We start from the raw sequence: 50,665 nt of genomic DNA, 5'->3' as shown, positions 1-50,665 counted from the left end.
TGCCGAACTCGGCGACCTTCTCGGCGTTCGTGGACAGCGCCACGAAGTGCTTGGCCACGGCCTTGTCGTCACCGTCGAAGGCCTTCAGCAGCCACGAGCGGGCCGAGGTGGCGTTGGTGATCGTCTCGATCGTGGTGAACGTCTTGGACGCCACGATGAACAGCGTCTCGGCCGGATCCAGGTCGCGCACCGCCTCGTGCAGGTCGGCGCCGTCGACGTTGGACACGAACCGGACCGTCAGCTCCCGGGCGGTGTACGGGCGCAGCGCCTCGTAGGCCATCGCGGGGCCGAGGTCGGAGCCGCCGATGCCGATGTTGACGACGTTGCGGATCCGCCTGCCGGTGTGGCCGGTCCACGCGCCCGAGCGGACGCGGCCGGCGAAGTCGCTCATCTTGTCGAGCACGGCGTGCACCTTGGGCACCACGTTCTCGCCGTCGACCTCGACCACCGCGTCACGGGAGGCGCGCAGCGCGGTGTGCAGCACCGCCCGGTTCTCGGTGACGTTGATCCGCTCCCCGCGGAACATGGCGTCCCGCAGCGCGAACACGCCGGTGGCGGCGGCGAGTTCCTGGAGCAGGGCCAGGGTCTCGTCGGTGATCAGCTGCTTGCTGTAGTCGATGTGCAGGTCGCCGACCCGCACGACGTACCGCTCGGCGCGGCCGGGGTCCGCCGCGAACAGCTCGCGCAGGTGCGGCTGGCCCTGGGCGCGGTGGTCGGCGAGGGCCGTCCACTCGGGCCGCTGGGTGAGCTTGGGGTACTCGGCCATCTCAGGCGTTCTCCTTGGTGCCCTCGCCCTGGAGGGCGATGGCGTACATCTCGTCGGCGTCGAGGCGGCGCAGCTCCTCGGCGATCAGTTCGGATGTGGCGCGGACCTTCAGGGCCAGGGTGCGCGGCGGCTGGCCCGGCAGGGTCAGCGTGGCCAGCGGGCCCTCGGGGCGGTCGACGACGATCTCGCCGTTCGCGGTGCCGAGGCGTACGGCCGTCACGAACGGGCCGGCGCTGTGCACGCGGTCCACCGGGACGCCCAGGCGCGCCTGGAGCCAGCGGGCGAGCAGTTCCGCGCTGGGGTTGTCGGGTTCCGCCTCGACGGCCGCCGAGGTCACCTTCACCCGGGCCTGGTCCAGGGCGGCGGCCAGCATCGACCGCCACAGGGTCAGCCGGGTCCAGGCGAGGTCGGTGTCACCGGGCGCGTAGTTGCGCATGCGGGTGTCCAGGACCTCCAGCGGCCGGTCGACGGCGTAGAGATCGGTGATCCGGCGCTGGGCGAGCGCGCCGAGCGGGTCCTTCGCGGGGGCATCCGGCGCCTCCACCGGCCACCACACGACCACCGGGGCGTCCGGCAGCAGCAGCGGCAGGACCACCGAGTCGGCGTGGTCGGAGACCTCGCCGTAGGTGCGCAGCACGACCGTCTCGCCGGTGCCGGCCTCGGAGCCGACCCGGACCTCCGCGTCCAGCCGGGAGGTGGTGCGGTCGCGCAGGGTGCGGGCGTGCCGCTTGATGACGACCAGGGTGCGCGAGGGGTGCTCGTGCGAGGCCTCCTCGGCCGCCTTGATCGAGTCGTAGGCGTTCTCCTCGTCCGTGACGATGACCATCGTCAGGACCATGCCCACGGCCGGCGTACCGATGGCGCGGCGGCCCTGCACCAACGCCTTGTTGATCTTGCTTGCCGTGGTGTCGGTCAGGTCGATCTTCATGGCCTGCGCCAGCTCCGTCCGTCTCGTGCGAGCATCTCGTCGGCTTCCCTCGGTCCCCAGCTGCCCGACGCGTACTGCGCCGGCCTGCCGTGCGCCGCCCAGTACTCCTCGATCGGGTCGAGGATCTTCCAGGACTCTTCCACTTCCTGGTGACGGGGGAACAGGTTGGCGTCGCCCAGCAGCACGTCCAGGATGAGCCGCTCGTACGCCTCCGGGCTCGACTCGGTGAACGACTCGCCGTAGGCGAAGTCCATCGACACGTCCCGGATCTCCATCGACGTGCCCGGCACCTTCGAGCCGAAGCGGACCGTCATGCCCTCGTCCGGCTGGACCCGGATGACGATCGCGTTCTGGCCCAGTTCCTCGGTGGCCGTGGTGTCGAACGGGGAGTGCGGGGCGCGCTGGAAGACGACCGCGATCTCGGTGACGCGGCGGCCGAGGCGCTTGCCGGTACGCAGGTAGAAGGGGACGCCCGCCCAGCGGCGGTTGTCGATCTCCAGCTTGACCGCGGCGTAGGTGTCGGTCTTCGACTTGGGGTCGATGCCCTCCTCGTCGAGGTAGCCGATGACCTTCTCACCGCCCTGCCAGCCCGCCGCGTACTGTCCGCGCACGGTGTGCCGGCCCAGGTCCTCCGGGAGGCGCACCGACTTCAGCACCTTCAGCTTCTCGGTGAGCAGCGCCTCCGCGTCGAACGCGATGGGCTCCTCCATCGCGGTGAGCGCCATCAGCTGGAGCAGGTGGTTCTGGATGACGTCCCGGGCGGCGCCGATGCCGTCGTAGTAGCCGGCCCGGCCGCCGATGCCGATGTCCTCGGCCATCGTGATCTGCACGTGGTCGACGTAGGACCGGTTCCAGATCGGCTCGTACATCTGGTTGGCGAAGCGCAGCGCCAGGATGTTCTGGACGGTCTCCTTGCCGAGGTAGTGGTCGATCCGGAACACCTGGTCCGGTTCGAACACCTCGTGCACGATCGCGTTCAGCGCGCGTGCGCTGTCCAGGTCGTGCCCGAACGGCTTCTCGATGACCGCGCGGCGCCAGGAGCCCTCCGGCGGGCTCGCCAGGCCGTGCTTCTTCAGCTGCTGCACGACCTTCGGGAAGAACTTCGGCGGCACCGAGAGGTAGAAGGCGAAGTTGCCGCCGGTGCCGCGGGAGGCGTCCAGCTCCTCGACGGCGTCCTTCAGCTGCTTGAACGCGGTGTCGTCGTCGAAGTCGCCGGGGATGAACCGCATGCCCTCGGCGAGCTGCTGCCAGACCTCCTCGCGGAACGGGGTGCGGGCGTGCTCGCGGACGGAGTCGTGGACGACCTGCGCGAAGTCCTGGTCCTCCCACTCGCGGCGGGCGAACCCGACGAGGGAGAAGCCCGGCGGCAGCAGACCGCGGTTGGCCAGGTCGTAGACGGCCGGCATCAGCTTCTTGCGGGACAGGTCACCGGTCACCCCGAAGATGACCAGGCCCGACGGGCCCGCGATGCGGGGGAGCCGGCGGTCGCGGGCGTCCCGCAGCGGGTTCTCCCAGTCGGCGGCCGGAGCCACCGGGACGCGCACCGCCTCGGGGGCGGACGCCTGCGGTGCGGACGCCTGCGGTGCGGGCGCCTCGGCGGAGGGTGCGTTGTCGGTCATCGGGCGTCAGCTCCCTTGCTCTTCAGGGACGTGGCCACGGCGTCCAGCAGTTCCTGCCAGGCCGCCTCGAACTTGGCGACGCCCTCGTCCTCCAGCTGCTGGACGACCTCGTCGTAGGAGATGCCGAGCCGCTGGACGGCCGCCAGGTCGGCGCGGGCCTGCGGGTAGCCGCCGGTCACCGTGTCGCCGGTGATCTCGCCGTGGTCGGCGACCGCGTTCAGCGTGGCCTCCGGCATGGTGTTGACCGTGTCCGGCGCGACCAGTTCGTCCACGTACAGGGTGTCCTTGTACGCGGGGTCCTTCACCCCGGTGGACGCCCACAGCGGACGCTGCTTGTTCGCCCCGGCACCGGCGAGCGCCGGCCAGCGGCCGTCGGGCCGTGCCGAACCGTCGGCGGAGCCGAACACCTCCTCGTAGGCCTCGTAGGCGAGGCGGGCGTTGGCGAGGGCCGCGCGGCCCTTGAGGGCGAGGGCCTCGTCGGTGCCGAGGGCGGTCAGCCGCTTGTCGATCTCGCTGTCCACGCGGGAGACGAAGAAGGACGCCACCGAGTGGATCGTGGCGAGGTCGATGCCCCGCTCGCGGGCCTTCTCCAGGCCGGCCAGGTAGGCGGCCATGACCTCGCGGTAGCGCTCCAGCGAGAAGATCAGGGTCACGTTGACGCTGATGCCGAGGCCGATGACCTCGGTGATCGCCGGCAGGCCCGCCCGGGTCGCCGGGATCTTGACCATCACGTTGGGCCGGTCCACCAGCCAGGCCAGCTGCTTGGCCTCGGCGACGGTCGCCTCGGTGTCGTGGGCGAGGCGCGGGTCGACCTCGATGGAGACCCGGCCGTCCCGGCCGCCCGAGGCGTCGTACACGTCACGCAGGATGTCGGCGGCGTCGCGCACATCCGCGGTCGTCATCATCCGTACGGCCTCGTCGACCGTCACACCCCGTGCGGCGAGGTCGGACAGCTGCTCCTCGTAGCCCTCGCCGGAGCCGATGGCGGCCTGGAAGATGGACGGGTTGGTGGTGACACCGACGGCGCTTCCGCTCGCCACCAGCTCGGCGAGGCTGCCCGAGGTGATCCGCTTGCGGGACAGGTCGTCCAGCCAGATCGACACGCCCTCGTCGGCGAGGCGCTTGAGGGCTCCCGGGGTCGCGATTGCTTCGGTCACTGTGCTCATCTTTCTCTGTGTCGGTGTCAGGCGCGCGCGGCGGCCAGCGACTCGCGGGCCACGGCGGCGACGTTCTCGGGGGTGAAGCCGAACTCGGCGAACAGGGTCTTCGCGTCGGCGGAGGCGCCGAAGTGCTCCAGCGAGACGATGCGTCCCGCGTCACCGACGTAGCGGTACCAGGTCAGGGCGATACCGGCCTCGACCGCGACCCGGGCCTTCACGGCCGGCGGCAGCACCCGCTCGCGGTACTCGCGCGGCTGCTCCTCGAACCACTCCACGGACGGCATGGACACCACCCGCGTTCCGATCCCCTCGGCCTCCAGCCGCTCGCGCGCGGCCACGGCCAGCTGCACCTCGGAGCCCGTCGCGATGATGATCACCTCCGGGACCTCCGTCGAGGACTCGCGCAGTACGTAGCCGCCCCTGGCCGCGTCCTCGTTCGGCGCGTACACCGGCACGCCCTGGCGGGTGAGCGCGAGCCCGTGCGGGGCGGGGTGCGTGGCGTGCCTCTTCAGGATCTCGGCCCAGGCGATCGCGGTCTCGTTGGCGTCCGCCGGGCGGACGACGTTCAGACCCGGGATCGCGCGCAGCGAGGCCAGGTGCTCGACCGGCTGGTGGGTGGGGCCGTCCTCGCCGAGGCCGATGGAGTCGTGCGTCCACACGTACGTCACCGGGAGCTGCATCAGCGCCGACATGCGGACCGCGTTGCGCATGTAGTCGGAGAAGACGAGGAAGGTGCCGCCGTAGATCCGGGTGTTGCCGTGCAGGGCGATGCCGTTCATCTCCGCGGCCATGGAGAACTCGCGGATGCCGAAGTGCACGGTACGGCCGTACGGGTCGGCCTCGGGCAGCGGGTTGCCCTTCGGCAGGAAGGAGCTGGTCTTGTCGATGGTGGTGTTGTTCGAGCCGGCGAGGTCGGCGGAGCCGCCCCACAGCTCCGGCAGGACCGGGCCGAGCGCCTGCAGCACCTTGCCGGAGGCGGCGCGGGTGGCGACCGACCTGCCCTCCTCGAAGACCGGGAGGCTGTCCTCCCAGCCCTCGGGCAGCTCGCCCTTGGCGACGCGGTCGAAGAGGGCGGCCCGCTCGGGCTGGGCGGCGCGCCACTCGGCGATCCGCTTGTCCCAGGCCGCGTGCGCCTCGGCGCCCCGGTCCAGGGCCCGCCGGGTGTGCCTGAGGACCTCGTCGGCCACCTCGAAGGTCCGCTCGGGGTCGAAGCCGAGGACGCGCTTGGTGGCGGCGATCTCCTCGGCGCCGAGCGCGGAGCCGTGGGAGGCCTCGGTGTTCCGGGCGTTCGGGGCGGGCCAGGCGATGATCGTGCGCATCGCGATGATCGACGGCCGCTCGGTCTCGGCCTGGGCGGCCTTCAGGGCCGCGTACAGCGCGTGCACGTCGACGTCGCCGTTCTCCTCCGGCTCGATCCGCTGCACGTGCCAGCCGTAGGCCTCGTACCGCTTCAGCACGTCCTCGGAGAAGGCGGTCGCGGTGTCGCCCTCGATGGAGATGTGGTTGTCGTCGTAGAGGAAGACCAGGTTGCCGAGCTTCTGGTGGCCGGCCAGGGACGAGGCCTCGGCGGAGACACCCTCCTCCAGGTCGCCGTCGGAGACGATCGCCCAGACGGTGTGGTCGAAGGGGGAGGTGCCCTCGGGGGCCTCCGGGTCGAACAGGCCGCGCTCGTAGCGGGCGGCCATCGCCATGCCGACGGCGTTCGCGAGGCCCTGGCCGAGCGGGCCGGTGGTGGTCTCCACACCGGCGGTGTGCCCGTACTCGGGGTGGCCCGGCGTCTTCGAGCCATGGGTGCGGAAGGCCTTCAGGTCGTCCAGTTCCAGCTCGTACCCGGCGAGGAACAGCTGCGTGTAGAGGGTCAGCGAGGTGTGACCGGGAGAGAGGACGAAACGGTCACGGCCGGTCCACTCGGGGTCGGCCGGGTCGTGTCGCATCACCTTCTGAAAGATCGTGTACGCGGCAGGAGCCAGGCTCATCGCGGTGCCCGGGTGTCCGTTGCCCACCTTCTGCACCGCGTCGGCCGCCAGGAGTCGGGCGGTGTCCACGGCGCGCCGGTCGAGGTCGGTCCACTCGAAGCTGTCGGAAGTCTGCGTGGTCATCTTCAAGAAGTCCTCGTTCAGTACGGGATGGCTGGCCGGACGCGTTCAAACTTAAAAGTCTGACTTTTTCGAGGAAAGGTCGGGGTGTGTCAGCCTGTGGTGAATCTGGGACAGTGATCACGCGACAGGGACGGCACGAAAAGGACATGGCGGCTATAAGGGACCAAGGTGACGACGGCAGAGTCCGCGGCGGCGGCGACAGGGGCCGAGCCGGTGGTGACAGGGGCCAGACCGGCGGCGGCAGGAGCCAGACCGGTGATGACAGGGGCCGGGCCCGTGGTGACGCAGGCCAGGCCCAGGGTGACGGGATCAGAACCTTCCCCTTCCCGGCCGAACTGGCCGTCGGTGGCGTCGGCATGCAGATCGGCCCCATGGGCACCGACCACACCTGGCACGCCGACGCCCCCCTGCACCGCGTCCACCGCATCGACTTCCACGTGGTCATGCTCTTCACCGACGGCCCCGTACGGCACATGATCGACTTCGCCGAGTACCAGGCCGACGCCGGTGACCTGCTGTGGATCCGCCCCGGACAGGTCCACCGGTTCTCCCGCGAGTCCGTGTACCGCGGAACCGTCCTGACCATGCAGCCCGGCTTCCTGCCCCGCGCCACCGTCGAGGCCACCGGCCTGTACCGCTACGACCTGCCGCCGCTGCTGCACCCCGATCCGGCGCAGCTCACCGCGCTCCGGGCGGCCCTCGACCAGCTGCGCCGCGAGTACGAGGACACCGCCACGCTCCCGCTCAGCCTGCACACGGCCGTCCTGAGGCACACCCTGACCGCGGCCCTGCTGCGCCTCGCCCACCTCGCCGCCAGCTCGGCGGAGACCTCACGCGGGCACACCGACAGCACCTTCACCCGCTTCCGGGACGCGGTCGAGCGGGGCTTCGCCACCAACCACAGCGTCAGCGCCTACGCCGACGCCCTGGGTTACTCCCGCCGCACCCTGGTCCGCGCCGTCCGCGCGGCCACCGGCGAGACGCCGAAGGGCTTCATCGACAAACGGGTCGTCCTGGAGGCCAAACGCCTCCTCGCCCACACCGACCTGCCCATCGGCCGCGTCGGGGTGGCCGTGGGCTTCCCCGACGCGGCGAACTTCTCCAAGTTCTTCCACCTGCACACCGGGCAGACGCCGGTGGGGTTCCGGGCGGAGCTGCGGTGACGCCCGGCGGCCCGGCCCTGGCTGCCCTCGTCGGCGCGGGGCGGGGTCCACGGCCTGGACGCCCGCCCCGCCCGCCGGGCACGGTGCGGCACGAAGGGCGGACCAGGCCCGAGGAGCGGGGCAGGCCCGAGGGGCGGGGCAGGAGCGGCATCAGGCGCCGCCGGCGCGCTCAGTGACCGAAGTCGAACCAGTTCACGTTCACGAAGTCGGCCGGCTGGCCGCTGGTGAAGGTGAGGTAGACGTCGTGCGTGCCGGTCACCGCGCCGATGTTGGCCGGGACCGTCCGCCAGGACTGCCAACCGCCGGTGTTCGCCACGGCGAAGCTGCCGACGGGCGCGTTGCCACGGCTGTCCAGGCGTACCTCGACCAGACCGCTGACCCCGCTCGCGGCGCCGCTCGCGACGCGCGCGTAGAACTGCTTGGCCGCCGTCGAGCCGAAGTCGACGCCCTTGTACAGCGCCCAGTCGCCGTTGGCGAGGGACCCGATGTCCTGGCCGCCGCCGGTGTCCGTGGTGGTCTCCGCCACGACGCCGGACTGGCCGTCGTAGGACTCGGCCTGGATGGCGCTGTAGGCGTCCCGGTTGCCGGACGGCGGGGGAGTGGTGCCGCCGCCGGAGGACTGCAGGACCTGCACGTAGTCGACGGCCATCGGGTGGCCCGGCTCGGTCCCGCTGTCCGGGCCGCCGCCGAACGCGTCAGGGAAGCCGCCGCCCATCGCGACGTTGAGGATGACGAAGTAGCCGTGGTTGGTGGCGTTCGCCCAGGTCGTCGCGTCGACCTGGTTGGCCCGCACCGTGTGGAAGGTGACGCCGTCGAGGGAGAAGCGGATCTCCTCCGGGCTGGTCGAGCGGTCCCACTCCATCGCGTAGGTGTGGAAGCCGGCCTGGCAGGTGGTGCCGGTGCAGGAAGTGGAGTTGCCGATGCCGGAGGTCTCGTTGCACGGACCGCCCGGGTTGGTGCCGCAGTGCATGGTGGCCCAGTCGGTGTTCAGGCCCTGGACGTTCTCCATGATGTCCAGCTCGCCGATGCTCGGCCAGTTCCAGTAGTTGCCGCGGAACGGCGCGCCGAGCATCCAGAACGCCGGCCAGTAGCCCTTCGCCGCCGCGCCGGTGACGTTGGGCATCTGGATCCGCGCCTGCACGCGCAGCTTTCCGCCCGCCGGGGGCTGGAAGTCGGTGCGGGTGGTCTCGATCCGGCCGGAGGTCCAGCGGCCGGCGGAGTCGCGGCGCGGGGTGATGAGCAGGTTGCCGTTGCCGTCCAGGGAGACGTTGCTGGTGCTCGACGTCATCGTCTCGACCTCGCCGGTGCCCCAGTTGGCGGCGCCGCCGGGGTACGACGTCCCGGTGTCGTACTGCCAGTTCGCGGTGTTCACGCCGGAGCCGGCCGCACCGTTGAAGTCGTCCACGAAGACCTGCGTCCACCCCGAGGGCGGGGTGGGCGCGGAGGCGTCGGCGGGCGCGGTGGCTGCCGTGGCGAGGGCCGCGGCGAGGCCGAGGGTGGCGGCGACGGCGACGAACGCGCGGCGCAGCGGGCGGGGTCTGGGAATGCCGGAGGATGCGCTCATGGGGAGCCTCTCGGGTACGGGAGGGTGCGGGAGGTGGGTGAGAGCGCTCCCACGCTTGTCTGAGAGCGCTCTCAAGATGTCGCCAATGTGCTCCCCGCCCCGGTGACCGTCAACCCTTGAAGCGAGGAAAGTCCTTGTGCGGACACGGAGTTCACGTGGTGAAGCCGCCCGTATCCGCTCAGACCGTGCGCCTCACCGGGCGGCCGCCACATCGACGAGGGCGGGGGTGGCGTGGGATCAGGTGCCGGCCCACGGGTCACCGTTCCCGGGCTCGTGCGGGACGGTGTGCCGTGTGCGTGATCGCTGTGCCGGTGTGTGATCGCCGTGCTGGCGCGCCGCGCCCCGCGCGGGTCTGCTAGAAGGGTGCAGGCGTGAAGAAAGGTGCGGGCGTGAGGCTGACGATTCTGGGCGGCGGCGGATTCCGGGTTCCCCTGGTGTACGGCGCGCTGTTGACCGACCGTGCCGAGGGGCGGGTCACCGAGGTCGTACTGCACGACCTGGACGAGCGCCGGCTCCGTGCGGTGAGCCGGGTCCTGGCCGAGCAGGCCGCCGGGATCCCCGACGCGCCCACGGTGACCGCCACCACCGACCTGGACGAGGCCCTGCGCGGCGCCGGCTTCGTCTTCTCCGCGATCCGCGTCGGCGGCCTGGAGGGAAGGGCGGAGGACGAACGCGTCGCGCTCACGGAGGGCGTGCTGGGCCAGGAGACCGTCGGCGCGGGCGGGATCGCCTACGGGCTGCGCACGGTACCCGTCGCCGTCGACATCGCCCGGCGCGTGGCCCGCCTCGCCCCGGACGCCTGGGTCATCAACTTCACCAACCCGGCCGGCCTGGTCACCGAGGCCATGTCCCGCCACCTCGGCGACCGCGTCATCGGTATCTGCGACTCGCCGGTGGGCCTCGGCCGCCGCGTCGCCCGCGTCCTCGGCGCCGACCCGGGCGAGGCCTTCGTCGACTACGTCGGCCTCAACCACCTCGGCTGGGTACGCGGCCTCCGGGTCGCCGGACGCGACGAACTGCCGCGCCTGCTGGACGACCCCGCCCTGCTCGGCTCCTTCGAGGAGGGCAGGCTGTTCGGCGCCGACTGGCTGCGCTCCCTCGGCGCGATCCCCAACGAGTACCTGCATTACTACTACTTCAACCGGGAGACCGTCCGCGCCTACCAGGAGGCCGAGCGGACCCGGGGTGCCTTCCTGCGCGACCAGCAGGCCCGGTTCTACGAGGAGGCGGCCGACCCCGGCCGCTCCGCCCTGGACGCCTGGGACCGCACCCGCGCCGAACGCGAGGCGACCTACATGGCCGAGAACCGGGAGAGCGCCGGCGCGGGCGAACGCGAGGCCGAGGACCTGTCCGGCGGGTACGAGAAGGTCGCCCTGGCGCTGATGCGGGCCATCGCCCGCGACGAGCGGGCCACCCTGATCCTCAACGTCCGCAACCGCTCCACCCTGTCCGTCCTGGACGCCGATGCGGTCGTCGAGGTCCCCTGCCTGGTCGACGCGAGCGGCGCCCACCCGCTCGCCGCCGACCCGCTGCCCGCGCACGCCACCGGCCTGGTGTGCTCGGTCAAGGCCGTCGAGCGCGAGGTGCTGGCCGCCGCCGAGTCCGGTTCCCGGTCGACCGCCGTGAAGGCCTTCGCCCTGCACCCGCTGGTCGACTCGGTCACGGTGGCCCGCCGGCTGGTCGAGCGCTACACCGAGGTCCACCCCGGCCTGGCGTACCTCGGATGAGGACGGCGGGCCGCCCGCCGGGCGGCCCGCCGCCGTTGCGTTCCTAGAGCGGCAGCGCCTGAGCCGCCTGCACGGGCGCGGGTACGGCAGGCAGCAACACGTCGGCCGCACCACCCCTCTGCCGCGGAAGCGCCGCGGGCGACAGCGGGCGCGGACCCGACACCACCGTGTAGTCCTGCCCCAGGAACGGCGGCTCGATCACCCCGGGATCCTCGCCCAGCGCCAACCGCACCGCCGCCCAGGGCGCGTTCACCCCACAGAGCGACAGCTGGTGCAGCCCGCCCGCGGGCCTCGTGTTGACGTCCAGCAGCACCGGGCGGTCACCGAGCATGCGGAACTGGATGTTGGACAGGTGATGCAGCCCGAAGCCCTCCGCGATCAGCCGGGCCGGCGCCAGCCACCGCTCGTCCAGGGTGAAGCCCCGGCGGCGGCCGTTCTTGGTGCGGCCCACCGCGAGCCGTACCCGGTTGTCCGGCCCGGTCAGGCAGTCGACGGACACCTCCGGCTGCTCCAGGCGCGGCATCACCAGCCAGTCCACGGGGGCCTCGGCCCGCCGCAGCGCGTCGAGCACCAGGTCCAGCTGGACGTGGGGGCCGGGAAAGCCGTTCAGGTGCGCGAGCGAGAAGGGGGACCGGGTGATCACCCGGAAGCCCACCCCGCCCGCGCCGGCGGCGGGCTTGAAGCACACCCGGTGCCCGGCCGCCTCCAACTCCTCCACGGCCGCGAGGAGCTCGTCCGCCGTCCGGACCCGGTGCCACGGCGGGACGGGGACACCCACCGAGCGCACCGCCTCGTACGCGGTCGCCTTGTCCTCGAAGACGGCGACCGCCTCGGGCGTCGGCGCCAGCAGCGCCGTACCGGCCGCGGCGAACTCGGCGCGGTGCGCCACGATCGCCGCCTGGTGCAGCCGGGGCACGAACACGTCGATGCCGCGCCGGACGCACTGGTCGAGGGCGTACTCGACGTACGCGGCCGGGGACAGGCCCTCCGGCTCCAGGTCGGCGGTGTCGGCGGCGGCCAGCACCGGCGAGTCGGGGTCGCCGTGCGTGGCATGGATCTCCACCGCGCGATCGCTGGGATTTCTCCGCAGCTGATCCATGAAGAACACGTTCTCCGCGTACGTGCGGTTGAGCCAGACGCGTACGCGAGAGGGCATGCGGGCCGCCTTTCGGGGGTGTGCGGGCAGGGCGGAGCGGCCCGTGCCCGGGCAGGTGGCAGGAAGGGTCACCAAACGGCCCCGTTCGAAGGGGAGTTGAGGGCGCTGGTGTCGGGGCGATCATACGGCTTTCCCGGGGCCCCTCGTGCAACGCGGGTGTTACGGATTTCCGGCCCCGTCCGACCATGGACATGGTCAGGGGAAGAGCCATGGGGAAGCCATGGGGAGGCCATGGGCGGCGTCACGGGAAACGCCGTGGGCAACGCCACGGGCAAAGTTGTGCGAACGGTGGTGGGCGAGGCCGTCCGAACGGTGTGGGTGCGGTCGTCCGAACGGTGGTGGGTGCGGTCGTCCGAACGGTGGTGGGCGCGGGGCGGGCCGGCCGCCCGCGCCGGCCCGGCGGAAGCTGACACGCGGACAGGATCCCCTTGTCCCGGGGCCGGTCGATGTGTTCTCGTTGTGTCATCGGATGATCGGAAGGGGTGCGCGGGTGGAGTCGACGGCCGGGGCCGGACAGCTGCTGGCCATCAGCGACCTGCACATCAGCTATCCGGAGAACCGCGCTCTGATCGAGGGCATGCGTCCGGAGAGCGACGAGGACTGGCTGATCGTGGCCGGTGACGTCGCGGAGACCGTGGCCGACGTCCGCTGGGCCCTCGGCACGCTCGCGAGCCGCTTCCGCAAGGTGCTGTGGGCACCCGGCAACCACGAGCTGTGGACCCATCCGAGCGACCCGGTCACCCTGCGCGGCGTCGCCCGCTACGAGCACCTGGTCGAGGTCTGCCGCGAGCTGGGCGTCGTCACCCCCGAGGACCCCTACCCGGTGTGGCACGGCCCCGGCGGCCCGGTCGCCGTCGCCCCGCTCTTCCTGCTCTACGACTACTCGTACCTGCCGGCCGGCTCCACCACCAAGGCCGAGGGCCTGGCCTACGCGGAGAGCACGGGCATCATCTGCAACGACGAGTTCCTGCTGCACCCCGATCCCTACCCGACCCGTGAGGCCTGGTGCCGGGCCCGGGTCGCCGAGACCGAGCGCAGGCTCGCCGAGCTGCCCGCGGACCTGCCGACCGTGCTGGCCGGCCACTGGCCGCTGCACCGGCACCCCACCGAGGTCCTGTGGCACCCGGAGTTCGCCATGTGGTGCGGCACCACGCTGACCGCCGACTGGCACCGGCGCTTCCGCGTCGCCACCATGGTCTACGGCCATCTGCACATCCCCCGCACCACCTGGCACGACGGAGTCCGCTTCCTGGAGGTCTCCGTCGGATACCCGCGCGAGTGGCGCAAGCGCCCGGACCCCCCGGGGAGGCTGCGCCGCGTTCTGCCGATGGAGGTCGAAGCAGGTGATCGAGGAGCTGCTCCCGGAGTCGGTCGTGGCCGTGGAGGCACGGGCTGACGACCCGCTGTGGGAGACCCCGCTCTACCCGGCGGAGGAGGCGCTCGTCGCCCGCTCGGTGGCGAAGCGGCGGCGTGAGTTCGCGGCCGTGCGCGGTTGTGCCCGGCGTGCGATGGAGAAGCTCGGCGTACCGCCGCAGCCGGTGCTCAGCGGCGAGCGGGGCGCTCCGCGCTGGCCCGACGGGCTGGTCGGCAGCATGACCCACTGCGACGGCTACTGCGCCGCCGCGCTGGTCCGCGCCGCCGACCTCGTCTCCCTCGGCATCGACGCCGAACCCCACGGTCCGCTGCCGGAGGGCGTCGGCGCCTCGGTCTTCCTGCCCGCCGAGGCCACACGGCTCGACCGGCTGGCCGCGCGCCGGCCCGCCGTGCACTGGGACCGCCTGCTGTTCAGCGCCAAGGAGTCCGTCTACAAGGCGTGGTTCCCGCTCACCCGCAAGTGGCTGGACTTCTCCGAGGCCGACATCACCCTCCGCCCGGACGCCGACGGCGACCAGTGCGGCACCCTGCACGCCGAACTCCTCGTCCCCGGCCCCGTGGTCGACGGCCACCGCCTCCAGACCTTCGAGGGCCGCTGGACGGTACGGGAGGGCGTGGTGGCCACGTCGGTGGTCATACCCCACACCTGACCACCCCGGCCCCGCCCCGACGCCTACCGCCCAGACACCTCCCGCCCGGGAACCCCGGCCCCGACACCGCTCCACCGGCGCCTTCCGGGACCGGGGGCGGCGCGGCGCTGTGCCCCGGGCCGGGAGCGGCGGTGCCGCGGAGGCACGTGCCGGCGGGGGCTGCGGTGCCGGACCTGCCGGAGGCTCACGCCGGCGGGGGGCACCAGTCGCGCAGGAGCCGGAAGAACGCCTCCTCGTTGCCCGCGAGGCCCGCGCGGGCCAGGGCCTTTTCCGCCTCCTCGAGGACGGTGGGCGGGACGACGGCGGGACGCGCCTCGTGCGGTGGCCCGTCGAAGGCGGCCCGCACCGTGTGCAGCAGCCGCAGGTAGGCCTGGACGGCGGTACGCTCACGGTCGGTCAGTACGGCGGTGGGCATCGGTCGGCTCTCCCCGAGTAGGCGTCACGGTCACGCGCTCTGCGGCGCACACCCCCAGCTTGCCGCCCACCACTGACAACGCCGTCTGGCTCCGCGCCGGTTAGCCCGCTTAGCGGAGGCGGAAACGTTCCGGGACCGCCCGCCCCCGCCCCGGGCCCCGCGTCACGCCTCGGGCCGCTTCACGCTCTCCAGGAGCATGTCCAGCCATTCGGCGACCTTGTCCCGGTGCTGGTCGGTGGGCAACTGCGCGGCCCGCCAGGCGATTCCGCGCACGCCGTGGTCCTGCAGCAGCCGCTCCAGCGGATCCTCCGCGGTCTCGGCGGCGGCCCGCTCCCGGTCCGCGAGCTTCTGCAGCAACTCCTGCTCGGTACGCTGCAGCGCACCCGCCAGCGCCTCGGGGTCCTCCGCGGTGAGGAACCCGGCGTGCACCCGGAAGAACCGCTGCAACGCGTCGCAGTGCTCCATGGTGGGCCGCCGGTCGCCGTTGATGAGGGCGCCGGCCTGCTGGCGGGACATGCCCGCCCCGTCGGCGATCTCCTGCTGGGTGTACTTGCGGCCGTTCGGCTTCAGCCGGGTGCGGCGCAGCAGGTCCAGGCGCTGCAGGAAGCGGGCCTGGACGTCCGGCTCGCCCGCCGGCCGGCCGCTCAGCAGGGCCCTGACCACCGGCTCCGGCACCCCGCAGGCGGTGGAGAGGCGCCCGACGTCGAAGACCTCGGCGTGCGGCACACCGAGGCGGTCGGCGAGCGCGGTGACGCGGGCGACGACGGCCGGCAGCTGGGCGGTCGCCGAGGCGCCCGGATCCTCGTAGCCATCCGTCACCGACAGAACTCCTACGTCTCTAGAGGGCTTCAGATGCGTCCGTGCTTCTCACGAGCGATCGCCGTGAACTTCCCGGAGAGTAGCCGGTGTCTCGAACTCACATCCAGGTGTCGCCACAACTGTGGCGAATTTCAGCCGTCAACCGGCATGAAATGCCACGATAGTTGACACGACTCTTGCCGGGGCAGCAGGATCGCATCGCCGCGAGAAAGGCCGCAGAGGCAAGAGGGGTGACCTCCCGATGGCACATCAGGCAGGAGGGCAGCGGCCGGCACCGCGGCCCGTCCCCGAGACCTGCGACACCCAGGCTTACCTGGCTTACCTTCAGGACTACGGAGCGCTGCTGGAGTATCTGTCCTGTCCGTCGCTGGTCGTGGACCGCCACTGGAACGTGGTCATGGCCAACAGCGCGTTCGAGACACTTTTCCAGGGCGTGCGCCCTCATCCGACGGCCATGCCGGGCGAGAACTTCCTCAGGTTCGTGCTGTTCCACCCCGACGCGGGCGAGATCCTCGGCGAGCACGAGCCCGGCTGGTGCCTGCCCATGCTGGCCCAGGTCCGGTCCGCCCTGGAGGCGCACGCCCACGACCTCGAACTCCAGGCGCTGCGCCGGGAGATCGCCCAGGACCCGATCATGGAGGCCGCCTACCGGCAGGGCCTGCCGCACTGGATCCGGGCCGTCGGCGAGTCCGCGGCCCGCCTCGACGGCGCCGTACGCCTCCTGCACCACCCGGACCCGCGCCGCGGGCGCACCGAGTGCCGCATCGTGGAGGAGGCGTCGCAGCCCCTGCTGGATCTGGGTTACCGGCGCCTGACGATGATCCTGCGCGACCCCCGCCGGTCCGCCGCCCCGGTGCGCCGGCAGCGCCGCCCGCGGGGCGCGGCCTCCCATCTGACGGTCGTCCCGTCTCCCGGAAACTGACCCGGCACCGTCGGCGTTCAGGTCGCCGACGGCGCCGGGCCGGCCCACCGGCGCGCCCGCCACCCGGCGCGATCCGCCGGTATCCACCGTCACCGAGTCTCACTGCCTCACCGTCACCGAGCCTCGCCGCCTCACCCTCGCTTCGTCTCGCCGCCTCACCGTCACTCCCGCTCTCCGCTACGCAAGCGGCTTGCGCAGCTTGCGTTACTCTTGCGCGCATGACGCGACGACTTGCGGAAGTGGCGAAGAAGGTCGGGGTCAGCGAGGCCACCGTCAGCCGGGTGCTCAACGGCAAGCCCGGGGTCTCCGAAGCCACCCGGCAGGCGGTGCTCACCGCCCTCGACGTCCTCGGCTACGAGCGCCCCACCCAGCTGCGCGGCGAACGCGCCCGGCTGGTCGGCCTCGTCCTGCCCGAGCTGCAGAACCCCATCTTCCCGGCGTTCGCCGAGGTCATCGGCGGCGCCCTCGCCCAGCTGGGGCTGACCCCGGTGCTGTGCACGCAGACCAAGGGCGGGGTGTCGGAGGCGGACTACGTCGAGCTGCTGCTCCAGCAGCAGGTCTCCGGAGTCGTGTTCGCCGGCGGTCTGTACGCCCAGGCCGACGCGCCGCACGACCACTACCGCCTGCTGGCCGAGCGCAACATCCCGGTGGTGCTGGTCAACGCGGCCATCGAGGACCTGGGCTTCCCCGGCGTGTCCTGCGACGACGCCGTAGCCGTCGAACAGGCCTGGCGGCACCTGACCTCGCTCGGGCACGAGCGCATCGGCCTGGTCCTCGGCCCCGGCGACCACGTGCCCTCGGCCCGCAAACTGGCCGCCGCCCGGGCGATCGCCGGCGATCTTCCCGAGGAGTTCGTCGCGCGCGCCATCTTCTCCCTGGAGGGCGGCCACGCCGCCGCCTCCCGGCTGATCGACCGGGGTGTCACCGGCATCGTCTGCGCCTCCGACCCGCTGGCGCTCGGCGCCGTACGGGCCGCCCGCCGCAAGGGATACGACGTCCCGGGCCGGATCTCGGTCGTGGGCTACGACGACTCGGCGTTCATGAACTGCACCGAGCCCCCGCTGACCACCGTCCGCCAGCCCATCGAGGCCATGGGACGCGCGGCCGTGGAGCTGCTGAACGCGCAGATCGGCGGCACCGCCGTACCCGCCGAGGAGCTGCTGTTCGAGCCGGAGCTGGTGGTGCGCGGCTCCACCGGGCAAGCCCCGCGCGACTGAACTACGAAAGATCCAGCCGCCTGTCGAACAATTGCATATTCTGCGCGACATCTTGCGGACCGCTCTCGGCGGTGCTTGAGTGTGCGGCGCCCACCGCTGCTGCCACGAGTGCCATGAGGGGTCCACCGATGAGAAGCACCGGGTTCCGCCGTACCGTCGTCGCGATCGGCGTCTGTTCCTCGCTCGCCCTCGCCGCCACCGCCTGCGGGTCCGGTGACGGCGGTTCGGCCGGCGGCAGGACGCGTATCACCGTCAACTGCGAGCCGCCGAAGAGCGCCACCGTGGACCGCGGCTTCTTCGAGCAGGACGTCGCCGCGTTCGAGGAGGCCCACCCGGACATCGACGTCGTCGCGCACGACGCCTTCCCCTGCCAGGACCCCAAGACCTTCGACGCCAAGCTCGCCGGCGGCCAGATGGAGGACGTCTTCTACACGTACTTCACCGACGCGCGGCACGTCGTCGACATCCGCCAGGCCGCCGACCTCACCCCGTACCTCAAGGAACTGAAGCACTACGACAGCATCCAGAAGCAGCTGCGGGACATCTACACCGTGGACGGCAAGGTCTACGGCATCCCGCGCACCGGCTACTCCATGGGCCTGATCTACAACCGCGCCCTCTTCCGGAAGGCCGGCCTGGACCCCGACGAGCCCCCCGCCACCTGGGAGGAGGTCCGCGCCGCCGCGAAGAGGATCGCCGCCCTCGGCGACGGCACCGTCGGCTACGCCGACTACAGCGCGCAGAACCAGGGCGGCTGGCACTTCACCGCCGAGCTGTACTCCCAGGGCGGCGACGTCGTCGGCGCGGACGGCGAGAAGGCCACCATCGACACCCCCGAGGGCCGCGCCGTCCTGCGGAACCTGCACGACATGCGGTGGACCGACGACTCGATGGGCAGCAAGCAGCTCCTCGTCATCAACGACGTGCAGCAGATGATGGGCTCGGGCAGGCTCGGCATGTACCTCGCCGCCCCCGACAACATCCCGATCCTGGTCAAGGAGAAGGGCGGCAGCTACAAGGACCTCGCCCTGGCCCCCATGCCGGGCGGCCGGGGCACCCTCATCGGCGGCGACGGCTACATGTTCGACAAGCACGACACGCCCGCCCAGATCCGCGCCGGCCTCAAGTGGCTCGACCACATGTTCCTGACCCCGGGCAGGGGCTTCCTCGGTGACTACGCACGTGCCAAGAAGCACGACGCCCCCGTCGGCCTGCCCGAGCCGCGCCTGTTCACCGGTGCCGCCGACGCCACCGACCAGCGGGCCAAGAAGGCCAACGCCAACGTCCCGGTGGGGAACTACCAGGCGTTCCTCGACGGCAACCACAGGCTCCGGCTGAAGATCGAGCCGCCGCACGCCCAGCAGATCTACTCCGTCCTCGACTCCGTCGTCTCCGCCGTCCTGACCGACAAGGACGCCGACATCGACCGGCTCCTCAAGGAGGCGTCCGGCAAGATCGACAGCATTCTGGCCCGGAGCTGACCGCCATGACGAAGACGGCCGAGCGACCCCCGGCACGGGCCGCCGCCCACCCGGTCCCGGAGCCGCCGCCATGCGCGGGGGACCGCAGGCGCCGCCGCCTGGTCGACCAGGCCCGGGCCTACGGCTTCCTCCTGGGCGGCCTCCTCTGCTTCGCCCTGTTCTCCTGGTACCCGGCGATCCGCGCGGTCGTCATCGCCTTCCAGACGTACACCCCGGGCTCCCCGCCCGAGTGGGCCGGCACCGCCAACTTCACCCGGGTCCTGCACGATCCCGAGTTCGCCGCGGCCTGGCGCAACACCCTCATGTTCACCCTGCTGGCCCTCCTCATCGGCTTCGCGATCCCCTTCGTCCTCGCCCTCGTCCTCAACGAGCTGCGGCACGCCAAAGCCTTCTTCCGCGTCGTGGTCTACCTGCCGGTGATGATCCCGCCGGTGGTCAGCGCCCTGCTGTGGAAGTGGTTCTACGACCCCGGAGCCGGCCTCGCCAACGAGGCGCTGCGCTTCCTGCACCTGCCCACCTCCCACTGGTCCAACGGCACCGACACCGCCCTGGTCTCCCTGGTCGTCGTCGCCACCTGGGCCAACATGGGCGGCACCGTCCTCATCTACCTGGCCGCGCTCCAGTCCATCCCCGGCGAGCTGTACGAGGCCGCCGAACTGGACGGCGCGAACCTCCTCCAGCGGGTCCGGCACGTCACGGTCCCGCAGACGCGGTTCGTGATCCTGATGCTGATGCTCCTCCAGATCATCGCGACCATGCAGGTGTTCACCGAACCGTTCGTCATCACCGGCGGCGGCCCGGAGAACGCCACCGTCACCGTCCTCTACCTCATCTACAAGTACGCCTTCCTCTACAACGACTTCGGCGGCGCCTGCGCCCTCAGCGTGATGCTCCTGCTGCTGCTCGGCGCCTTCTCCGCCGTCTACCTGCGGCTCACCCGCAGTGAGGAGGACACCGCGTGAGCACCCGTACCCTGGTCTCCCCGGCCGCCCTCGCCCGCCCGCGCGGAAAGGCCGTCTACTGGACGGTGTTCACGGCCGTCCTCGTCCTCTTCGCGCTCGCCTTCCTCTTCCCCGTGTACTGGATGGTGACCGGCGCGCTGAAGTCCCCGGACGAGGTGGCCCGCACCCCGCCGACGCTCGTACCCGAGCACTGGCACCCCGGCGGTTACACCGACGCCTGGGACCTGATGCAGCTCCCGCAGCACCTGGGGAACACGCTCGTCCAGGCCGCCGGTGCCTGGGCCTTCCAGCTGGTGTTCTGCACGGCCGCCGCCTACTCCCTCTCCAAACTGAAGCCGGCCTTCGGCAAGGTGGTCCTCGGCGGCATCCTCGCCACCCTCATGGTGCCGGCGCAGGCCCTGGTCGTCCCCAAGTACCTGACCGTCGCCGACCTGCCGCTGATCCACACCAGCCTGCTCAACGACCCCCTCGCCGTCTGGCTCCCGGCCGTCGCCAACGCCTTCAACCTCTACCTGCTCAAACGGTTCTTCGACCAGCTGCCGCGCGAGGTGCTGGAGGCCGCCGAGATCGACGGCGCCGGCCGGCTCCGGACCCTGTGGTCCGTCGTCCTGCCCATGTCCCGGCCGGTGCTCGGAGTGGTGTCGATCTTCGCGCTGGTCGCCGTCTGGCAGGACTTCCTGTGGCCGCTGATGGTCTTCTCCGACACCGCGAAGCAGCCGATCAGCGTGGCCCTGGTCCAGTTGTCGCAGAACATCCAGCTCACCGTGCTCATCGCCGCGATGGTGATCGCCAGCATCCCGATGGTGGCGCTGTTCCTCGTCTTCCAGCGGCACATCATCGCCGGGATCAGCGCGGGCAGCACCAAGGGCTGACCCCGCGCGCCCCTCGAAAGAGCCGCCCCCTCCACAGAAAGGCAAGCTCAGTGGGACAGCCCAGCCATGCCCGCACAGACGCCGACTGGTGGCGCTCGGCCGTCATCTACCAGGTGTACGTCCGCAGCTTCGCGGACGGCGACGGCGACGGCACCGGCGACCTCGCGGGCGTCCGCGCCCGGCTGCCGTACCTCGCCGGACTCGGCGTGGACGCCCTGTGGTTCACACCGTGGTACGTGTCCCCGCTGAAGGACGGCGGCTACGACGTCGCCGACTACCGGGCCATCGACCCGGCCTTCGGCACCCTCGCCGAGGCGGAGAAACTCATCGACGAGGCCGCCCAGCTCGGCATCCGCACCCTCGTCGACATCGTGCCCAACCACGTCTCCGACCAGCACCCCTGGTTCCGGGCCGCGCTGGCCGCCGGTCCCGGCAGCCCCGAGCGCGAGCTGTTCCACTTCCGCCGGGGACGCGGCCCGCACGGCGAACTCCCGCCGAACGACTGGCCGTCCCAGTTCGCCGGCTCCGCCGAACCGGTGTGGACCCGTCTGCCCGACGGCGACTGGTACCTGCACCTGTTCACCCCCGAGCAGCCCGACCTCAACTGGGCCCACCCCGCCGTCCGCCAGGAGCACGAGGACATCCTCCGCTTCTGGCTGGAGCGGGGCGTCGCCGGCGTCCGCATCGACTCGGCGGCCCTGCTCGCCAAGGACCCGGACCTCCCCGACCTCGCCACGCACCCGGAGCAGCACCCCTTCCTCGACCGCGACGAACTCCACGACATCTACCGCTCCTGGCGCCGGGTGGCCGACGAGTACGGCGGCGTCTTCGTCGGCGAGGTCTGGCTCCCCGACCCCGAACGCTTCGCCCGCTACCTGCGCCCCGACGAACTCCACACCGCCTTCAACTTCTCCTTCCTGTCCTGCCCCTGGGACGCGGGCCGGCTGCGCGCCTCCATCGACACCACCCTCGCCGAGCACGCCCCCGTCGGCGCTCCCGCCACCTGGGTGCTGTGCAACCACGACGTCACCCGCACGGTCACCCGGTACGGCCGTGAGGACACCGCCTTCGACTTCGCCACCAAGGCCTTCGGCACCCCGACGGACCTCGCGCTCGGCACCCGGCGCGCCCGGGCCGCCGCCCTGCTGTCGCTCGCGCTGCCCGGCTCGGTCTACCTCTACCAGGGGGAGGAGCTGGGCCTGCCGGAGGCCGACATCCCGGCCGACCGGGCCCAGGACCCCATGTACTTCCGCTCGCGGGGTGCCGCCCCCGGCCGCGACGGCTGCCGGGTGCCGCTGCCCTGGGCCGCCGGCGAGCCGCACGCGGGCTTCGGCTCGCGGGAGGAGCCGTGGCTGCCGCAGCCGGCCGGCTGGGCGTCGTACGCCGTGGACCGGCAGCAGCGCGATCCCGGCTCCATGCTCTCCCTCTACCGCACGGCCATCGCCCTGCGCCCGCAGTTCGGTGACGGCCCGCTGACCTGGCTGCCCGCCCCCGACGGCGTGCTCGCCTTCTCCCGCGCGGACGGCGTGCTGTGCGTGGTCAACCTCGCCGGCACACCCGCCGGCCTCCCCGCGCACACCCGGCTCCTGCTCAGCAGCGGCCCGCTGGACAGCGAGGGCCGGCTGCCACGGGACACGGCGGCCTGGCTGCGCGCCTGAGCCGCGCCCGTACGCACCTCGCGCTGTCCCACGCACCCCCACCACGAAGGGATCAGCACATGCACACCAGCACCGCCAGGCATGTCAGGCGCATGCCGGCCATCGGCGCGGTCGTCGCCCTCGCCGCCGGCATGCTCGTCACCCTCGCCCCGGCCGCCCACGCGGCGGCGGGCGCCACCCTGCCCTTCACCTCGGTGGAGGCCGAGTCGGCAGCCGGCAACGGCACGAGGATCGGCCCCGACTACACGCAGGGCAGCCTCGCCTCGGAGGCCTCCGGCCGGCAGGCCGTCCGGCTCTCGGCCGGGCAGCGCGTGGAGTTCACCGTGCCCCGCGCCGCCAACGCGCTGAACCTCGCCTACAGCGTCCCGGACGGCCAGTCCGGCGCGCTGAACGTGTACGTCAACGGCACCCGGCTCGCCAGGACCCTGCCGGTGACCGCCAAGTACTCCTACATCGACACCGGCTGGATCACCGGCGCCAAGACGCACCACTTCTTCGACAACACGCGGCTGCTGCTCGGGCAGAACGTCCAGGCCGGCGACAAGGTGGCCGTCGAGGCGACCGGAGTCCAGGTCACCGTGGACGTCGCCGACTTCGAGCAGGCCGCCCCGGCCGCGACCCAGCCCGCCGGTTCGGTGTCCGTCGTCACCAAGGGCGCCGACCCCAGCGGCACCGGCGACTCCACCCAGGCCTTCCGGGACGCCATCGCCGCCGCCCAGGGCGGCACCGTGTGGATCCCGCCGGGGGACTACCGCGTCACGTCCTCCCTCAACGGCGTGCAGAACGTCACCCTCCAGGGCGCCGGCGGCTGGTACTCGGTCGTGCACACCTCCCGCTTCATCGACCAGTCCGGCTCGGCGGGCAACGTCCACATCAAGGACTTCGCGGTCGTCGGCGAGGTCACCGAACGCGTCGACTCCAGCCCCGACAACTTCGTCAACGGCTCCCTGGGCCCGAACTCGTCGGTCTCCGGCATGTGGATCCAGCACCTGAAGGTCGGACTGTGGCTGACGGGCAACAACGACAACCTGGTGGTGGAGAACAACCGCATCCTCGACACCACCGCCGACGGCCTCAACCTCAACGGCACCGCGAAGGGCGTCCGCGTCCGCAACAACTTCCTGCGCAACCAGGGCGACGACTCCCTCGCCATGTGGTCGCTGTACGCCCCGGACACCGACTCCAGCTTCGAGAACAACACCATCACGCAGCCCAACCTCGCCAACGGCATCGCGATCTACGGCGGCACCGACATCGCCGTACGCAACAACCTGGTCTCCGACACCAACGCCCTCGGCAGCGGCATCGCCATCTCCAACCAGAAGTTCCTCGACCCGTTCCACCCCCTCGCCGGCACCATCACGGTCGACGGCAACACGCTGGTGCGCACCGGCGCGATGAACCCCAACTGGAACCACCCCATGGGCGCGTTGCGCGTCGACTCCTACGACAGCGCCATCAACGCGACCGTCGACATCACCAACACCACGATCACCGACAGCCCCTACAGCGCCTTCGAGTTCGTCTCCGGCGGCGGGCACGGCTACCCGGTGCGGAACGTCAACGTCACCGGCGCGACCGTGCGGAACACCGGTACGGTCGTGGTCCAGGCCGAGGCGCAGGGCGCGGCGGCCTTCAGGAACGTCACCGCGACCCAGGTCGGCGCGGCCGGCGTCTACAACTGCCCGTTCCCCGCGAACTCCGGCTCCTTCACCCTCACCGACGGCGGCGGCAACTCCGGCTGGTCCAGCACCTGGTCGGACTGCTCGACCTGGCCGCGGCCCGGGCAGGGCAACCCCGAGCCCGACCCGAACCGCAACCTCGCCCAGGGCCGCCCGGCCACCGCGACCGGTTCCCAGGACGTCTACACGCCGGGCAAGGCCGTCGACGGGGACGCGAACTCCTACTGGGAGTCCGCCAACAACGCCTTCCCGCAGTCCCTCACGGTCGACCTCGGCTCCTCCTACGCCGTGCGCCGCCTGGTGCTGAAGCTGCCGCCGTCCGCCGCCTGGGGCGCCCGTACCCAGACCGTCACGGTGCTCGGCAGCACCGACGGCTCCGGCTACGCGACCGTCGTCGGCGCCCAGGGCTACCGCTTCGACCCGGCCACCGGCAACACCGCGACGGTGTCCCTGCCCAGCGGCACGAACCTGCGCTACCTGCGCCTGAGCGTCAGCGCCAACACGGGCTGGCCGGCCGGGCAGTTCAGTGAGGTGGAGGCGTACCTGACCTCCTGACCGCCGCCTCCCGCCGCCGCGTCACCGGGTCAGGGGAACCCGGTGACGCGGCACCACGCGTACCGCCGAGTTTCACATCGGCGCCACCAGACCCTTCCCTGACGTTTGCTGCTCTTGGAACACTCGCTCCGCGCAGATTCCGTCATCTGACGGCATCCGCTACGTCAGGACGAGAGGACCCTCACCCATGCCCGAAGTCAACCGGCGGCGCTTCCTCCAACTCGCCGGCGCCACCACGGCGTTCACCGCGCTGGCAGGCAGCATCCAGCGCGCGGCCGCCCTGCCCGCCCACTACCGCACCGGATCGGTGGACGATGTCGAGCACATCGTCGTCCTGATGCAGGAGAACCGTTCCTTCGATCACTACTTCGGCTCGCTCCGAGGAGTCCGCGGCTTCGGCGACCCCCGTCCGGTCACCCAGAACGGCAGGTCCGTCTGGAAGCAGTCCGACGGCACCAAGGACATCCTGCCGTTCCACCCCGACGCCGACGACCTGGGCCTGGCCTTCATCCAGGACCTCCCGCACGGCTGGAACGACGGCCACACCGCGTTCAACGGCGGTAAGTACGACAAGTGGGTGCCGGCGAAGTCCGCGACGACGATGGCCTACCTGACGCGCGACGACATCCCCTTCCACTACGCCCTCGCGGACGCCTTCACCATCTGCGACGCCTACCACTGCTCGCTCATCGGCTCCACCGACCCCAACCGCTACTACATGTGGACGGGGTACACCGGCAACGACGGCACCGGCGGCGGCCCGGTCCTCGGCAACGACGAGAAGGGCTACGGCTGGACGACGTACCCCGAGCGCCTGGAGCAGGCCGGGGTCTCCTGGAAGATCTACCAGGACGTCGGCGACGGCCTCGACGCGAACGGCTCCTGGGGCTGGATCAACGACGCCTACCGCGGCAACTACGGCGACAACTCGCTCCTCTACTTCAACCGGTACCGCAGCGCCAAGCCCGGCGACCCGCTGTACGACAAGGCCCGCACCGGCACCGACGCCCGCAAGGGCGAGGGCTTCTTCGACCGGCTGAGGGCGGACGTCCAGGCGGACCGGCTGCCCCAGGTCTCCTGGATCGTCGCCCCCGAGGCCTTCACCGAGCACCCCAACTGGCCGGCCAACTACGGAGCCTGGTACATCTCCCAGGTCCTGGACGCGCTGACCTCCGACCCCGACGTGTGGGCGAAGACCGCGCTGTTCATCACCTACGACGAGAACGACGGCTTCTTCGACCACGTCATCCCGCCCTACCCGCCGGCCTCCGCCGCCCAGGGCAGGTCGACGGTCGACCCGGCGCCGGACCTGTTCAAGGGCGACGCCGGCCATGTCGCCGGCCCCTACGGCCTCGGCCAGCGGGTGCCGATGCTGGTCGTCTCCCCGTGGAGCAAGGGCGGCTACGTCTGCTCCGAGACCCTCGACCACACCTCGATCATCCGGTTCATCGAGCGACGTTTCGGTGTCCGCGAGCCGAACATCTCGCCCTGGCGGCGCGCCATATGCGGCGACCTGACCAGCGCCTTCGACTTCTCCCGCAAGGACACCGCGCCGGCCCTGCTGCCGTCCACGGCCGGATACCGGCCCAAGGACCACGACCGCCACCCGGACTACGTGCCCAAGCCGCCCGCCAACCCCTCCCTGCCCCGGCAGGAGCCCGGCAGCCGGCCCGCCCGCCCGCTGAGGTACGCCCCGGTCGTGGACGGCTCGGCGGACACCGCGGCCGGCAAGTTCACGCTCACGTTCGCCTCGGGGGCGAACGCGGGCGCGGCCTTCCTCGTCACCTCCGACAGCCGTACCGACGGCCCCTGGACCTACACCACCGAGGCCGGCAAAACGCTCTCGGACACCTGGAACTCGGTCTACTCCGGCGGGAACTACGACCTCTCCGTGCACGGCCCCAACGGCTTCCTGCGCGTCTTCAAGGGCCGCAACAAGGTCGCCGGCCCCGAGGTCACCGCCCGGCCCGCGGGCGACGACATCGAGCTCACCTTCACCAACAAGGGCTCCGGCACGGTGAGGCTGAAGCTGGCCGACGGCTACGGCGCCGCTCCGGTCACGGTGACCGTGCGGCCCGGCGCGACCGTGAAGCAGACCGTGAGCCTCACGGCGAGCAAGCGCTGGTACGACCTGACCGTCACCTCCGACGCCGACCCGGCCTTCCTGCGCGGCTTCGCCGGGCACGTGGAGAACGGGCAGCCGGGCGTCAGCGATCCGGCGATCGTCACGGGGTGAACGGGCGATGAACACCGCTCCGTGCGGACTGGTCAGGTACCGGTCATATCAGGGTAGTGTGCCCCGGTGACCACGCAATCGAACACTCCTGCAGGCTGGTACCCGGATCCGCACGGGGCGGCCCAGACGCTGCGCTACTGGGACGGCGCGCAGTGGACCGAGCACACCAACCCCGCCCAGCAGCCCGCCGGGCAGGTTCCGCCGCAGCATGCCTTCCCGCAGCAGCAGGCCGGCGACGCCAAGGTGCAGCGCCAGGTGCAGAAGCAGGCCGGCGTCACGGCCGGCGGGCCCGGCGGCGGGACCCTCTTCACCGAGCCCGTCCTGGTCGTGAACCAGAAGGCCAAGCTCATCGAGCTGACCAACGAGTACAAGGTCATGGACCAGAACGGCCGGGAGATCGGCTCGGTCACCCAGGTCGGGCAGGGCATCCTGCGCAAGATCCTGCGCTTCGTCTCCAGCCTGGACCAGTTCCTCACCCACAAGCTGGAGATCCGCGACGCCTACGGCCAGCCGCAGCTGCTGCTGACCCGGCCCGCGAAGATCTTCAAGTCCCGGGTGATCGTGACCCGCCCGGACGGCTCGCCGGTCGGCGAGATCGTCCAGAAGAACATGATCGGCAAGATCAACTTCGCGATGACGGCGAACGGCCAGCAGGTCGGCGCGATCAAGGCGGAGAACTGGCGGGCCTGGAACTTCGCGATCGTCGACCACGCGGACAACGAGGTCGCCCGGGTCACCAAGACCTGGGAAGGCCTCGCCAAGACGCTCTTCACGACCGCGGACAACTACGTCCTGCAGATCCACTACCAGCTGCCCGAGCCGCTGCTGAGCCTCGTGGTGGCCACGGCGCTGACCGTGGACACCGCCCTCAAGCAGGACGCCCGCGGCTGGGGCTGACCGGCCCGGCGGTACGGCGACGGCGGCCGGTGCCCGCGGACGACGTCCGCGCACCGGCCGCCGCCGTACGCGGTCACCGGGCGGCCCGGGTCACAGCGCCGTGAGATGTCCGGGCTGGTCCGGCTGCCGCGGCAGCAGCACCGGTTCCGCGGTCGCGGTGCCCGGCTCCAGCGCCAGCACGGCCGCCACCGGATGCTCCTCGTCCGCGTCCCGTCCGCCGGCCCGTGGTGCTGCCCGGGTGAGCAGCACCACGCCCCAGGCGGCCAGCCCCGCGCCGGCCAGGGCCAGCAGCACCCCGCCCGCGCCGCCCTGCAGATCCTGGCCCAGCAGGGTGAGGCCGATCACCGCGGCGGCCACCGGGTTGGCGAGCGTGACCACGGCCAGCGGCGCGCCGAGACCGCCGCGGTAGGCCGTCTGGGACAGCAGCATCCCGCCGACCGCGAACGCTGCGACGAGCACCGCCACCACGATCACCTCGGCGCTCAGCGCCGGACCCGAGCGGTCCGTGGCCGCCACGGTCACCGTCTGGGTGAGCGCGGAGGCCACCCCCGAGGCGAAACCGGACGCGGTCGCGTGCCTCAGGCCCGGCCGGGCGCCGGGCCAGGACAGCAGGCCGATCGCGGCCGCGGTCGACCCCGCGACCACCAGGGCCTCGGTCAGCGACAGCACCCGCGCGGGCGCCGGACCGGAGGCGCTGACCAGGAGCGCGGCGAGACCGAGCAGGGTCAGCGCCGTCCCGCGCCACTCCACCGCGCTGACCCGCCGCCCGGCCGCCCGCGCGCCCAGCGGCACGGCCGCGACCAGGGTGAGCGCGCCCAGCGGCTGCACGACGGTCAGCGGGCCGTACTTCAGGGCGACGACGTGCAGCAGCGCGGCGGCGGCGTTCAGCCCCACCGCCGACCACCAGGCGCCGGTGCCCAGCAGCCGCAGCAGACCGGTGCCGGCGCTGCGCGAGGCAAGGCGTTCCTGGGCGACGGCGGCGAGTGCGTAGGCGACGGCCGACACCAGCGACAGGCCGAGGGCGGCCAGGGCGGCGGCGCTCATCGGCCCGCTCCCGCCAGGACGGGCTCGCGGGCGACGGGCCGGCCGGTGCCGTGGCCCGCCGTGGCGGCGGTGTGCCGCGGCGGAGGGATGACCGCGAGGGCGACGCCGAGCATGGCCGTGGCGGCGATCGCGTCGAGCCAGTAGTGGTTCGCCGTGCCCACGATCACCAGCAGGGTGATCAGGGGGTGCAGCAGCCACAGCCCGCGCCACCGGGACCGGGTGGCCGCGATCAGGCCGATCGCCACCATCAGCGCCCAGCCGAAGTGCAGCGAGGGCATCGCCGCGAACTGGTTGGACAGGTGGTCGCTGGACGGCGGGCCGTACACGGACGGGCCGTAGACCTGGGCGGTGTCCACCAGGCCGGTCCCCGTCAGCATGCGCGGCGGGGCCAGCGGGAAGGTGAACGGCAGCACCAGGGCGGCCGTGGTGACGGCCGCGAGGACCCGGCGGGCCCAGACGTAGTGCGCGGGCCGTCGCAGGTACAGCCAGACCAGGAAGGCGAGCGTGGCCGGGAAGTGGACGGTCGCGTAGTAGGTGTTCGCGAGGTGGACGAGGGTGTCGCCGTGCAGCAGTGCGGACTGCACGGCGGTCTCCCCAGGGAGGTCCACGGCCCGCTCCAGGTGCCAGACCCGGCGGGCGTTGCGGAAGGCGTCCGCGGTGTGGCCGGTGGCCAGCTGGCGGCCGAGTTTGTAGACCAGGAAGAGCCCGGCGACCAGCAGGAACTCACGTATCAGGGGCGGGCGTACCGGGGTGCCCGGTTCCGCCTTCGCCCCCGCAGGCTCGGTTCGGGCATTCATCCCCCGGCCCCTTCGCTGACGGTGGTGCGTGGTGCGTGCGCGTCCCGGCTCGGTGCCGGAACTCATCGATACGTTGCCGTACCGATACGCCAGTGTACCGATACGGTCGAGTACCGGTACACTGGCGTATCGATTGATCTGAGACACACTGGAACCAGCACGCATCACGAGTGAGGGGAAGCACCACATGACGTCGCAGGCCGCGGAGGGACCGGAGACGGTCGTCGCCTCGCGCCGCTCCAAGATCACGCCGGAGCGTGAGCGGGAGTTCTTCGACGCCGTGCTGGAACAGATCCGCGAGTGCGGGTACGACTCCGTCACCATGGAGGGCGTCGCCGCCAGCACCCGGTGCAGCAAGTCCACGCTCTACCGGCAGTGGAAGACCAAGCCGCAGTTCGTCGCGGCCGCGCTGCGCGCCAACCGCCGGGTGCGGTTCGCCGGCATCGACACCGGATCGCTCGCCGAGGACCTGCGCCAGGCCGCGCGGGCCGCGGGCGACTGGTCCGGCAAGGACACCCGGCTGCTGCAGGCGCTCGGGCACGCGGTGACGTCCGACCAGGAGCTGGCCAAGGCGCTGCGCGAGGCGCTGGTGCACCCGGAGATCGCCGCGCTGGAGGAGATGCTCGCCCGCGGGGTGGCCCGTGGCGAGGTCCGGGCGGGACACCCCGCGCTGGAGTACATCCCGGCCATGATGTTCGGCGTCCTGCGCGTGCGGCCGGTGCTCAACGGCCAGTACGCCGACGCCGACTACCTGGTCCGGTTCGTGGAGTCCGCCGTGCTGCCCGCACTCGGACTGAGATGAGACCCAGGCCGCCGTCCACGGGATGACTGGACGGTGACCTGCCCGCGCCGCACCGTGGGGACGGGGGCGGCGCGCACCCCCCGGCCGGGTGGGGTTCCTCTTGAGCGGAGGGGAATCCCACCCGGCCGATCCGTGTCCCCGGCGTCCCTCAGACGTCCTGGCCGTTCCCGCCGCCGGACGAGACCCTGATCCCCTTCACGACCTGGTCGAGGACCGACAGCTTCTGCCCGACGTCGATGCCGAAGCGGACGACCACCATCTGCCCGGCCCGGTTCGGGGAGGGGAAGGCGACCGACTCGACATAGCCGTCGGCGCCCTTGCTGGTGACCGCCTTCCAGCGCACCAGGTAGCCCTTCTGTCCGGCCACCGTCACCGCCTCGGAGGCCAGCACCTCGTGCGAGGTGATGCTGCCGTAGGTGGTGCCGCCGTACGACTGCTTCGCGTTGGCCGCGATGTCCGCCTTCGCGACCTCCTCGGCCGTGTCGCCCTTGGTGCCCAGCTCCGTCGCCGGCGCCGTGTAGGCGCCGCCCGGGGTGCACGTCTGGGACGGGTCGCCCGGGCACGTGTAGGTGTCGTCGGACGTCATCCCCGCGCCGAAGTCGATGGCCTGCCCCGTCCATCCCTGCGGCACCGGCACGCTGATCCCGTTGACCGCGTCCGTCACCGAGCCGCCGCCCCTGACCTTCGGCGCCTCGGACTGCCCGGGTGACGGCGAGGCTCCACCGGACCCGCCGGAACCACTCGACCCGCCGGAGCCCCCGGAACCTCCCGGGCCCCCGGACCCGCCGGACCCCCCGGGCCCGTCGAACGGTCCGCCCCGGCCGCCGTCCTGCCCGCCGCCCGGCCCCTGCGACGAGCCCGCGCGGTCGTCGCCGCCGTGGTCGTCGGCGAGGGCGTGGACGCCGACCCCGATGCACACCAGGACCGCGGCCGTCACCGCGACGGCTATGCCCGTGCGCACCCCCCGGCGCTGCGGAGCGGGCGGCGCGCCGGGGTACCCCGGCGCGCCCGGCTGCCCCGGATACGCCGGGTACGCGCCGAACCCCGCCGGAGCCGAGGGCGCCGGCCCGGCCGGGGGACCCCACGCGGCGGCCGTGCCGGCGGGGCGGGTCTGGTCCGTCCAGGCCTTGCCGTCCCACCAGCGCTCGGTGGGCGGACCGTCGTTCGTCTGCCCGGGGTCGGGATACCACCCGGGGGGAGTCACCTGCGTCATGCCCCCACCGTATGAGGTGACGGTGAAAGAGGGATGAGAGGATCCCGTTGACCCTCCCTCCGCTGGTCGTGCGGGCGTGCGCGTCGCCTGCCCGCACCCCGTTTCACCCGGGCGGGCAACAGCTGCCGCGACCGGCCACCGAAGGCCCCGCCCGACGGCTACGCTCAGGACCCGTACGTCATTCGGGCGACCTGGGGAGGTAACGGGATGACGGAGGGACGGCCGCCGACGGTCGGCTCGGCTCCCCTGTGGGAGCGGGACGCCGAGATCGCCACCGTCGCGCAGGCACTCGACGTGCTCTGCGCGGACCAGTCGTCCGGGGGCAGTCTGCTGGTCCTCCGCGGCGAGGCCGGACTCGGCAAGACCGCACTGCTCGCCGAGACCCGCCGCATCGCCGAACGCCGCGGCTGCACCGTCTGGTCCGCCCGCGGCGCCGAGACGCTGAAGTCGGTCCCGTTCCACGTCGTACGGCAACTCCTCCAGCCCGCGCTGCTGTCCCTGCTCCCGGAGGAGGCCCGCGAGTACCTCGGCGACTGGTACGACATCGCCGGCCCCGCCCTCGGCATAGCGGACCCGCAAGGGGACAAGGCCGACCCGCAGTACGTCTGCGACGGGCTCGTCGCCGCGGTGCGCCGGCTCTCCCGCCGCCAGTGGCCGCTGGTGCTCCTCCTGGACGACGCGCACTGGGCGGACCAGGAGACCCTGCGCTGGCTCGCCGCGTTCGCCGAACGGCTCGACGACCTCTCCGTCCTCGTCGTGGTCGCCCGCCGCCCCGGCGAGGCCGGCGGCGAGAGCGCCCGCCTGCTCGACGCGGTCGCCGCCGCAGCGGGCCGCCCGTCCACACCCTCAGCGCCCTCACCCCGGACGCCACCGCCGGACTCACCCGCGCCACCCTCGGCCGGCACGCCGACGACCCGTTCTGCCGCGAGGTCTGGGCCGTCACCGGCGGCAACCCCTACGACACCGTCGAACTCCTCGCCAAGGTGCAGGACACCGAACTCCAGCCGGTCGAGGCGCGGGCCGGAGAACTGCGCGCGCTCAACCGCGCGGCCCGCGGCGGCGGACTGGTCGACCGGCTCAAGGGCCTCGGCCTGGAGGCCACCCGGTTCGCCTGGGCCGCCGCCATCCTCGGCACCGGCATCACCGTCGACATGGTCGCCCGCCTCGCCACCATGAACGACGACCTCGCCCGCAGCTGCGCCGACCTGCTGTGCACCGCCCGCATCCTCACCGAACCCGAACCGGTCCCCGGCACCGAACGGGCCGCGGGCGAGCTGGAGTTCGTCCACCCGCTCATCGCCACCGCCGTCTACAACTCCATCCCGCCCGGCGTGTGCACCGCCATGCACGGCGTCGCCGCACAGATCATCACCGAGCTGGGCCGGGGCGCCGCCGAGGCCGCCCGGCACCTGCTGAAGGTGCACCCGGACGACGACGAGGAACTGGTCGAGCAGCTGCGCGACGCCGCCCGCGAGCACCTCGCCGTCGGCGCGCCCGACGCGGCCCGCCGCTGCCTGGAACGCGCCCTCCAGGAACCGCCCCGCCCGGAGGTGCACGCGCACGTCCTGTACGAACTGGGCTGCGCCACCCTCCTGACCAACCCCGCGGTCACCACCGAGCACCTGCAGAGCGCCCTCGCCATGCCCGGTCTCGACGGCGACGAGCGGGTCGACGCCGTCGTCCGCCTCTCCCAGGCCCTGCTCCACAACGACCAGCTGGAGGAGGCCGTCCGCACGGTCGAGGCCGAGGCCGCCCGGCACGAGGCGGGCCCCGTCCGGATGCGGCTCCAGGCCTTCCAGTTCATGTGGGAGGGCATCCACGGCGAGACCGTCTCCCCGGCCCGCTCCCGGCGCCTCGCCGAACTGGCGGACACCTGCACCGGCCGCGACAACGCCGAACGCGCCCTGCTGATCCTGCGCGGCTTCGACGCGATGACCCACGGCGAGAGCGCCGACGAAGTCCTCCAACTGTGCGACCGCGCCCTCGTCAACGGCCGCCTCGCGCCCGGCCTCGGCTGGACCGACCCCGAGTGGGGCATGGAACTGCTGATGATGCTCGGCAGCGCGTACGCCTACGCCGACCGGCTCGACCGCGCCGAGAGCCTGTTCGCCGAGGCCCGGCGCGTCTACACCGCGGCCGGCTGGCGCGGCGGCCACCTCTCCCTGGCCAACGCCTTCCTGGGGCTCGCCTACCGCCGGCAGGGCCGGCTGCGCGACGCCGAGTCCACCCTGCGCGAGGCCCTCGTCCTCGCCGAACGCGTCGGCCGCCGCCTGCCGCTGTACTGGTCGGCCACCTGCGGACTGGTCGACACCCTGCTGGCCCGGGGCCGGGTCGAGGAGGCCTGGGCGGTCGCCGAACAGTACGGATTCGCACCGCCGTACCCGTCCACCATCGTGCTGCCCGACATCCGCTCCGTGCGCGGCCGGCTGCTGCTCGCCGTCGGCCGCACCGAGGAGGGCATCAACGAACTGGAGGCCGCCGAGAAGACCGCCACCTCCCGCGGCGGCCACAACCCGGTCCTCGCACCCTGGTCCATCGACCTCGCCAAGGCGCTCGCCGGCCAGGACCCGGAGCGGGCGGCCCAGCTCGTGGCCGACGCCCGCCGGCAGGCCGAGCGGTTCGGCACGGACACCGCGATCGGCGAGGCCCTGCGCTGCGCCGCCGCGCTGGAGACGGGCCGGCGGGCGGTGCAGCTCGCCGCCCGCGCCGTCACCTACCTGGAGGCCTCGCCCTGCCAGTACGAGCACGCGGCGGCCCGTGTCGAGTACGGCATCGCCGCCCGCTCGGTCGCGGAACTCGGCCGGGGGATGGACCTCGCCAAGGCCTGCGGCGCGGAGGAACTGGTGGCCCGGGCGCGGGAGGTGCTGGAGACGGGGCGCGGCCTGCACTGAGCCGCGGCCCCCGTTCCGCGGGCGGCGTCACATGCCCAGCAGCTGCTCCGTCACCGCCGCCAGCCGAGCGCGCACCCGGGGGTCGTACGCCGCCTCGTGCGCTCGCGCCGGCCGCGTCCCGTCGAAGTAGCCGCCGCTGCCCGTCTCCCGGGTGGCCAGCGCCAGTACGCCGGGCGCCCCGTCGGCGACGGAGGTCCGCGGGGTGATCCCGCCCTCGCGGACCATCGCCGTGTCCATGTAGGTGGCGGGGTGCAGCACGTTCACCGACACACCGCTGCCCGCCTCCTCCTCGGCCAGGGTGAACGTGTACGCGGCGAGCGCGAACTTGCTGCGGCAGTAGGCCGAGATCCCGCTGTAGCCGCGGGTGAGCTGGGGGTCGGTGAAGTCGACGGGCTCCTGGCCGGCCGAGCCGACGTTGACGATCCGGGCCGGCGGACGCGAGCGCAGCACCGGCAGCAGGGCGCGGGTCAGCACCACGGGCGCGAGGTAGTTCACGGCGAGCCGCAGCTCGTGCCCGTCGGCGCTGAGTTCGCGCCCGGAGCCGGGGGCACCGGCGCCCACGCCCGCGTTGTTGACCAGCACGTCGAGGTCCGGATGGGCCTCGGCGACCCGCGCCCCCAGCTCGCGCACCTCCGCCAGCCGGGCCAGGTCGGCGACGAAGCCCTCGGCCGCGCCCTCCGTGCGCAACTCCTCGACCAGCCGCTCGGTGCGGGCCCGGTCGCGGCCGTGCGCCAGGACGAGGTGCCCGGAGCGGACCAGTTCGAAGGCGACGTACCGGCCGAGCCCGGAGGTGGCCCCGGTGATCAGAACAGTGGACATGCCGCCAGCCTAGGCACGCCCGGACGCCCCGCGCCTGCTGCCGCCGAGACTACGACCAGCAGGGTCACCCTCGGCCCGGCTCCTGTTCGGCGAGCACCCGCCGGGCCGTCGCGAACGCCGCGTCGGCGGCCGGTACCCCGCAGTACACGGCGGTCTGCAGCAGCACCGCGCCGATCTCCTCGGGCGTCAGCCCGTTGCGCAGGGCCGCGCGGACGTGCGTCGCCAGCTCCTCGTGGTGTCCGTGCGCGACCAGCGCCGTCAGCGTGATCATGCTGCGCTCGCGGCGGGACAGTGTCGGGTCGGTCCAGATCTCCCCCCAGGCGTAGCGGGAGACGAAGTCCTGGAAGCGCGCGGTGAACGGGGTCTGCCGGGCCTGCGCCCGGTCCACGTGGGCATCGCCGAGCACCTCCCGGCGCACCGCCGTTCCGCTCGCCACCGGTCCGTCCAGCTGGGTGCGCAGCGCGGTCAGCACGGCCCGCGGGCACTGCGCCGGCGCCAGGTGGGAGGCCCCGCGCAGCTCCACCAGCGTCGCCGCCGGCACCGCGTCGGCGATCTCCCGCAGATGCGCGGGCGGGGTCGCGGGATCCTGCCGGCCCGCCACCAGGAGCGTCGGTACGGTGATGTCGCCGAGCCGGTCGCGCAGGTCGAACGCGGCGAGCGCGTCGCAGCAGGCGGCGTACGCCCCCGGGTCCGCCTCCCGGTGGTCCCGGATCAGGCGGGGCACGCTGAACCCGGGCGTGAACCAGCGCGCGTCGGCGCTCTCCGCCAGCCCGGCCAGCCCCTCGCGTCGCACCCGCTCCGCCCGCTCCCGCCAGGGCGCCTCGCCGCCGAAGTGGGCGGAGGAGCACAGCACGGCCAGCGAGGACACCCGCTCGGGGTGGTGGACGGCCAGGTGCAGGCCGACGGCGCCGCCCAGGGACACGCCCGCGTACGCGAACCTGTCGAGGCCGAGCGCGTCGGCCAGCTCCAGCACCAGCGCGGCCAGGTCGCCGACGGTCGCGCCCGGCCCGATCAGGTCCGCCGCCGAACCGCCGTGCCCGGGCAGGTCCCAGCGGATCACCCGGTGGGCCGCGGACAGCTCGGGCGCCACCTGGTCCCACAGGGCGAGGGAGGTGCCGAGCGAGGGACCGAGCAGCAGCGGGGGAGCGGAGGCCGGGCCTTCTTCCCGGTGGTTGAGGAGTTCCGTGGTCACAGTCGCTCCAGGGCGCGGTCGGTGAGGGTTCCGGCGAAGCCGGTGTAGCGGGCGGGGTCGCCGAGGTCGTCCAGATCGACGTCCCCCAACTCCGGCTGCTCACCGAGGAGGTCCCGCAGGGAGCGTTCCTCCTGGTGGGCGCGGCGGGCCAGTTCGGTCAGCAGCTCCTTGGCGCGGGCGCGGCCGAGGACGGGCACGAGGGCGGCGGACAGCCGTTCGGAGACGATCAGTCCCCGGGTCAGGCCGAGGTTCCGGCGCATCGCGGCCGGATGCACGCGCAGCCCCTCGGCCAGCCCGGCCGCCTGCGAGGCCGCGCCGCCGACCAGCCGGAGCAGGTCGCGCAGCGGCTCCCACTCGGCGTGCCAGGCGCCGGCCGGCCGCTCGTCCTCGGCGACGAGCGAGCCGTACAGCGTGGCCGCGAGCTGGGGGGCGCGCCGGGCGGCGGCCACGACGAGCGTGGAGCGCACCGGGTTCGCCTTGTGCGGCATGGCCGACGAGCCGCCGCCGCTGTCCTCGCTCACCTCGCCGGTCTCGGTGCGCGACAGGGTCAGCACGTCCACGGCGAGCTTGCCGAGCGCTCCCGCCGTGAACGCCAGGCAGCCCGCCAGGTCCGCGACCGGGGTGCGCAGCGTGTGCCAGGGCAACGCCGGCGGGGCGAGGCCGAGTTCACGGGCGTACGCACGCGTCAGACGGGCCGGGTCCGCGGCGCCGAACTCCTGGAAGGCGGCCAGGGTTCCGGCGGCGCCGCCGAGCTGCACGGGGAGCGCGTCGCGGACCCGGGTGACCCGGTCGCGGGCGTCCAGGACCAGCGAGCGCCAGCCGGCCGCCTTCAGCCCGAACGTCGTCGGTACGGCGTGCTGGGTGAGCGTCCGCCCGGGCATCGCCGTGTCGCGGTGTGCGGCGGCGAGGCCGGCCAGCGCCCGCTCGGTCCGTCCGAGATCGTCGAGGACCGGGCCCAGGGCGCGGCCGGCGACCAGCATCGTCGCCGTGTCCATGATGTCCTGGCTGGTGGCGCCCCGGTGGACGTAGGGGCCGTACTCCTCGCCGACCGCCGCGGTCAGATCGGCGACCAGGGGGATGACCGGGTTGCCGCCGGCCGGGGTGCGGGCCGCCAGGGAGCGGATGCCGAACCGGGCCGGGTCGGCCGCCTCGGCCACCGCCGCCGCGGCCCCGGCCGGGGCGAGCCCCAGCGTGGCCTGCGCCCGGGTCAGCGCGGCCTCGGCGTCGAGCAGGGCCCGCAGGTACGCGTGGTCACCGGTCTCGGACGCGGCCTCGGACAGCGCCCATTCGGGACCGAGCAGGCCGGTGTCGGCGTAGGGAGGGGACACAGATGTCACTGGAACTCCAGGAAGACCGTCTCGCCTTCACCCTGAAGGCGGATGTCGAAACGGTAGGTGCGGTCCGTCTCCTCGCCCGCGATCAGCGTGCGGCGCCGCTCGCCCACCTGGGTGAGCAGCGGGTCGGCGGCCAGCGCGGCCTCGTCGCCCGGGAGGTAGATCCGGGTGAACAGGTGCACGAGCAGGCCGCGCGCGAAGACGCAGACAGCGAGGTACGGCGCGTTGCGGCCGCGGGCGCCGGGCCGCAGGGTGCGTACGTACCAGTGGCCGTCCGCGTCGGTCTGGACCCGGCCCCAGCCGGTGAACTCCACGCCGTTGCGGCCCAGATGTCCGCCACCGGCCGGGTCCCGCCGCATCGAGCCGTCGACCCGGGGCACCGAGCCGTCGGGGCGCGGGCCCCACAGTTCGATCAGCGCGTCGGGCAGCGGGTCGCCCGCGCCGTCGAGGACGCAGCCGTGCACGGTGATCGTGTCGGGGTGGCCGAGCGGCGCGATGTCCTCGCCGCCGCGGAACGGCAGCGCGTAGCCGTAGAACGGGCCGACCGTGTGGGAGGGGGTGGGCGGCACCCGGTCCGGGCTGCTCGCGTCGGTGATCGTCATGGCGGTCAGCGTCCTTCTTCCGTCCAGGTGGCGGCCGGGCCGTCCAGCACGATGTCCCAGTGGTAGCCGAGGGAGAACTCCGGTACCGACAGACTGTGGTCGTAGGCGGCGACCAGCCGCTGCCGGGCCGCGTCGTCCGTCACCGACTGCAGGATCGGGTCGTACGGGAAGAGCGGGTCGTTCGGGAAGTACATCTGCGTCACCAGCCGCTGGGTGAAGGCCGTGCCGAACACCGAGAAGTGGATGTGGGCCGGGCGCCAGGCGTTGACGTGGTTGCGCCATGGGTAGGGGCCCGGCTGGACGGTGGTGAAGTGGTAGCGGCCCTCGGCGTCGGTGAGGGTGCGGCCGACGCCGGTGAAGTTGGGGTCCAGCGGGGCGTCGTGCTGTTCGCGCCGGTGGGCGTAGCGGCCGGCCGAGTTGGCCTGCCAGATCTCGACCAGCTGGCCGCGCACCGGGCGCCCGTGCCGGTCCAGCAGCCGCCCGGAGACGGTGATCCGTTCGCCGACCGGCTCCCCGGTGTGCTGCCGGGTCAGGTCGTTGTCGACCGCGGCGATGTCCCGGTCCCCGAAGGCGGGGGAGTGCAGTTCCACCAGCTCCGGGTCCTTGCTGGTGTCGATCGCCACGAGGGGCTGCTTCGGGTGGCGCAGCACGGAGGAGCGGTAGGGCGCGTAGTCGCGGCGCGGGTGGTGCTCGACGGGGGAGCCGTCGGCGACACGCTTGTCGTAGGCGGCGTGCGCGGCGGCGATCTCCTGGTCGATGTCCTGCTGGGTGAGAGCCATGGGGGTACCTGATGCTTCCTTGGCGTTCGAGGGCGGCTTCTTCAGCGAGGGCGGTTTCTTCGGCGGGGGCGGCCTTGTCGGCGGGGCGGCGTCTTCGGCGAGGGAGGAGTCGTGCGGCGAGGGGCGACCCCTCAGCGTTCGAGGGCGAGGGCGAGGGCGAGGGCGAGGCCCTGGCCCACGCGGATGCGGCGGGCGGTCACACCGGTGCCGGAGCCGTGGCGGGCGAGCCGGTGGGCGACGGTCCCGGCGAGCCGGGCACCGGAGGCGCCGAGGGGATGTCCCAGGGCGATCGCCCCGCCCCGCGGGTGGAGGACCGCCGGGTCGGACTCGGGCCACTCGGCGAGGCAGCCGAGGACCTGGGCGGCGAAGGTCTCGTTCAGCTCCGGCACCGACAGGTCGCCGAACGGCCTTCCGGCCTTGCCGAGCGCCCGGCCGACGGCCTCGACGGGCACCGGTCCGAACCAGTGCGGGCCGGTCGCGCAGACACCGGCCGCGCCGATCGGGCGTGGGCGGCCAGGTCGTCGGGACGGACGGCGGACAGGGCGCCGTTGCGGCGGCCGACCGGGGCGCGGACGGCGTCCACCATGTCCACGGGGCGGATGGTGAAAGCGCGGCTCACAGCAGATTCTCCGCAACGGTCAGTTCCGCGTCGGTCCGGGCGACGACCTCGTCCACGCCGACTCCCGGCGCGGTCTCGATCAGGGTGAGCCCCTCCTCGGTGACGTCCAGCACGGCCAGATCGGTGATGACCCGGTTCACACACGCCCTGCCCGTGAGCGGCAGCGTGCACTCCTTGAGGATCTTCGCCGAGCCGTCCTTCGCGGTGTGTGTCATCACCACGATCACCTGCCGGGCGCCGTGCACCAGGTCCATCGCGCCCCCGATGCCGGTGACCAGCTTCCCCAGCACCGCCCAGTTGGCCAGGTCACCGCCGGCCGACACCTGCATCGCGCCGAGCACGGCCACGTCGATGTGCCCGCCCCGGATCATCGCGAACGACAGGGCCGAGTCGAAGAAGGACGCCCCCGGCAGCACCGTCACGGTCTCCTTGCCCGCGTTGATCAGATCCGGGTCCACCTGGTCCTCGGCGGGGTACGGTCCGGTGCCGAGGATCCCGTTCTCCGACTCCAGCACCACCTCGACACCCTCGGGAAGGTGGTTCGGGATCAGCGTCGGCAGACCGATGCCCAGGTTGACGTACTGCCCGTCCCGCAGCTCCAGCGCCGCGCGGGCGGCCATCTCCTCGCGGGTCCAGGCCATCAGCCGCTCACCGCCCCTCGTGCCGGAGGCGCCGAGACCGTGCGCCGCTCGATCCGCTTGTCCGCCGCCTGCTCCGGGGTGAGCGCCACGACCCGCTGCACGAAGACGCCCGGCAGGTGCACCGCGTCCGGATCGATCGCGCCGGGCTCGACCAGCTCCTCCACCTCGGCGATCGTGACCCGGCCGGCCATCGCGGCCGGCGGGTTGAAGTTCCGGGCGGACCGGTGGAAGACCAGGTTGCCGTACCGGTCGCCCTTCGCCGCGCGCACCAGCGCGAAGTCCGTCCGGATGCCCCGCTCCAGGACGTACTCCACGCCGTCGAACTCCCGCACCTCCTTCGCCGGCGAGGCCAGCGCGACCCCGCCGGAGCCGTCGTGGCGCCACGGCAGCCCGCCCTCCGCGACCTGGGTGCCGACCCCGGCCGGGGTGTAGAAGGCCGGGATGCCGGCACCGCCCGCACGCAGCCGCTCGGCCAGCGTGCCCTGCGGGATCAGCTCCACCTCCAGCTCGCCGGCCAGGTACTGGCGGGCGAACTCCTGGTTGGCGCCGATGTAGGAGCCCGTCACCCGGGCGATCCGCCCCGCGGCCAGCAGTACCGCGAGCCCGGAATCCATCGCCCCGCAGTTGTTCGACACCACTTCCAGCCCGCCGACACCGCGCTCGTACAGTGCCTGGATCAGCACGTTCGGCACACCGCTGAGCCCGAACCCGCCGACGGCGAGCGACGCGCCGTCGGGCACATCGGCCACCGCCTCCACGGCCGTGGCGACCACCTTGTCCATCCCGGAAAACCCCATCTCCTTCATCAGTGCGCTGATAGTCAGCGCACTGAGCATCACAGCGAGGTGGCGCTCACGCTGCCACCGCGGGTCGAGGCCGTCAAGGGCGGGTATCGTTCAGCGCACCAACGAATCGAGAGCGGGGAGAGCACATGGCAGCGGTGGATCTCGCCACCCATCCCGGGCACCTCGCCCGGCGGCTCCAGCAGGCGCACTACCTGCTGTGGAACACGATGGTCTCGGAGGAGATCACCTCGCCGCAGTTCGCCGTCATGAACGCGCTCGTCGCCGAGCCCGGGCTCGACCAGCGGACCGTGGGCGAGCGGGTGGGCCTGGACCGGTCGACCATCGCCGAGGTCATCAGCCGGCTCGACCGCCGAGGGCTGCTGCACAAGGTGCGCGACCCGCAGGACGGCCGGCGCTTCCTGCTCCGCCTCACCGACGACGGCCTGCGCACCCACCGCAGGCTGACCGTGCGCACCGCCCGGATGAACCAGGTGTTCCTCGCCCCGCTGTCCGCCGAGGAGCAGACCGTGTTCCTCGACCTGATCCGCCGGGTCGCCGACGCCGCCGAGGAACTGCGCAACCCCGCCGAGCCCCTGGCCGCCCAGGGCTGACCCCCTGACCGGGCCCGCCCGCAGGCACCCGGGACGGGTCCGGCGTGGGCACGCCGGGGCGTCTTCGGCCAGGGGTTCAGGAGCGGTGCCCGCGGGGTACCCGGCCGGCCGCCGCACACGGCACACAGTCCGCAGCCGTACGCGTGACCGAGGGAGCGCGACCGTATGAAGGCAGTCACCTGGCAGGGCAAGCGGGACGTCCGGGTCGAGGACGTGCCCGACCCCCGGATCGAGGAACCCACGGACGCCGTCATCCGCGTCACATCCACCGGGCTGTGCGGCTCCGACCTGCACCTGTACGAGGTGCTCACCCCGTTCATGACCCCGGGGGACATCCTCGGCCACGAACCCATGGGCATCGTGGAGGAGGTCGGCCCCGAGGTGCCGGACCTGCGCCCCGGCGACCGCGTGGTGGTGCCCTTCCAGATCGCCTGCGGACACTGCTTCATGTGCGACACCGGGCTGCCCACCCAGTGCGAGACCACGCAGGTCACCGGCGAGGGCATGGGCGCCCCCCTGTTCGGTTACACCCGCCTGTACGGCGCCGTACCGGGCGGTCAGGCCGAGTACCTGCGCGTCCCGCAGGCGCAGTTCGGGCCCATCAAGGTGCCCGAAGGACCGCCGGACGACCGGTTCGTCTACCTCTCCGACGTGCTGCCCACCGCCTGGCAGGCCGTCGAGTACGCCGCCGTCCCGCCCGGCGGCACCCTCGCGGTCCTCGGCCTCGGCCCGATCGGTGACATGGCCTGCCGGATCGCCCTGGCCCGCGGCGCGGAACGCGTCTTCGGCGTCGACCTGGTGCCCGAGCGGCTCGCCCGGGCGCAGCGGCGCGGGGTGGAGACGTACGACCTACGGGCCTTCGACGACGAGAAGGCACTGGTCCACGCCATCCGGGACGTCACCGGCGGCCGGGGACCGGACGCCGTGATCGACGCCGTCGGCACCGAGGCGCACGGCAGCCATGCCGCCAAACTCGCCCAGACGGCCACCGCGCTCATGCCGCGCAAGCTCAGCGGGCCCCTCGCCGAACGCTTCAGCATCGACCGGCTCGGCGCCCTGTACACGGCCATCGACCTGGTCCGCCGCGGCGGCACGATCTCGCTCAGCGGCGTCTACGGCGGCATGGCCGACCCGATGCCGATGCTCACCCTCTTCGACAAGCAGATCCAGCTCCGGATGGGCCAGGCCAACGTCCGCACCTGGACCGACCGGATCATGCCGTACCTGACGGAGGAGGACCCGCTGGGCGTGGAGGACTTCGCCACGCACCGGCTGCCGCTGTCGGAGGCGCCGCACGCGTACGAGATGTTCCAGCGCAAGCAGGACGGCGCCGTGAAGATCCTGATGCAGCCGTGAGCCCCGCGCTGTCGTGAGCCTCCTCAGGCGGTCGCAGCGCTCATGCGGCCCTGGGCCTCACGCGGTCAGCTCCGGTCCCTCTCGCCGAGGATCTCCGCCAGGTCGTAGCGCACCGGCTCCTCCAGCTGGGCGTAGGTGCAGCTCTCCGGCGTACGGTCCGGGCGCCAGCGACGGAAGCGGGCCGTGTGCCGGAACCGCTGCCCGTTCTCCATGTGGTCGTACGCCACCTCGGCGACCCGCTCCGGCCGCAGCGGCACCCAGGACAGGTCCTTCTTGCCGGACCAGCGGCTCGGCGCGCCCGGCAGCCGGGCCGTCTCGTGTGCGGCCTCGTCCGTCCAGGCGGCCCAGGGGTGCCCGGACACGTCGTCCATGCGCAGCGGCTCCAGTTCCCCGACCAGCTCGGCGCGCTTCTTCATGGCGAACGCGGCCGACACGCCCACGTGCTGGAGCCGGCCGTGCTCGTCGTACAGCCCCAGCAGCAGCGAGCCCACCACCGGGCCGCTCTTGTGTAGGCGGTACCCGGCGACGACGACGTCCGCCGTCCGCTCGTGCTTGATCTTGAACATGGCCCGCTCGTCCTGGAGGTAGTGCAGGGTGAGCGGCTTGGCGACGACCCCGTCGAGGCCGGCGCCCTCGAACCGCTCGAACCAGTTCCGGGCCACCTCGATATCGGTCGTGGAGGGCGCCAGGTGCACCGGCGGGGTGGCCGCGGCCAGGGACCGGTCCAGCAGGGCGCGGCGGTCGGTGAGCGGGACGTCGAGCAGGGCGTGGTCGTCCAGGGCCAGCAGGTCGAAGGCGACGAAGGAGGCCGGGGTCCGCTCCGCCAGCGTCCGCACCCGGGAGGCCGCCGGGTGGATCCGCTCGGTCAGCGCGTCGAAGTCCAGCCGGCCGTTCCGGGCGATCACGATCTCCCCGTCCAGCACGCACCGCTCGGGCACCCGCTCCTTCAGCGCCTCGACCAGCTCGGGGAAGTACCTGGTGAGCGGCTTTCCGGTGCGGCTGCCCAGCTCGACCTCGGCGCCGTCCCGGAACACGATCGCCCGGAACCCGTCCCACTTCGCCTCGTAGTGCATCCCCGGCGGGATGCTCGCCACCGACTTGGCGAGCATCGGCTTCACGGGCGGCATGACGGGCAGATCCATGCATCCGATTCTGCGCGCCTACGTCGGATTCCGCTCAGATACACCCTGCTTCGTCCCGGTATGCGCGCTGTACGGGGCGCGCCTACCGTGGCCGCATGGGCGATGCGGTGGAACTGGAGGTGGGCGGCCGGACCGTACGGCTGTCCAGTCCGGACAAGGTGTTCTTCCCGGAGCGCGGCTTCACCAAGCTGGACCTCGCCCGCTACTACACCGCCGTCGGCCCCGGCATCCTGCGCGCCCTGCGCAACCGCCCCACCACCCTGGAGCGCTACCCGGACGGCGTCGGCGGCGAGTGGTTCTTCCAGAAACGGGCCCCGAAGGGCATGCCCGACTGGATCCCGACCGCCCATATCACCTTCCCCAGCGGGCGCAGCGCCGACGAGATGTGCCCCACCGAGGAGGCCGCCGTGGTGTGGGCCGCCCAGTACGGCACGCTCACCTTCCACCCCTGGCCGGTGCGGGCCGCCGATGTCGACCACCCCGACGAACTCCGCATCGACCTCGACCCGCAGCCCGGTACCGACTACGCCGACGCCGTCCGCGCCGCCCACGAACTGCGGTCCGTGCTGGAGGAGTTCGGCGGGCTGCGCGGCTGGCCGAAGACCTCCGGCGGGCGGGGCCTGCACGTCTTCGTGCCCATCGAACCGCGCTGGACCTTCACCCAGGTGCGCCGCGCGGCGATCGCGGTCGGCCGGGAGATGGAACGCCGGATGCCCGAGCAGGTGACCATCAAGTGGTGGAAGGAGGAACGCGGGCGCCGCATCTTCCTCGACTACAACCAGACGGCCCGGGACCGCACCATCGCCTCCGCCTACTCCGTACGGCCCCGCCCGCACGCCCCCGTCTCGGCACCCCTGCGCTGGGAGGAGGTCGGCGTGGCCGAGCCCCGCGACTTCGACCTCGCCACCATGCCGGCCCGGTTCGCCGAACTCGGCGACGTGCACGCCGACATGGACGAGCACGCCTACTCCCTGGAGGCGCTGCTGGACCTGGCCCGCCGGGACGAACACGACCACGGCCTCGGCGACCTGCCGTACCCGCCGGAGTACCCGAAGATGCCCGGCGAACCGAAACGCGTCCAGCCGAGCCGGGCCCGGCGCGAGTCCTCGTCCTGAGACCCCGGCGGGCCGGTGGGTGATCACGGCGGGGTGACCCGTGTCCTGACCCGGTCCGCACCGGCACCGGCCGGACCGGCGCCGCGCGGCTATCCTGATCGCCAGCCGCCGAGGAGGAGTCCCGAAGTGACCGAGGCAGTCTCGCGCCCCACGCTGGAGGCCGTGGCCGCACGGGCCGGCGTGTCCCGGGCCACCGTGTCCCGGGTGGTCAACGGCGGCGACGGGGTCCGCGAACCGCTGGCCGAGCGGGTCCGGCGGGCCGTCGAGGAACTGGGCTACGTCCCCAACCAGGCGGCGCGCAGCCTCGTCACCCGGCGGCACGACGCCGTCGCGGTGGTCATCGCCGAGCCCGAGACCAAGGTCTTCGCCGACCCCTTCTTCGCCCTCCAACTGCGCGGCATCAGCAAGGAGCTGACCGCGCACGACAACCAGCTCGTGCTGCTGCTCACCGAGGGCCGCGCCGACCACGCGCGCGTCGCCCGGTATCTCGCCGGCGGCCATGTCGACGGCGCGCTCGTCTTCTCCCTCCACCTGGACGACCCGCTGCCCGGCCTCATCCACGACGCCGGCGTGCCGACCGTGTTCGGCGGACGCCCCGGCTGGGGCGAGGACACCCCGGCGGCGGACCCGGGCGTGGCGTACGTCGACTGCGACAACCGGGGCGGGGCCCGCGCGGCCGTACGGCACCTGCTGGACCTCGGCCGCCGGCGCATCGCGCACATCACCGGTCCGCTGGACCAGACCTCGGCGGCGGACCGGCTCGACGGCTACCGGGACGTCATGGCCGACGTGCTGGGCGAGAGCGATCCCCGGCTGGTCGTGCAGAGCGACTTCACCCCGGCCGGCGGCGAACGCGCCATGCGGGAGCTCCTCGGCCGCTGCCCCGACGTCGACGCCGTGTTCGCCGCCAACGACCTCACCGCCCTCGGCGCGCTGCGCGTGCTGCGCGAGAGCGGCCGGCGGGTGCCGGAGGACGTCGCCGTGGTCGGCTTCGACGACATGGTGCCGGTCACCGAACAGACCGAGCCCCCGCTGACCACGGTCCGGCAGGACATCGAGGAGATGGGCCGGCTGATGGCCCGCCTGCTGCTCCAGGGCCTCCCCGACGGCCGCCACCGGCCCCCCGCGCTCCCCGGCGTCCCCGGCTCGCCGGGCACGGCGGTGATCCTGCCGACGACCCTGATACGCCGCGCCTCCGCCTGACGGCCACCGCGCGCTCCGCGCGACTCACCCCTGCGCGCCGCGCCGGCTCAGGCTCCTGCGTTCGTCGCCGGCTCAGGCCCCGGCGTCCCACCGCTCGGCCGTCACGGTTCGCGGTGGCTCAAGCTCTCCGTTCCGCGCCGGCTCAGGCCCCTGCGCTCCACGGCGGCCCGACCCCCGCGCTCCGCGCCGGCTCAACGCCCGCGCTCCGCGGCGCCGCTCAGCCCTGCGCCGGCTCGCTTCTGATCACCGCGAAGCGGACCCCGTACGGATCGGCGAGCTTGGCCATGCGGCCCACGCCCTCCAGGGTCGCCGCGGGCATCCGCACCGTCCCGCCGAGCCGCTGCGCCTGCTCCACCACGGCGTCGGTGTCCACCACCTCGAAGTACGGCAGCCAGTACGGACCGGGCTCCGCCTCGTCCGGCGCGTCGGCCAGCGGCACCATCCCGCCGAACATGGCCTCCTCCCCGGCGCCGTCGGGATTGACGCAGGTGTACGTCCCGCCCGCGAACGGCACCCCGGAGGTCTCCAGGCCGAGCACCCGGCGGTAGAACGCGGCGGCCGCCGCGATGTCCGGTGTGTACAGCTCGACCCAGCACAGCGAACCCGGCTCGCCCGCCACGTCCACGCCCTTGGTCCGCCCCGGCTGCCAGATCCCGAACCGCACGCCCGCCTGGTCGGCGAGGACCGCCATATGACCCTGGCCCATCACGTCCGTCGGCGGGAACAGCACTCTGCCGTGGGCCCCTTCGGCCGCCTTGGCGGTGGCCTGGGCGTCCTCGCTCTGGAAGTACACCGTCCAGGCCGGCGGTCCCTGCCCGGGACCGGTCTGCATACCGCCCGCCACGGTCCTGCCGTCCAACTGGAAGAAGCCGTAACCGCCGGCGTCCGGTCCCGCCGACTCGAACCGCCAGCCGAACAGGGTGCCGTAGAAGGAGGCCGCGCCGTCGATGTCGGGGCTGCCGACGTCGATCCAGTTGGGCGCGCCGTCCACGAAACGGGTGGTGAGCATCTCGGCCCTCCTCGCAAGGGGTCCCGTCCTGTGCACTGCCGAGTCTCGCACCGCCCACTGACAATCGCCGCCGGAACACCGTGGCGCGCCGGACCGCCCCCGCCCTCACCCGGCGTGACAGCGCGCACTCTCCCCGTTTCCCCGCCGGCCCCGCGCGCCGCCGTGCGCGCGCCGCGCCCGGGGGAGCATCATCGGAGCGGCCGGGACCCCCGGGTGCGCCCGACGGCCACGGCGCCGACCGAACGGCGTCGGTCGGCGGGGATCGAACGGCGTCGGACGGCGGGCATCGAACCGCGTTGACCGGCGTGGACCGAACGGCGTCGACCCGCGTGGACCGACGGCGTTGAGCCGGCGTTGATCGAACGTTTTTCGGCGTGGGGCAGGCTCCTGGCCATGCACATCGACACCATCACCCCGGCCGACGACACCTGGCAGGCGCAGGCCCTGTGCGCGCAGACCGGGCCGGACTTCTTCTTCCCCGAGCCCGGCAGCTCGGTGCGCGAGGCGAAGCGCATCTGCGCCATGTGCGAGCTGCGCCCGGCCTGTCTGGAGTACGCGCTGGCCCACGACGAGCGGTTCGGCGTCTGGGGCGGCCTGTCGGAGAAGGAACGCCTCGCCCTCCGCCGCACCGCCCCCTGACGCCGCCGGCACCGCACGCGCGCGGGCCGTCAGGCTCCGGCGCGCGCCGCCATCCGGGCCTTGCGCGCGGCCAGCTTCTCGTCGAACTTCAGCGCCTCCGCGTCCAGCCCGCCCAGGAACAGGCCGAGTTCCTCCTGCGCCTGGCGCCCCTCGGGGCCGAGGCCGTCGATCTCCATGACCTTCAGGAAGCGCAGCACCGGCTGCAGCACGTCGTCGTGGTGGATCCGCAGGTTGTAGACCTCGCCGATCGCCATCTGCGCGGCGGCCCGCTCGAAGCCGGGGATGCCGTGGCCGGGCATGCGGAAGTTGACGACGACGTCCCGGACCGCCTGCATGGTCAGATCGGGGGCCAGTTCGAAGGCGGCCTTCAGCAGGTTGCGGTAGAAGACCATGTGCAGGTTCTCGTCGGTCGCGATGCGGGACAGCATGCGGTCGCAGACCGGGTCCCCGGACTGGTGCCCGGTGTTGCGGTGGGAGATCCGCGTGGCCAGCTCCTGGAAGGCGACGTAGGCGACCGAGTGCAGCATCGAGTGCCGGTTGTCGGACTCGAAGCCCTCGCTCATGTGCGACATGCGGAAGCGCTCCAGCTGGTCCGGGTCCACCGCACGCGAGGCCAGCAGGTAGTCGCGCATCACGATGCCGTGCCGGCCCTCCTCGGCCGTCCAGCGGTGCACCCAGGTGCCCCAGGCGCCGTCCCGGCCGAACAGCGAGGCGATCTCGTGGTGGTAGCTCGGCAGGTTGTCCTCGGTCAGCAGGTTGACCACGAGGGCGATCCGGCCGATCTCCGTCACCTTGGACTGGTCCTTGTCCCAGGCCTCCCCGTCCTCGAAGAGGCCCGGGAAGTTGCGGCCGTCGCTCCACGGGACGTACTCGTGCGGCATCCAGTCCTTGGCGACCTTCAGATGCCGGTTCAGCTCGTTCTCGACCACTTCCTCCAGTGCGTGGAGCAGCCGCGCGTCGGTCCAGACGGACGGGCTGCCGAGGTGGGGAGAAGTGATCGTCACGGGAACTCCAGGGGGACGCCGAACAGAAGGGGGAGGAAAGGGGTGGTCCGGCGAGCGGTGCCGGAAAACCTACGTGATCGTAGGCTACGAAGCCGTAGGTTACGAAGCCGTAGGTTAAGGCTGTCGTAAAGAACCGCTGATCAGCCCGCCCGTACGGACTCCCGCAGGCACGCCGAACAGCCCCGGGACCCGCAGGTCCGGGGGCTGCCGGGGAGTGGGGCCCACCCGGTCAGGCGTACAGCTCCCGCAGGCGCACCGAGAGGCAGGTCACACAGCCCTCCAGCTTCTCGAACTCGCTGATGTCGACCGTCACCACGGTGTGCCCGAGATCGGTCAGCAGCTCCGCGGTCTTCGGCGCGCTCGCCGCCATCAGCAACGTGTTGCCGCCGAGCAGCACCACATGGGCGCCGGACTCCTCCGGCACCGACAGGAAGCCCGGGAACAGCGACGGCCGGTCGATCTTCGGTATCTGCCCGATCACCGTGCCGTCGGGCAGCGCGGTCACCGCCGACTTCAGGTGCAGCACCCGGCTCACGGGCACGGCCACCACGCGGGCGCCGAGCGGCTCGAAGGCAGCCCGCAGCTGCTGCACGCCGGCCGCGTTGGTCCGTCCGCCCCGGCCGACGTACACGGTGTCGCCGACCTTCAGGACGTCACCGCCGTCCAGCGTGCCCGGCTCCCAGATCCAGTTCACCGAGCAGCCGAGGCGGGCCACCGCCTCCTCGACGCCGGCGGTCTCCGGCCGCCGGGACTCGGCGCCGGGCCGGGTGATCAACGCCACGTTCCTGTACATGACCACGGTGTCCTCCACGAACACCGAGTCCGGGCAGTCGTCGGCCGGTTCGACCTCGATCGTCTCCCAGCCGTGCGCGCGGAGGGCCTCGACGTAGGCCTCCCACTGTTCGCCGGCGAGCCCGATGTCGACCTTCTCCCGCTCGATGTGCGTCACCAGGCCTTCGGCGAGGCGGGGGCTGGGGCGGCGGACGAGGGCCTTCTTGCTGGGCACGAGGGGCCTTTCGAATCGGTCGGTGCGGTGGTGCGGTGTCCGGCGCCGATCACACGGCGCCGGTCCGTCATCATGCAGGGCGCCCGGGCCAGGGCAAAACCCCCGGTGCCAGGCTGTGCCTGTCCTGATACCCCCGGCCC

The 50,665-nt window shown here is 72.7% G+C and carries 42 protein-coding genes and 2 pseudogenes; 20 read left to right on the top strand and 24 right to left on the bottom strand.

All coding sequences use genetic code 11. The features are described from left to right. From IEZ20_RS26675 to tkt, 5 genes are all read right to left on the bottom strand, one after another. The coding region (locus IEZ20_RS26675) for a phosphoglucose isomerase-related protein (protein ID WP_506004960.1) at positions 1–766 on the bottom strand (766 nt) is incomplete at its 3' end. 1 nt (position 767) lies between these two features. Further along, entirely contained in the window at positions 768–1,694 is a 927-nt protein-coding gene (opcA, locus tag IEZ20_RS26670) for a glucose-6-phosphate dehydrogenase assembly protein OpcA (protein ID WP_189303202.1), read from the bottom strand. Next, a complete protein-coding gene (gene zwf, locus IEZ20_RS26665; protein WP_189303200.1) occupies positions 1,691–3,313 on the bottom strand; it encodes a glucose-6-phosphate dehydrogenase in 1,623 nt (540 codons plus the stop codon). The genes opcA and zwf overlap by 4 nt, the downstream gene beginning before the upstream one ends. Beyond that, entirely contained in the window at positions 3,310–4,479 is a 1,170-nt protein-coding gene (gene tal, locus IEZ20_RS26660) for a transaldolase (protein ID WP_189303198.1), read from the bottom strand. Before tal ends, zwf begins: the two co-directional genes overlap by 4 nt. A 17-nt stretch (positions 4,480–4,496) precedes the next feature. Continuing rightward, complete coding sequence (tkt, locus tag IEZ20_RS26655) at positions 4,497–6,572, bottom strand: transketolase (RefSeq protein WP_189303196.1); 2,076 nt, start codon at positions 6,570–6,572, stop codon at positions 4,497–4,499. 146 nt (positions 6,573–6,718) lie between these two features. Here tkt and IEZ20_RS26650 point away from each other — a divergent pair, with 146 nt between their 5' ends. Continuing rightward, positions 6,719–7,735 (top strand): helix-turn-helix domain-containing protein, encoded by a 1,017-nt coding sequence (locus IEZ20_RS26650; protein WP_373303967.1) that lies wholly within the window; start codon positions 6,719–6,721, stop codon positions 7,733–7,735. A 169-nt stretch (positions 7,736–7,904) separates the two neighbouring features. On the opposite strand, the gene IEZ20_RS26645 is transcribed toward IEZ20_RS26650, so the two are convergent. Then, positions 7,905–9,299 (bottom strand): glycoside hydrolase family 16 protein, encoded by a 1,395-nt coding sequence (locus IEZ20_RS26645; protein WP_189303194.1) that lies wholly within the window; start codon positions 9,297–9,299, stop codon positions 7,905–7,907. A 389-nt stretch (positions 9,300–9,688) separates the two neighbouring features. Between IEZ20_RS26645 and IEZ20_RS26640 the strand changes: the two genes are divergently transcribed. Then, positions 9,689–11,026, top strand: a complete 1,338-nt coding sequence (locus tag IEZ20_RS26640) for a 6-phospho-beta-glucosidase (RefSeq protein ID WP_189303192.1) — start codon at positions 9,689–9,691, stop codon at positions 11,024–11,026. 43 nt (positions 11,027–11,069) lie between these two features. On the opposite strand, the gene IEZ20_RS26635 is transcribed toward IEZ20_RS26640, so the two are convergent. Beyond that, complete coding sequence (locus IEZ20_RS26635) at positions 11,070–12,182, bottom strand: ATP-grasp domain-containing protein (RefSeq protein WP_189303190.1); 1,113 nt, start codon at positions 12,180–12,182, stop codon at positions 11,070–11,072. A gap of 490 nt (positions 12,183–12,672) precedes the next feature. Here IEZ20_RS26635 and IEZ20_RS26630 point away from each other — a divergent pair, with 490 nt between their 5' ends. Both IEZ20_RS26630 and IEZ20_RS26625 read left to right on the top strand, forming a co-directional pair. After that, on the top strand, positions 12,673–13,578 hold the full coding sequence (locus IEZ20_RS26630; RefSeq protein WP_189303237.1) for a metallophosphoesterase family protein: 906 nt from the start codon (positions 12,673–12,675) through the stop codon (positions 13,576–13,578). Continuing rightward, entirely contained in the window at positions 13,526–14,206 is a 681-nt protein-coding gene (locus IEZ20_RS26625; RefSeq protein ID WP_189303188.1) for a 4'-phosphopantetheinyl transferase family protein, read from the top strand. The genes IEZ20_RS26630 and IEZ20_RS26625 overlap by 53 nt, the downstream gene beginning before the upstream one ends. Positions 14,207–14,390: 184 nt before the next feature. On the opposite strand, the gene IEZ20_RS26620 is transcribed toward IEZ20_RS26625, so the two are convergent. Further along, on the bottom strand, positions 14,391–14,621 hold the full coding sequence (locus IEZ20_RS26620) for a hypothetical protein (protein WP_189303186.1): 231 nt from the start codon (positions 14,619–14,621) through the stop codon (positions 14,391–14,393). 162 nt (positions 14,622–14,783) lie between these two features. Then, complete coding sequence (locus IEZ20_RS26615) at positions 14,784–15,440, bottom strand: helix-turn-helix domain-containing protein (protein WP_189303184.1); 657 nt, start codon at positions 15,438–15,440, stop codon at positions 14,784–14,786. A gap of 241 nt (positions 15,441–15,681) precedes the next feature. Between IEZ20_RS26615 and IEZ20_RS26610 the strand changes: the two genes are divergently transcribed. From IEZ20_RS26610 to IEZ20_RS26570, 9 genes are all read left to right on the top strand, one after another. Further along, positions 15,682–16,362 carry an MmyB family transcriptional regulator gene (locus tag IEZ20_RS26610; protein WP_189303181.1) on the top strand — a complete coding sequence of 227 codons (681 nt, stop codon included), beginning with the start codon at positions 15,682–15,684 and terminating at the stop codon, positions 16,360–16,362. 218 nt (positions 16,363–16,580) lie between these two features. Further along, positions 16,581–17,579, top strand: a complete 999-nt coding sequence (locus tag IEZ20_RS26605; protein ID WP_189303179.1) for a LacI family DNA-binding transcriptional regulator — start codon at positions 16,581–16,583, stop codon at positions 17,577–17,579. Between the two features lie 128 nt (positions 17,580–17,707). After that, the gene (locus IEZ20_RS26600; protein WP_189303177.1) at positions 17,708–19,060 is read left to right on the top strand and encodes an ABC transporter substrate-binding protein; all 1,353 of its coding nucleotides are present in this window, start codon (positions 17,708–17,710) and stop codon (positions 19,058–19,060) included. A gap of 5 nt (positions 19,061–19,065) precedes the next feature. Beyond that, positions 19,066–20,022 carry a carbohydrate ABC transporter permease gene (locus IEZ20_RS26595; RefSeq protein ID WP_189303175.1) on the top strand — a complete coding sequence of 319 codons (957 nt, stop codon included), beginning with the start codon at positions 19,066–19,068 and terminating at the stop codon, positions 20,020–20,022. Further along, positions 20,019–20,894, top strand: a complete 876-nt coding sequence (locus IEZ20_RS26590) for a carbohydrate ABC transporter permease (protein ID WP_189303162.1) — start codon at positions 20,019–20,021, stop codon at positions 20,892–20,894. Before IEZ20_RS26595 ends, IEZ20_RS26590 begins: the two co-directional genes overlap by 4 nt. Positions 20,895–20,944: 50 nt before the next feature. Continuing rightward, positions 20,945–22,552, top strand: a complete 1,608-nt coding sequence (locus IEZ20_RS26585) for a glycoside hydrolase family 13 protein (protein WP_189303160.1) — start codon at positions 20,945–20,947, stop codon at positions 22,550–22,552. A gap of 59 nt (positions 22,553–22,611) precedes the next feature. Continuing rightward, on the top strand, positions 22,612–24,789 hold the full coding sequence (locus tag IEZ20_RS26580) for a discoidin domain-containing protein (protein ID WP_189303158.1): 2,178 nt from the start codon (positions 22,612–22,614) through the stop codon (positions 24,787–24,789). A gap of 187 nt (positions 24,790–24,976) precedes the next feature. Further along, a complete protein-coding gene (locus IEZ20_RS26575) occupies positions 24,977–27,025 on the top strand; it encodes a phosphocholine-specific phospholipase C (RefSeq protein WP_189303156.1) in 2,049 nt (682 codons plus the stop codon). A gap of 66 nt (positions 27,026–27,091) precedes the next feature. After that, positions 27,092–27,922, top strand: coding sequence for an LURP-one-related family protein (locus IEZ20_RS26570; protein ID WP_189303154.1), 831 nt, complete (start codon positions 27,092–27,094; stop codon positions 27,920–27,922). A gap of 90 nt (positions 27,923–28,012) precedes the next feature. Here IEZ20_RS26570 and IEZ20_RS26565 read toward each other — a convergent pair whose 3' ends face one another. Beyond that, the gene (locus IEZ20_RS26565) at positions 28,013–28,966 is read right to left on the bottom strand and encodes a DMT family protein (RefSeq protein WP_189303152.1); all 954 of its coding nucleotides are present in this window, start codon (positions 28,964–28,966) and stop codon (positions 28,013–28,015) included. Next, positions 28,963–29,763 carry a phosphatase PAP2 family protein gene (locus tag IEZ20_RS26560; RefSeq protein WP_189303150.1) on the bottom strand — a complete coding sequence of 267 codons (801 nt, stop codon included), beginning with the start codon at positions 29,761–29,763 and terminating at the stop codon, positions 28,963–28,965. The genes IEZ20_RS26565 and IEZ20_RS26560 overlap by 4 nt, the downstream gene beginning before the upstream one ends. 187 nt (positions 29,764–29,950) lie before the next feature. On the opposite strand from IEZ20_RS26560, the gene IEZ20_RS26555 reads away from it, so the two are divergent. After that, complete coding sequence (locus IEZ20_RS26555) at positions 29,951–30,565, top strand: TetR/AcrR family transcriptional regulator (protein ID WP_189303148.1); 615 nt, start codon at positions 29,951–29,953, stop codon at positions 30,563–30,565. 148 nt (positions 30,566–30,713) lie between these two features. Here IEZ20_RS26555 and IEZ20_RS26550 read toward each other — a convergent pair whose 3' ends face one another. Further along, a complete protein-coding gene (locus IEZ20_RS26550) occupies positions 30,714–31,778 on the bottom strand; it encodes a DUF2510 domain-containing protein (protein ID WP_189303146.1) in 1,065 nt (354 codons plus the stop codon). 207 nt (positions 31,779–31,985) lie between these two features. On the opposite strand from IEZ20_RS26550, the pseudogene IEZ20_RS26545 reads away from it, so the two are divergent. Next, positions 31,986–34,669, top strand: a pseudogene (locus IEZ20_RS26545) (ATP-binding protein). Positions 34,670–34,696: 27 nt separating this feature from the next. Here IEZ20_RS26545 and IEZ20_RS26540 read toward each other — a convergent pair. The 8 genes and pseudogenes from IEZ20_RS26540 to IEZ20_RS26505 form a co-directional block, all read right to left on the bottom strand. Continuing rightward, entirely contained in the window at positions 34,697–35,488 is a 792-nt protein-coding gene (locus IEZ20_RS26540) for an SDR family NAD(P)-dependent oxidoreductase (RefSeq protein ID WP_189303145.1), read from the bottom strand. A gap of 64 nt (positions 35,489–35,552) precedes the next feature. Then, on the bottom strand, positions 35,553–36,680 hold the full coding sequence (gene pcaDC, locus IEZ20_RS26535; protein ID WP_189303142.1) for a bifunctional 3-oxoadipate enol-lactonase/4-carboxymuconolactone decarboxylase PcaDC: 1,128 nt from the start codon (positions 36,678–36,680) through the stop codon (positions 35,553–35,555). Continuing rightward, positions 36,677–38,017 (bottom strand): 3-carboxy-cis,cis-muconate cycloisomerase, encoded by a 1,341-nt coding sequence (gene pcaB, locus IEZ20_RS26530; RefSeq protein WP_189303140.1) that lies wholly within the window; start codon positions 38,015–38,017, stop codon positions 36,677–36,679. Before pcaB ends, pcaDC begins: the two co-directional genes overlap by 4 nt. Beyond that, complete coding sequence (gene pcaG, locus IEZ20_RS26525) at positions 38,014–38,616, bottom strand: protocatechuate 3,4-dioxygenase subunit alpha (protein WP_189303138.1); 603 nt, start codon at positions 38,614–38,616, stop codon at positions 38,014–38,016. Before pcaG ends, pcaB begins: the two co-directional genes overlap by 4 nt. A 5-nt stretch (positions 38,617–38,621) precedes the next feature. Beyond that, entirely contained in the window at positions 38,622–39,395 is a 774-nt protein-coding gene (gene pcaH / locus IEZ20_RS26520; RefSeq protein ID WP_189303135.1) for a protocatechuate 3,4-dioxygenase subunit beta, read from the bottom strand. Positions 39,396–39,526: 131 nt separating this feature from the next. Continuing rightward, positions 39,527–39,895, bottom strand: a pseudogene (locus IEZ20_RS26515) (3-oxoadipyl-CoA thiolase); the annotation flags it as partial. 115 nt (positions 39,896–40,010) lie between these two features. Then, positions 40,011–40,655, bottom strand: a complete 645-nt coding sequence (locus IEZ20_RS26510; protein ID WP_189303131.1) for a CoA transferase subunit B — start codon at positions 40,653–40,655, stop codon at positions 40,011–40,013. Then, positions 40,655–41,437 (bottom strand): CoA transferase subunit A, encoded by a 783-nt coding sequence (locus IEZ20_RS26505; RefSeq protein WP_189303235.1) that lies wholly within the window; start codon positions 41,435–41,437, stop codon positions 40,655–40,657. Before IEZ20_RS26505 ends, IEZ20_RS26510 begins: the two co-directional genes overlap by 1 nt. 149 nt (positions 41,438–41,586) lie before the next feature. Between IEZ20_RS26505 and IEZ20_RS26500 the strand changes: the two genes are divergently transcribed. Together IEZ20_RS26500 and IEZ20_RS26495 are read left to right on the top strand one after the other, a co-directional pair. Next, positions 41,587–42,051 (top strand): MarR family winged helix-turn-helix transcriptional regulator, encoded by a 465-nt coding sequence (locus IEZ20_RS26500; RefSeq protein ID WP_189303129.1) that lies wholly within the window; start codon positions 41,587–41,589, stop codon positions 42,049–42,051. Positions 42,052–42,216: 165 nt separating this feature from the next. Further along, entirely contained in the window at positions 42,217–43,407 is a 1,191-nt protein-coding gene (locus IEZ20_RS26495) for a zinc-dependent alcohol dehydrogenase (protein WP_189303127.1), read from the top strand. A gap of 65 nt (positions 43,408–43,472) precedes the next feature. Here IEZ20_RS26495 and IEZ20_RS26490 read toward each other — a convergent pair whose 3' ends face one another. Continuing rightward, positions 43,473–44,549 carry an ATP-dependent DNA ligase gene (locus IEZ20_RS26490; protein WP_189303125.1) on the bottom strand — a complete coding sequence of 359 codons (1,077 nt, stop codon included), beginning with the start codon at positions 44,547–44,549 and terminating at the stop codon, positions 43,473–43,475. Between the two features lie 95 nt (positions 44,550–44,644). Here IEZ20_RS26490 and ligD point away from each other — a divergent pair, with 95 nt between their 5' ends. Continuing rightward, a complete protein-coding gene (ligD, locus tag IEZ20_RS26485) occupies positions 44,645–45,664 on the top strand; it encodes a non-homologous end-joining DNA ligase (protein WP_189303123.1) in 1,020 nt (339 codons plus the stop codon). Between the two features lie 126 nt (positions 45,665–45,790). Further along, positions 45,791–46,867, top strand: coding sequence for a LacI family DNA-binding transcriptional regulator (locus IEZ20_RS26480; RefSeq protein ID WP_189303121.1), 1,077 nt, complete (start codon positions 45,791–45,793; stop codon positions 46,865–46,867). A 217-nt stretch (positions 46,868–47,084) separates the two neighbouring features. Here the strand turns inward: IEZ20_RS26480 and IEZ20_RS26475 are convergent, their stop codons facing one another. After that, complete coding sequence (locus IEZ20_RS26475; RefSeq protein WP_189303119.1) at positions 47,085–47,876, bottom strand: VOC family protein; 792 nt, start codon at positions 47,874–47,876, stop codon at positions 47,085–47,087. A gap of 393 nt (positions 47,877–48,269) precedes the next feature. Between IEZ20_RS26475 and IEZ20_RS26470 the strand changes: the two genes are divergently transcribed. Next, positions 48,270–48,515, top strand: coding sequence for a WhiB family transcriptional regulator (locus IEZ20_RS26470; RefSeq protein ID WP_189303117.1), 246 nt, complete (start codon positions 48,270–48,272; stop codon positions 48,513–48,515). 29 nt (positions 48,516–48,544) lie between these two features. Here the strand turns inward: IEZ20_RS26470 and IEZ20_RS26465 are convergent, their stop codons facing one another. Beyond that, the gene (locus tag IEZ20_RS26465) at positions 48,545–49,519 is read right to left on the bottom strand and encodes an acyl-ACP desaturase (RefSeq protein WP_189303115.1); all 975 of its coding nucleotides are present in this window, start codon (positions 49,517–49,519) and stop codon (positions 48,545–48,547) included. A gap of 229 nt (positions 49,520–49,748) precedes the next feature. Next, positions 49,749–50,525 carry a dimethylargininase gene (gene ddaH, locus IEZ20_RS26460; RefSeq protein WP_189303112.1) on the bottom strand — a complete coding sequence of 259 codons (777 nt, stop codon included), beginning with the start codon at positions 50,523–50,525 and terminating at the stop codon, positions 49,749–49,751. Positions 50,526–50,665 lie beyond the last annotated feature (140 nt).

The sequence above is a fragment of the Streptomyces cinerochromogenes genome (genome assembly GCF_014648635.1).
Taxonomy (GTDB): domain Bacteria; phylum Actinomycetota; class Actinomycetes; order Streptomycetales; family Streptomycetaceae; genus Streptomyces; species Streptomyces cinerochromogenes.
The sequence above is the reverse complement of the archived record's forward strand: the minus strand, read 5'-3'. Positions and strand labels throughout refer to the sequence as shown.

Excerpts from the sequence above, each read along its gene's own strand:
- opcA (WP_189303202.1), bottom strand. The coding sequence starts at position 1,694 with ATGAAGATCGACCTGACCGACACCACGGCAAGCAAGATCAACAAGGCG.
- zwf (WP_189303200.1), bottom strand. The coding sequence starts at position 3,313 with ATGACCGACAACGCACCCTCCGCCGAGGCGCCCGCACCGCAGGCGTCC.
- tal (WP_189303198.1), bottom strand. The coding sequence starts at position 4,479 with ATGAGCACAGTGACCGAAGCAATCGCGACCCCGGGAGCCCTCAAGCGC.
- tkt (WP_189303196.1), bottom strand. The coding sequence starts at position 6,572 with ATGACCACGCAGACTTCCGACAGCTTCGAGTGGACCGACCTCGACCGG.
- IEZ20_RS26650 (WP_373303967.1), top strand. The coding sequence starts at position 6,719 with ATGGCGGCTATAAGGGACCAAGGTGACGACGGCAGAGTCCGCGGCGGC.
- IEZ20_RS26645 (WP_189303194.1), bottom strand. The coding sequence starts at position 9,299 with ATGAGCGCATCCTCCGGCATTCCCAGACCCCGCCCGCTGCGCCGCGCG.
- IEZ20_RS26635 (WP_189303190.1), bottom strand. The coding sequence starts at position 12,182 with ATGCCCTCTCGCGTACGCGTCTGGCTCAACCGCACGTACGCGGAGAAC.
- IEZ20_RS26620 (WP_189303186.1), bottom strand. The coding sequence starts at position 14,621 with ATGCCCACCGCCGTACTGACCGACCGTGAGCGTACCGCCGTCCAGGCC.
- IEZ20_RS26610 (WP_189303181.1), top strand. The coding sequence starts at position 15,682 with ATGGCACATCAGGCAGGAGGGCAGCGGCCGGCACCGCGGCCCGTCCCC.
- IEZ20_RS26605 (WP_189303179.1), top strand. The coding sequence starts at position 16,581 with ATGACGCGACGACTTGCGGAAGTGGCGAAGAAGGTCGGGGTCAGCGAG.
- IEZ20_RS26600 (WP_189303177.1), top strand. The coding sequence starts at position 17,708 with ATGAGAAGCACCGGGTTCCGCCGTACCGTCGTCGCGATCGGCGTCTGT.
- IEZ20_RS26595 (WP_189303175.1), top strand. The coding sequence starts at position 19,066 with ATGACGAAGACGGCCGAGCGACCCCCGGCACGGGCCGCCGCCCACCCG.
- IEZ20_RS26580 (WP_189303158.1), top strand. The coding sequence starts at position 22,612 with ATGCACACCAGCACCGCCAGGCATGTCAGGCGCATGCCGGCCATCGGC.
- IEZ20_RS26575 (WP_189303156.1), top strand. The coding sequence starts at position 24,977 with ATGCCCGAAGTCAACCGGCGGCGCTTCCTCCAACTCGCCGGCGCCACC.
- IEZ20_RS26565 (WP_189303152.1), bottom strand. The coding sequence starts at position 28,966 with ATGAGCGCCGCCGCCCTGGCCGCCCTCGGCCTGTCGCTGGTGTCGGCC.
- IEZ20_RS26560 (WP_189303150.1), bottom strand. The coding sequence starts at position 29,763 with ATGAATGCCCGAACCGAGCCTGCGGGGGCGAAGGCGGAACCGGGCACC.
- IEZ20_RS26555 (WP_189303148.1), top strand. The coding sequence starts at position 29,951 with ATGACGTCGCAGGCCGCGGAGGGACCGGAGACGGTCGTCGCCTCGCGC.
- IEZ20_RS26550 (WP_189303146.1), bottom strand. The coding sequence starts at position 31,778 with ATGACGCAGGTGACTCCCCCCGGGTGGTATCCCGACCCCGGGCAGACG.
- IEZ20_RS26540 (WP_189303145.1), bottom strand. The coding sequence starts at position 35,488 with ATGTCCACTGTTCTGATCACCGGGGCCACCTCCGGGCTCGGCCGGTAC.
- pcaG (WP_189303138.1), bottom strand. The coding sequence starts at position 38,616 with ATGACGATCACCGACGCGAGCAGCCCGGACCGGGTGCCGCCCACCCCC.
- pcaH (WP_189303135.1), bottom strand. The coding sequence starts at position 39,395 with ATGGCTCTCACCCAGCAGGACATCGACCAGGAGATCGCCGCCGCGCAC.
- IEZ20_RS26510 (WP_189303131.1), bottom strand. The coding sequence starts at position 40,655 with ATGGCCTGGACCCGCGAGGAGATGGCCGCCCGCGCGGCGCTGGAGCTG.
- IEZ20_RS26505 (WP_189303235.1), bottom strand. The coding sequence starts at position 41,437 with ATGGACAAGGTGGTCGCCACGGCCGTGGAGGCGGTGGCCGATGTGCCC.
- IEZ20_RS26500 (WP_189303129.1), top strand. The coding sequence starts at position 41,587 with ATGGCAGCGGTGGATCTCGCCACCCATCCCGGGCACCTCGCCCGGCGG.
- IEZ20_RS26495 (WP_189303127.1), top strand. The coding sequence starts at position 42,217 with ATGAAGGCAGTCACCTGGCAGGGCAAGCGGGACGTCCGGGTCGAGGAC.
- IEZ20_RS26490 (WP_189303125.1), bottom strand. The coding sequence starts at position 44,549 with ATGGATCTGCCCGTCATGCCGCCCGTGAAGCCGATGCTCGCCAAGTCG.
- ligD (WP_189303123.1), top strand. The coding sequence starts at position 44,645 with ATGGGCGATGCGGTGGAACTGGAGGTGGGCGGCCGGACCGTACGGCTG.
- IEZ20_RS26475 (WP_189303119.1), bottom strand. The coding sequence starts at position 47,876 with ATGCTCACCACCCGTTTCGTGGACGGCGCGCCCAACTGGATCGACGTC.
- IEZ20_RS26470 (WP_189303117.1), top strand. The coding sequence starts at position 48,270 with ATGCACATCGACACCATCACCCCGGCCGACGACACCTGGCAGGCGCAG.